The sequence below is a fragment of the Streptomyces sp. NPDC048111 genome (assembly GCF_043202815.1).
GTDB lineage: Bacteria > Actinomycetota > Actinomycetes > Streptomycetales > Streptomycetaceae > Streptomyces.
Genome location: NZ_JBIDBD010000012.1, coordinates 112,865 through 170,535, shown reverse-complemented (window position 1 = coordinate 170,535; position 57,671 = coordinate 112,865). Strand labels below are relative to the sequence as shown.

Below are 57,671 nucleotides of genomic sequence, written 5' to 3'. Positions count from 1 at the left end.
CCTTCGCGCCGGCCGTGGAGTGCGATCCCGCCCTGCGCACCTATGGCTTCGGCGACCGCGACCAGCGGCCGATCGGGATGCTGGGCGACGGCGGGTTCCTCACGGTGGTGCTCCAGGTGGAGCCGGACGGGACGGCCCCGCGCGCCGAGCGGGGCGGGCGCCCGCTCCCGCTGAGCCTCGTACGGGACGCGCTGGCCGTGGACGGCATCCGCCTCGAATCGGCGCAGATCCTGCTGCACACCCGGCCGGCGCCCGCGCCCCGCCTCCCTCGGCAGTCCCTGGCCGTCATCGACTCCGCACCGCCGTACGCCCCGCCGAACCCGCCCGCCATCCGGGCCACCTGGATCGCCCTGAAGCTGGATCCCGCGCTGTGCCCCGAGGCGGTGGCGGCGCGCGGCGGCGGACTGCGGGGCGCGCAAAAGTGCGTGGCCCGCGCCGGGCTGCACCTCGCGAGCCGGCTCACCGCGGCGGGGCTGCGCGCCACGGTGCTGACCGAGGAGGAGCTCGCGGACGCGGTGGCCACAGCGGCCTGCGCCGAGCCGCCGGTCACCGCGCTGACCGGCGGCGCGACCACCGGCCCCTCGTCCCCACCGGTCGCCGGGGCGGACGCGCCGCGACGCACCGAGGAATCGGTCCACTCCTGGCGCCGCGGCCACCACCGGCACACCACGTACTGGGTGCGCCGCTGGCCCAGGATCGACGCCGCGGCGCACGGCGGCGGGCTGCCGCACCTGGTGGCCCGCCTCACCGCGGTCCCGGCGCTCGCCGCCAGCTTCAGCCTCACCGTCACCCCGGGCGGCGCGCGGGAGAGCGCCGTGAGCGGCCATCTGCGGGTCACCGGCCGCGACGAGGCCGAACTGGCCTCCGCCCGGCGGGCGTTGGAGCAGGTGGCCCGCGAGACGGGAACGGTCCTGCGGGCACTCGACCACGAACAACTGCCGGGCATGCTCGCCACGCTGCCGCTCGGCGGCGCCCGCTGATGGCCGCCACGACACCCGGGCCGGGCGGGGGCCGCGCGCCGCGCACCGGCTTCGGCCTCATCGGGCCCCGCCACCGCCGCCATGCGCTGACCACCGAGGCGCTGGACGGTCTGGCCCTGCCGGTCGGCGACGACGGAGTGGTCGTCGGGGTGGATGCCGGGGGCCTGCCTGCCGTGCTCGCGGTGAGCAGACCCTCGACCTACGACCTCGTGCTCATCGGCGGGCTGTGGACGGCGCAGGTGCTCGCGCTGCGGACGGTCGCGACCGGCGTGCGGGTCGCCGTGGAGACCGGGCGGCCGCAGGCCTGGGCCGGGCTGGCGCACGCCGTCGCCGACCGGAACGTCCTGGCGGTGCATGACGTGGGCCGGGTGCCGACGCCCGGCGCCTCGGCGGGCGAACCGGTCCTGGTGGTACGGGACTGCGGGATGCGTCCGCCGCGTGGGCGGGTGGTGTCGGCGCCCTGGCGGGCGGTGCTCACCCTGCTGCCGTACGCCGGTCCGGCGGCGCCGCCGCTCGTGCGCCGGGCACGGCTCGTCGGGGTGCAGCGGGTCTCGCCGCAGGAGGCCGCGCACCTGGCCCGGCTCGTACACCTGCCGCCCGAGGAACAGGAGAGGCTCTCCACGCTGGCCGACGGCGTGACGCTGTGGTGCGACGGACGGGACCGCTCCCTCGTGACGATCCGGGCGACCGACACCGAGACCGGATTGTTGGGGAAGCCCCGACGCGTCGACTGAGTCACGGACCAGCGGCTCAAGTTGACCGGTTCTGACCCTTTTCGCCCTCCACGCCCCGCCCCCGGGTGGTCACTTGGGCGGCCTTCATGGGGCGAGGGTGACGAAAGGGACAGCGGCTCGGGGCGGCCGGGCCTGCCGCGGCGGTATTGACGACGATTAGGGTGGGACGGACCGGGGGCAGGGACTCCACGGCGAGAACGCGTCGGTCGTACGTTCCGGACGACGCGGCGCTCGCGGTGGGGCAGGAACGGGCGGGACCGCACACGACGGCGCGTCCGCGCGCACCATCGCCGAGGGGCTGCCCCGCACCCGGCCCGTTATGTGCCCAGGAAATTCCACGGCCCACGACCCGGTCACAGGCAAAACGAAAGGAAACCGGTGAGCAGCGACCAGGACCAGTTCCGCACCGGCGGAAACGCACGCGACGAGAATCGGTCCGACGCCGATCCCGAGAACACGGGTGAGTTCACCATCGACTACACCCCGCCCGCCTGGTACACCCAGGGCGCGCAGGACACCCCGCCGGCCCCCGCGGCGCCGCCGGCCGGTGAGCAGAGCGCGGCCCCCGGCCCCGCGCTGCCTCCTCCGCCGCCCGGCTCCGCGCCGATCGACGTCCCCGGCCTGCCGCACGACGGCGGTTTCCAGCCGAACTGGACCCTCACGCCGCCGCCCGGCCAGAGCCCGGCGTCGTCGTCGGCTCCCCCGCCCGTCTTCCCTGGCACGGTGCCGCCGCCACTGCCCAGCTCCGCCCCGCGTCCCCCGCGCCCCGCGGGCGAGGGCCACGGCCAGGGCCAGGGCCAGGGCCAGGCCTTCGGCGGCGGTGACATCGAGAGCGGGGCGACGATGCGCTTCTCGCCCTCGGCCCTGAAGCGGGAGTTCGAGCAGCTCGAAGCGGCCGCCGCCGCGGCGCGTGCGGAATCCGCGCCGCCGCCCCCAATTGCTGACGCACCGTCAACTCCCGTGCCTCCGACGCCCGCCGGGCCGTCCGTCTCGCCCTCGGCCGTCCCCGCGTCGGCGCTCTACGGCACGCCCGCGCCTGCCGCGTCGCCACCGCGCGAACCGGCGACGCCGTCGGCGGAGGTCCCCGCCGGTGCGAACACGTCCGGGCCCGCTCCCACCTCCTCCCCCGGCGCCGCCGAGCCGTTCGAACCGTTCGAGCCCTTCGAACCGTTCGACCCGTTCCCCGAGGACAGCCCGTCCGGGGCCGGCGCCTCGGCCCCGTCGAGCACGTCGAACGCTCCGGCCTCCGCCGACCCCGCCGGCACGACGGACCCCACCGAACCCGTTGACCCCGAGGACGCTGCCGACGCGCAGTCCCCCGACGCTCCGGACGTATCGGACGCCCCCTCGTACGACGCGGGCGCACACGACGCGGGCATGCACGACGCGGGCGCGAACGACGCGAACGACTCGGGCACGCACAGTTCAGCCGCCGATGAGTCGTCCGGCGACGCGTCGGTCCCGGCCCGTCCGGACGAGACCCACGGGGCGGCCGAGCCGTTCGCGACCCCGGCCGACGACGCCGCGCCCGCGCGCGAGGACGCGCCGAGCGAGAGCCCGGCCGCCGCGCCGCACCCGGCACCCGTCGCCGCCGAGCACACCGAGACCGCCCCGGCGGACACGACTTCGCCCGACGCCACTCCCGCCGACGCCGTCCCCACGGCCGCCGCCACCGAACCCGAGGCCCCGAACGCCGCCGAGCCCGCACCGGTCACCGACGCCGTACCGGCGGACGCGGCACCGGTCACGGACGGCGTACCGGTGGCGGACGGCGTACCGGCACACGCGGTGCCCGTCACCGACGCCGTTCCGGCAGACGCGGCGCCGGTCCAGGACGCCGTTCCGGCGGACGCCCCGGCCGCCGAGCCCCAGGACGCGCCTCCCGTGAGCGAGCCGTGGGCGGCCTCCGCCGCACCGCCGCAGGCCCCGCAGCACGCGCCGCAGCAGCCCCCGCAGCCCGGACTGCCGCCGCTGCCCCCGGCTTTCCAGCCCGCCACGCCGACCACGGCCCCGCAGTGGCCGGCCCAGGCCCAGCCCACGCCCGCCCCGGCCCAGGCCGCTCCTCAGGCGCCCGCGTGGCCCCAGCAGCAGGCCGGTTACGGGTTCCCGCAGCCGGGCACCAACCCCGCCGGACCCCCGGCCCCGCAGCCCGGCTACGGCTTCCCCCACCAGGCACCGGCCCCCCAGGCCCAGCCCACCGCGCAGGCAGCCACCCCGCCCGCCCCCAACCAGCCGACCCCGCAAGGCGGTTACGGCTTCCCCCAGCCCGGCACCAACCCTGCCGAGCCCCCCGCCCCGCAGGCCGGCTACGGCTTCCCGCAGCCCGGGGCCACTCCCCCGGCCGCACCCCAGCCCCCCGCGCCCACCGACGCCGCGCCGCCCCAGGCCGGCTACGGCTTCCCGCAGCCCGGCACCAACCCCGCCGAACCCCCGGCCCCGCAGCCCGGCTACGGCTTCCCCCACCAGGCACCGGCCGCCCAGCCCCAGCCCACCCCGCAGGCAGCCACCTCGCCCGCCCCCAACCAGCCCACCCCGCAAGGCAGTTACGGCTTCCCGCCGGCCGCACCCCAGCCCCCCGCCCCGCAGGCGGGCTACGGCTTCCCCCAGCCCGGGGCCACTCCCCCGGCCGCGCCGCAGCCCGCGCCCGGGCTCCAGGGCCTGCCCCACCCCCAGGCGCAGCCCCTCCCGCAGGGACAGCCCGTCCCGCACGGGCAGGACGGCATACAGGGCCACCCCGCGCCTCAGGGGCCCGGCGACGCGCAGGCGCAGAACGTGCCGCCCGCCGACCCCCGGGCCGGGGCCGCCTGGCCCGCGCCCATCGCGCACGACCAGCGCGAGCGGTCCAACCCGGGCGCCCCGCTCGGCTACACGGCCGCCGTCGAGCTGTCGTCCGACCGGCTGCTGCGCAACAACAAGCCGAAGCCGAAGAGCAGCCGGGGCCCGGCCGCCGGGGCCTCGCGCTTCAAGCCCGGGGCGAAGAAGGAGGAGGCGGCGCGGCAGCAGAAGCTCAATCTGATCCGTACGCCCGTGCTCTCCTGCTACCGGATCGCGGTCATCTCCCTCAAGGGCGGCGTCGGCAAGACGACCACGACGACCGCGCTCGGCGCGACCCTGGCCACCGAGCGGCAGGACAAGATCCTCGCGATCGACGCCAACCCGGACGCGGGCACGCTCGGCCGCAGGGTGCGCCGCGAGACCGGTGCCACCATCCGCGACCTGGTGCAGGCGATCCCGTACCTCAATTCGTACATGGACATCCGCCGGTTCACCTCGCAGGCGCCGTCCGGCCTGGAGATCATCGCCAACGACGTGGACCCGGCCGTCTCCACGACGTTCAACGACGAGGACTACCGGCGCGCGATCGACGTCCTGGGCAAGCAGTACCCGATCATCCTCACCGACTCGGGTACGGGCCTGCTGTACTCGGCGATGCGCGGCGTCCTCGACCTCGCGGACCAGCTGATCATCATCTCGACCCCGTCCGTGGACGGCGCGTCCAGCGCCTCGACCACGCTGGACTGGCTCTCCGCGCACGGCTACGCCGAGCTCGTGCAGCGCTCCCTCACCGTCATCTCCGGGGTCCGCGAGACCGGCAAGATGATCAAGGTGGACGACATCGTGCAGCACTTCCAGACGCGCTGCCGCGGTGTGATCGTGGTGCCGTTCGACGAGCACCTGGCGGCGGGCGCCGAGGTGGACCTCGACATGATGCGGCCCAAGACCCGGGAGGCGTACTTCAACCTCTCGGCCATGGTCGCCGAGGACTTCGTACGCGCCCAGCAGCAGCAAGGGCTGTGGACGGGCGACGGACTCAACCCGCCCCCGCACATGGCACCGCCGATGCCGGGCCAACAGGCCGCCCCCGCCCAGCCGTTCCCCGGTCAGGCACAACCGCAGGCAGCGCCCCAGCCGCCGCCGGGCCAGCCGTACCCGGGTCAGTCGCAGCCGGGCGGGCCGTACCCGGGTCAGCCCTACCCGGCCCACGGGCAGCCCGAACCCGGCGGGCCCTACCCGGGGCAGCCGCAGGCGCAGCCCGCCCAGCCGCAGCCCCCGCAGGCGCAGCCGGGTCAGGCCTTCCCGCAGCAGGCGCAGCAGCCGTACCCCGGTCAGCCGTACGGGGCCCAGCCGGGCCAGGGCCCGCAGCCTCCGGCGCAGCCGGGGCAGCCCGAGGCGCAGGGGGCGGTGCCGCCGCCCGGATGGCCCGCGCAGGACGGCGGCGGACACGTTCCGCAGCCCCCGTCAGCCCCTCAGCAGTAAGGCGTCACAGGACTGGACCAATGAGGGCCCGCACCGTTCGCACGGTGCGGGCCCTCCGGTGTTTTCGCAGACCAAATGGCCTGCGATGCGCCGTTGACACGTCTAGACCACCGCTGGTAGACCTGCGCCCACACCGGCCGCCACCTCCTGTTCCCCCGGCGCTCAACCTGCGATCAACCCTGCTTTTCCGTGCGAGTGATGACGCGAGGTCACCGTCCCATGGCAAGAACAGTTCCATCGCACCCGACCGTGCGACCGTCGCGGCCCCGCCGCCTGCTGGCCGCGGGCGCGGCGGCGCTCGCCCTCGCCCCGGGGGCCCTGCTGCCCGCCCAGGGCGCGGCGGCCGACGACGCCAAGGGCGGCCAGAAGGTGCTCACCGTCGCCGTCTCCCAGAGCGTCGACTCGCTGAGCCCCTTCCTCGCCCGACGGCTCGTCAGTACCAGCGTGCACCGCCTGATGTACGAGTACCTGACGAACTACGACCCCAAGGACGGCCACACGGTCCCGGGGCTCGCCACCGCCTGGAAGGCCTCGCCGGACAAGCTGACCTGGACGTACACGATCCGCAAGGACTCGACGTGGTCGGACGGGCAGCGGGCCACGGCCGACGACGCGGCCTGGACGTTCAACACGATGATGACCGACAAGGGCGCGGCGACCGCCAACGGCAGCTTCGTCACGAACTTCAAGAAGGTCACCGCGCCCGACCCGTCGACCCTCGTCGTGGAACTGAAGCAGCCCCAGGCGACCATGACGGCGCTGGACGTGCCGATCGTGCCCCGGCACGTGTGGGAGAAGGTCGGCGACCTCAGCAAGTTCAACAACGACCAGCAGTTCCCCGTCGTCGGCAACGGCCCGTACGTGCTGACCGACTACAAGGTCGACCAGTACATCAAGCTGAAGCCGAACAAGAGCTTCTGGCGGGGTGCACCCCGCTTCGACGAGCTGGTCTTCCGCTACTACAAGGACAACGACGCGGCGGTGGCGGCGCTCCAGAAGGGCGAGGTCTCCTTCGTCTCCAACCTGACGCCCGCGCAGGCGAGTTCACTGAGTTCCACCCCGCACGTCAAGGTCAACGACGCCCCCGGCCGGCGCTTCTTCGCGCTCGCCACCAACCCGGGCGCGCAGGCGGCGGACGGCACGAAGTTCGGTGACGGCAATCCGGCGCTGCTCGATCCCCGGGTGCGCCGCGCGCTGTTCGCGGCCGTCGACCGCAGGACGCTCGTGGACAAGGTGTTCCAGGGCCACGCCGTGGAGGGCGAGGGCTACATCCCGCCCCGGTTCGCCGACTACTTCTGGAAGCCGGCCGCCGGCCAGAAGGTGGCGTACGACCCGGGCCGGGCGGCCTCGCTGCTCGACGAGGCGGGCTACCGCGCGGGCCCGGACGGCAAGCGCGTCGGCAAGGACGGCAAACCGCTCGACCTGCGGCTGCTGTGCCATGCCATCGACCCGAACGACAAGGCCGTCAGCAAGTACCTCCAGGAGTGGTGGGGCAAGCTCGGCATCGGGCTGCGGGTGGACTGCGTCGACAACGTCAGTGACCCGTGGGCGGCCGGCGAGTTCGACCTGGCCCTGGACGGCTACTCGGTCAACCCCGACCCCGACTACGTCCTGTCGATCCACACCTGCGGCGCCCTGCCGGCCACCCCGAAGGCGACCGGGCAGACCGACGACTTCATCTGCGACAAGCAGTTCGACGAGCTGTACGCGCGGCAGTCGGCCGAGTACGACACCGCCAAGCGGGCGGACCTGGTCAAGCAGATGGAGTCGCGCCTGTACGACACCGGGTACATGAACGTCATGGCGTATCCCAACGCGGTCGAGGCGTACCGCACCGACCAGATCCGGTCGATCACGACGATGCCCGAGTCCGCGGGCAACATCTACGGCCAGGACGGCTACTGGAGCTGGTGGTCGGCCGTCCCGGCGAACGCCTCGGGCACCTCGTCGGGCGACGGTTCCTCGGCGGGCGTCGTGCTCGGCATCGTGGCCGGCGTGATCGTCCTGGCCGGTCTCGGTTCCTTCCTCGTGCTGCGCCGCCGGGCCGGCGCCGACGACCGCGAGTAGGCCGTGACGACCGCGAGTTCGGCCGACACGCCCGCGGTGGTCGCCGAGGCACGCACCGAGCCGCGCGGCCTGCGCCGCGCGGCGGCGGGCCCGGCGCTCACCTATCTGCGCCATGTGGGCGGCAAACTGGCGGGGGCGGTGGTCTCCCTGTTCGCCGTCCTGGTCACCAGCTTCTTCCTGTTCCGGATCATCCCCGGCGACCCGGTCCGCACCATGACCCACGGCCGTCAGGTCTCGGCCGGTCAACTCGCCGAACTCCGACGCGAGTTCGGCCTCGATCTGCCGCTGTGGCAGCAGTTCACGCAGTACTGCGGCAACGCGCTGACCGGCGATCTGGGCACCTCGTACCAGTTCCACGCACCGGTCGGCTCGCTCATCGCCGAGAAGCTCCCGGCGACGCTGCTGCTGACCGGGACGGCCGTGGTCCTGTACTCGACGCTCGGCATCTGGCTCGGCACCCGGTCGGCGTGGCGCAACGGCCGGCTCGGCGACCGGCTCAACACGGGGCTCGCGCTGACCCTGTGGTCGGTGCCCTCGTTCTGGCTGGGGCTGCTGCTCATCATCACGTTCTCGGTGGGCGCGGGCCCGATCCCGGGCCTGTTCCCCACCGGGGGCATGGAGTCGGGCGACACCAGCGGCTTCGCGTACGTCCTGGACGTGGCGCACCACCTGGTGCTGCCGGTGCTCACCCTGGTCGCGGTGCAGTACGCGCAGACGCTGCTCGTCATGCGGTCCTCGCTGCTCGACGAGATGGGCGGCGACTATCTGACGACGGCGCGCGCCAAGGGGCTGCGCGACGACGCGGTGCGCCGTCACCACGCGGTGCCCAACGCGCTGCTGCCGACGGTCACGATGCTGTTCATCAACCTGGGGCACGTGGCGGCCGGTTCGATCCTGGTCGAGACGGTGTTCTCCTGGCCGGGGCTCGGCGGCCTGTTCTACCAGGCGCTGAGCGTGCCCGATCTGCCGCTGGTGCAGGGCCTGTTCGTGGTGTTCGCGGGCGCCATGATCGTCATGAACCTCCTTGCCGACCTGCTGTATCCGCTGCTCGATCCGAGGGTGGGGCGATGACGACGACCACGTGGCACCAGGGGGCGGGACGATGACGACGACCGCCGCACCCGAACGGGCGGGCTCGCTCGCCTGGGCCCGCCGCCGTGATTCGCTGGCCCGGTTCTGGCGCTCCTACCGCACCCACCGGGCCGGTCTGTACGGTCTGGCGGGCCTGGTCGTCATCGCCCTGATCGCGCTGACGGCGCCGCTCACCGTCGGCGGGGACGTCCAGAGCGTGACGCATGCGCCGGGCGGCGCCCTGGAGTCGCCCAGCGGCCGGTTCCCGCTCGGCACCGACCAGTTCGGGCGCTCGCTGCTCGGGCTGCTGGTGTGGGGCGCCCGGATCTCGCTCGCCGTCGGACTGCTGGCGGCGGCCCTGAGCGTGGCGATCGGCACCCTGGTCGGGATCCTGGCCGGCCACTACGGCGGCTGGCTCGCGACGGCCCTGATGCGGATCACCGACTGGTTCCTGGTGATGCCGACGCTGGTCCTCGCGATCGTGCTGGCGACCGTCATGTCGCACAGCCTGTGGACGGTGGTCCTGGCCATCGGCGTGACGTCCTGGCCGACGACGGCCCGGCTGGTGCGGGCCCAGACCATCGCGGTGGAGTCCCGCCCCTACATCGAGCGGGCCCGGGCGCTGGGCGGCGGCCACGGCCACATCATGTCCCGGCACGTGCTGCCGAACGTGATGCCGCTGGTGCTGGCGCAGACCACGCTCGGCATCTCCAACGCCATCCTCACCGAGGCCACCCTCGCCTTCCTCGGCCTCGGTGATCCGACGGTGGTCTCCTGGGGCGGCATGCTCCAGGACGCGCGCGAGGCGGGCGCGGTCTCCTCGGGGCACTGGTGGTACCTGGCGCCGCCCGGTATCGCGATCGCGCTGGTGGCGCTGTCCTTCACGCTGTGCGGCCGGGCCGTGGAGTCCGTCCTCAACCCGAAGCTGGGGGTCAGGTGAGCCTGCTGGAGATCAGAGACCTGCACGTCACGTACGCGACGGGCGCGGCGGCCGTGCGCGGCGTGGACCTGACGATCGCGCCGGGCCAGAAACTGGGCGTGGCGGGCGAGTCGGGGTGCGGGAAGTCCACGCTCGCGATGGCGCTGCTGCGGCTGCTGCCCGCGTCGGCCACCCTGACCGGGTCGGTGCTGCTCGACGGCGAGGACGTGCTCGGCATGCGCTGGGGGCGGCTGCGGGCGGTGCGCTGGGCCGGCGCGTCCATCGTCTTCCAGGGGGCCATGCACTCCCTGAACGCGGTGCACCGCGTCGGCGACCAGATCGCCGAGCCGATCCTGCTGCACGGCCTGGCCGGCCCGGCCGCGGCCCGCACCCGCGTGGGCGAGCTGCTCGAACAGGTGGGGCTGCCCGCCGCCCGGGCGCAGGCGTACCCGCACGAACTCTCCGGCGGCCAGCGCCAGCGCGTGATGATCGCGATGGCGCTCGCCTGCTCCCCCGCGCTGATCGTCGCGGACGAGCCGACGACGGCCCTCGATGTGATGATCCAGGCCCAGATCCTGCGGCTGATCGAGCGGCTGGTGGCCGACCAGGACATCAGCCTCCTGATGATCAGTCACGATCTGGCGGTCCTCGCCGACACCTGCGACCGGCTCGCGGTGATGTACGCGGGCCGCGTCGTCGAGGAAGGCCCGGCCCGCCAGGTGTACACGGCGGCCCGCCACCCCTACGGCCGGGCCCTGTCCGCGGCCTTCCCCCGCATCGGCGACCCGGCCTCGCGCCGGGCCCCGCGCGGCCTGCCGGGTGATCCGCCCGATCCTTCGGCGCTGCCGGCCGGCTGCACCTTCCATCCGCGCTGCCCGGACGCGATCGGCGTCTGCGCGTTGGACGACCAGGTCCTGCGCGAGGCGGTCCCCGGGCACCGGGCGGCCTGTGTGCACACCGAGTCCCCGTCGAGGAGCACCGCATGACCGTCGCCACCGGCCCCCTCCTCGCCGCGTCCGCGCTGCACGTCACCTTCCCCGGCCGGCGCGGCGATCCGCCCGCGCGGGCGGTGGACGGCGTGGAACTGACCGTCGGCGCGGGCGAGATCGTGGCGCTGGTGGGCGAGTCGGGCTGCGGCAAGACGACCCTGGCGCGCAGCCTGCTCGGCCTCGTCACCCCGACCGCCGGGACGGTGGCCTTCGACGGCAGCCCCCTGGACCACCACGCCCGCGCCCTGAAGGCGTACCGCAGGCGCGTCCAGCTGGTGCTCCAGGATCCGAGCGGCTCGCTCAACCCGCGCCACACGGTGTACGACGCGGTCGCCGAGGGCCTGCGCATCCACGGATCCCCCGGCGACGAGCGGGAGTCGGTGGCGCGGGCGCTGTCGCGGGCGGGGCTGCGGCCGCCCGAGCGCTTCTTCCTGCGCTACCCGCACGAGCTGTCGGGCGGCCAGCGCCAGCGCGTGGTGATCGCGGGCGCCCTGGTCCTCGATCCCGAACTGATCGTCGCCGACGAGCCGGTGGCGTCCCTGGACGCGTCGGTGCGCGGCGAGATCCTGGCGCTGCTGCTGCGACTGCGCGACGAACTCGGCCTCTCGGCGCTGGTCGTGACGCACGACCTCGGCCTGGCGTGGAACATCGCGGACCGGGTCGCGGTGATGTACCTGGGCCGCATCGTGGAGACGGGCCCGGTCGAGGACGTCCTGACGAACCCTCAGCACCCTTACACCCAGGCCCTGTTGTCGGTCCTGCCCGAGTCGCCGGGCGATCCGGTGGTGCTCACCGGCGAGCCCCCGGACCCGTCCCGCATCCCGGGCGGCTGCCGCTTCCACGCCCGCTGCCAGGTCCTGGCGTCGGGCGCGGCCGAACGGGCGGGCGTCGCCGAACGCTGCCGCACCGAGGACCTGCCGGTCCTCGCGGGCGGCGCCGCGGCGCAGGTCGCCTGCCACTGGGCCGCCGCCCGGCGGGGCGAGGGGCCCGGTCAGCCGCGTCCGGCCTCGTAGGCCTCGATCAGTTCGGTGGAGCGCTTGACGTCGTTGCCGATCGCTTCGAGGAGGTCCTCGATCGAGCCGAACTTGGCCATGCCGCGCACATAGGCCAGGAAGTCCACGGCGACGTGCAGCCCGTACAGGTCGAGGCCCACGCGGTCGATGGCGTACGCCTCCACCGTGCGCTCGGTGCCGTCGAACTGCGGGTTGGTGCCGACCGAGATCGCCGCGGGCATCCGCTCGCCGGCCGGGGTGCCGCCCTGCTCGGCGGAGGCCGGCGAGAGGGGGACGGTCAGCCAGCCCGCGTAGACGCCGTCGGCGGGGATCGCGGTGTGCGGCAGCGTCTCGACGTTGGCCGTCGGGTAGCCGAGTTCCCGGCCGCGCTGGGCGCCGCGCACCACGACGCCCTCGACGCGGTGCGGGCGGCCGAGGATCTCGGCGGCGCCCTCGATGTCGCCCTCGGCGACCAGGCGCCGGGTCAGCGTGGAGGAGAACGGCTCGCCGCCGCCCGCCTCGCCGCGCACCCGCAGGTCGATCACCTCGACCTCGTAGTCGTAGGTGCGGCCGAGCTCGGCGAGGACCTCGACGTTGCCCGCCGCCCTGTGCCCGAAGCGGAAGTTGGGGCCTTCGACGACGAGCTTGGCGTGCAGCTTGTCGACCAGGACCTTGACCACGAAGTCGGCCGCGGAGAGCTTCGAGAACTCGCTGGTGAACGGAAGGATGAGCACCGCGTCCACCCCGAGGTCCGCCATCAGTTCGGCGCGCCGGTGGTGCGGGGCGAGCAGCGGGGGGTGGCTGCCGGGGCGGACCACTTCGCTGGGGTGCGGATCGAAGGTGACGACGACGGAGGGCACGCCCAGTTCACGGGCGCGCTCCACGGCCCGGCCGATGATCAGCTGGTGTCCGCGGTGCACCCCGTCGTAGGACCCGATGGTGACGACGCTGCGCCCCCAGTCCTGGGGGATGTCCTCCAAGCCACGCCAGCGCTGCACTGTGACCGCTCCTCGAACCCGTGTACGTCGTTGACCCTTACGCGTCATGCAGGTCTAAGACTGCCATGCCCGGCGGCCCGGGAACGCATCGGCATGGGACTGCCCAGCGTCTCCACCGCACGCCGCGCCTGCGGGCCGACCACCGCGCCCCACTCCTGCGGGGCCTGGACCAGCCATCCGGCGACCTGCGCGGCGAAGCCCGGCGCCCGGGCGCACAGCTCGACCAGGCGCCGGTCGAAGTGCGCCGCGCCCTCGGGCGTACGGCCGAACAGGAGACCGGTGCGGTGGACGAGGTCGCGGGTGCGGGCCGGCGCCCGCTCGTCCGCGCCGTCGGCCGCGGCGGTCAGGAGCGCGTCCAGGACGCTCCGGTCGTGCGCGCCGCGGTGCTGGCGCTCCGATTCGCGGTCCGATTCGCCGTCCGGTTGGCCGTCCTCTTCGCGGTCCGGTCCGCCATCCGGCCCGCGGTCCGGTTCGCGGTCCAGTTCGCGGTCCAGGAGGACGTCGAGCAGTTCGGCGCGCAGCGGGCGCGAGGCGCGGGTGGCGGGGGCGGCGAGTACGGGGACGAGCGCGCACCGCACCGGGTGGGCACGGCCGCACAGCAGGCTGGTCACCATCGGGAAGAGCACCGCGCGGGCCGCCGGACCGTGGGCCAGGCGCCGGTCGACGAAGGCCGCGACGTGCCCGGCGGCCTCGGGGTGGGCCTCGGCGTGCTCCTGGACGAGGGCGGCGGCGCGCCGGGCGAGCGCCGGGGTGTTGATCTCGGCGAGCGCGCCGAGGATGTCGGCGACGGCGGCGGCGTCCTGGCGCAGCCGCGTTCTGAAGGCGGCCAGGACGGGTTCGGGGTGCGTGGTGAGGGCGGCGGCGAGCGCGGCGGCCGGAAGGCCGGGCGCGCCGCTCGTGTAGGCGGTGAGCGCCGGGTCGAGGTGGCGGGCGCGGGTCTGCGGGTCGCGGACCAGCAGGGCGTACGCGGCGCCGTGCGGCGCGGTGTCACCGGGGCGGGCGAGCAGCGCGAGGGCGGCGTGGCGCAGCAGGTCGCGGTCGGCGGGGGTGCGGATGCCGAGCGCCACGCGCGGCCCGTACCGCGCGGCGGCGGCCCGGCGTTCGGGCCGGTCGTCGTGGGCCCAGCGGTCCACGGCCCGGCAGAGCGCGGACGGCTCGTCCTCGGCGAGCTGGACGAGCAGTTCCCCGGCGCGGACGTGGCCGGTCGCCACGAGCGCCTCGGTGAGGTCGTCCACGGCCAGCGACCGGCGGGCGTACAGCAGGGCCTGGGCCGCGCGCGCGACGGTGGGCCGCACCTCGGTGCCGGGCGCCACCGGCAGGGCCCGCTCGTCGGTGAACCAGCGGCACAGCAGCGGCTGGACGACCGTGGGCTCCTCGGTGAGCCGGCGGTCGGCGGCGTCGAGATAGCGCTCCCAGCCGGGGCAGGCCCCGGGCACTCCGTCGGCCGGCACCAGGCGGCGCAGCAGTTCGAACCTGCCGTCCTCACCGAGCCGCAGGCGCGTCCAGAACCACGGTCCGAACGCAGCGAGCGCCCCGAGGCCGGCCGGGCCCCCCTCGCGCACGGACCGGTCGCCGATCCGGTCGGCGAGCAGCCGCAGCACCTCCTGGTAGGGCCGGGCGTCGGGCACGCGCAGCAGGGTCCCGGTCAGCAGGTGGACGGCCCACCACTGGGCGTCGGCGCACCGCTCGTGGCCCGCGCCGGTCACCGCGGGACGGTCGAGTACCTCCACCAACTCCTTGAGTTTCAGGGCGAGTCGGGTCGATCCCTGCCGGCCGGCGAGCAGCAGCATGGCTTCGAGGACGGGTCCGATGCGGTGCCGCGGCACCGGCAGGGCACGCCCGTCGGGGGCGGGGCCCGAGCCGGGCGGGGGCGGCACATGGCCGGCCGGGACGGCGGTACTGACGGCGGGGCGCGGCGGGAGCCGTACGGCGGCCTGCGGGTCGCCCTCCTCGTACCAGCGGTGCACCAGGGCGTACAGGGCGGCGTCCAGGTCGAGGTGGGCGGCCTGGACCCAGTCGGCGACCTCCTCGTGCGCGAAGCGGTAGCCGGACCCGGCCGGCACGAGCAGTCCCTCGGTGAGCACCGCGGACGCGGCTCCGGTACGCCAGGGGAAGAGCTCCTCGAAGGACTCGCGGTCCAGTTCGCCCTGGCCGGGGCCCAGACAGCGCCGGGCGGCCTCGTGGACCCGGCCGGCCACCCGGGCCGCGAGCCGGCGCACCGCGCTGCCGCGCACCGGGGGGCGCGCGGAGGCCGCGATGCGCACCGCCACGCGCAGGCACATCAGGTCCAGGTGGGCGCCGAACACGTCCTCGCGGTCCGGGGTTCCGGGCACCTCGCCGACGAGCGCGGCACGCACCTCGGCCAGCAGCCGCAGGGTCAGCGGGTGGCGGGCGTCGCGCTCGGCGAGCGGGGCGCCGGCGATGCCGTGGCGCTCGCGGACCGCGGCGGCCTCGTTCGGCCCGAGGTCGCCGACGCGCACGCCGTCGGGCAGGCGCGGCAGCGGCGCCGGGTGCAGGGCGCCTGCGGGGTAGTGCGCCCCGGCCTGCTCCCAGTGCTCGGGCCGGCAGGCCACGACCAGACGGGCCCCGGCCGCCCCGAGCCACTTTGCGGTGCCCGCGGTCCACGCGGCGAGGCGGTGGGCGAGGACGGGCGGCATCTCCTCGGGCCCGTCGAGCAGGACGTACAGCGGGCGCCCGGCCTCCCGGGCCAGGCGTGCCACCCGGTCGGGGACGCCCTCCTCGCCGTCGGGCGCGGCCGGGGCCGCGACGATCCGGGCGGCCTGGGCGAGGGCGCGGGTGACGGCGTCGGCGACCGAGGCGTCGCCCGAGCGCAGGTCGGCGCCGCGCAGCCAGAGCGTGGGGGCCGGTTCGGCGCCGCGGGCCCGGCGGGCGGCGAGGGCCGCGAGTTCGGTGGTGCGCCCGGTACCGGGATCCCCGACGAGGCCGAGGACGAGGGCGTGCCCGGCCGCGAAGGCGTCCAACTGCGCGGCGGTGTCCGGTCGTTCGACGGGGTCGCGCCATCCGCCGGGCCCGCCGGCCGAGCCCACGGTGGTGGCGGTCAGCTGGAGGGCGCCGGCCAGGTTGAGGTCGGCTCCGTAGGCCGGCACGGTGGCGGCGTTGCGCCGCAGCAGCTCGCCGAGCGGACCGTCGTCGGCGCGCAGCGGCACGGCGAAGCCGCAGGCCCGGTGGGCCGTGTGCAGGGCGGTGCCGACCACGCCGACGACGGCGCCGGTGGCGGTGTCCACGACGGGACCGCCGCTGCCCTCTCCGCCCAGCCGCATGGCTTCGCTGCCTGCCGTGCCGATCGCCAACTCCAGTGCGTCGCCCAGGAGATGGAAGCGGTCGGTGGCGGTGTAGGTGACGGCGCAGGTGCCGAGGACGCGGGCCTCGCGCCAGCCGTGGGCGGCGACCCGCACATAGGTTCCGGCGCCGACGCCGGTGCGCGCCGAGACCGGCAGCGGGCGCACGCCGAGCCCGTCGGTGCGGACCAGCGCGAGACCCGCCGCGGGCAGCGGGGTGAGGTCGGCCCGCTCGGCGAGCCAGGTGCGTTCGCCGGGGGCGTGCAGCACCACGCGGCTGAGCCCGTCGACGGCCTCGTGGCTGGTGACGACGGTCCCCCGGTCGTCGGCGACGAATCCCGTCCCCCGGGTCCGTCCGGCCAGATCACAGATCCGTACCAGCGTCTCCCGGTCCTCGTCCCACGCCCCGCGTCCCATGTCCGAAACGGTAGTTCTGGGGTGATCGGCCCGAGAAGGACGCCCGGGGAAAGCGCCCCCCTGTGCTCCGGTGGTTCACTCCGAGCGCCCGCTCGTAGGGGTGAATCGCCGGGGCGGCGCGGATGGACCCCGTCGAGGGGGATCGTGGAGCGGGCCGTCCGCCCGCTCCACGGTGAGCGGCTCAGCCGAACACGGCGAGGCTCTTGGCCTTGCCCTTCTGGCTCTCCACGAGCGCGAGGAAGGTGCCCTCGGGGCCGAACACGCCGACCGGCTTCCCGCTCTCGTACTCGTCGGGCATGTCCAGGCGTACGCCGTTGAGCAGCAGCGAGCCGCGGCGCGCGTCCACGTCCCAGCGCGGGAAGGCGGCGGCCGCCGCGGTCGCCACCGGCATCACGGTGAGCGACTCCTGGAGCTGGTCGAGGGTGCGGGCCGCGTCCAGGCCGTAGGGGCCCACCCGGGTGCGGCGCAGCGCGGTTAGGTGGCCGCCGACGCCGAGACCGGCCCCGAGGTCGCGGGCGAGCGCCCGGATGTAGGTGCCGGAGGAGCAGACGACGGAGACGACCAGGTCGACGACGGGTGTGCCGTCCTCGGCCACGGCCTCGCGGACGTCGTAGACCCGGAAGGAGGAGACGGTCACCGGGCGGGCCGGGATCTCGAACTCCTCGCCGCCGCGCACCCGCGCGTAGGACCGCTTGCCGTCGATCTTGATCGCGGAGACCTTGGACGGCACCTGCATGATGGCGCCGGTCAGGGCGGCCACCCCCGCGTCGATGCCCTCACGGGTCACCTTGGAGGCGTCGGTGGACGAGGTGATCTCGCCCTCGGCGTCGTCGGTGACGGTGTCCTGGCCGAGCCGGATCGTACCGAGGTACTCCTTCTCGGTCAGGGCGAGGTGACCGAGGAGCTTGGTGGCCCGCTCGACGCCGAGGACCAGTACCCCCGTCGCCATCGGGTCCAGGGTGCCGGCGTGGCCCACCCGGCGGGTCCTGGCGATGCCGCGCATCTTGGCCACGACGTCGTGCGAAGTGAAGCCCGACGGCTTGTCGACAATGACCAGTCCGTCGGGCGTCTTTGCTGCGGTGCTCATGCGGAGGCGTCGTCCTCGTCGCCGGGCTTCTTGTACGGGTCGGCGTCCCCGGCGAACTCGGCGCCCGAGGACACCTCGCGCACCGCGGCGTCGGAGGCCCGCGCCTTGTCGAGGAGGTCCTCGATGGTCCTGGCGTTCTCGGGGAGGGCGTCCGCGATGAACGTCAGGGTGGGCGTGAACTTGGTGCCGGCGGCGGAGCCCACCGCGGAGCGCAGGACGCCCTTGGCGCTCTCCAGGCCGGCCGCGGCGGCGGCCCGCTCCTCGTCGTCCCCGTACACCGTGTAGAAGACCGTGGCCTCCCGCAGGTCACCGGTGACCCTGGTGTCCGTGATGGTGACGTGCGTTCCGAGGCGCGGGTCCTTGACGCCACGCAGCAGCTTCTCGGCCACCACCTCCCGGATGAGGTCCGCCAGCTTCTTCGCCCGCGCGTTGTCGGCCACTGGTCCTACTCCTTCTCAAGCCTTGCTCGGTGTTCAGTCTTCGTCGCTGTGGAGCCTGCGTCTCACCGAGAGCAGTTCCACCTCGGGCCGTGCGGCGACGAGCCGCTCGCACCGGTCGAGTACATCTGTGAGGTGCCCCGTTTCGCCGGACACCACCGCCAGGCCGATCTCGGCCCTGCGGTGCAGGTCCTGGTCGCCGACCTCGGCCGCGCTCACCGCGAACTTCCGCTGGAGCTCGGCGACGATGGGCCGCACGACGGAGCGTTTTTCCTTCAGCGACCGTACGTCGCCGAGGAGCAGATCGAAGGACAGCGTCCCCACATACATGGATGTCCGGATGTCCCGCCGGTACGGGTTAGAGGACCCCGCCAAAGCCTTGGCAGGGACATCAAGAACCGTACCGGAACGGCCGGGGCCGATCGACGGAAATATCTTCCCGCCGATCGGCCCCGGCTCACGCGTTCCTCAGGAGGCCGCGCCTCCAGGGGTACGGGTCGGCCGCTCGGACTAGCCGCGCGGCTTCTCGCGCATCTCGTACGTCGCGATGACGTCGTCGATCTTGATGTCGTTGAAGTTTCCGAGGTTGATACCGCCCTCGAAGCCTTCGCGGATCTCGGTCACGTCGTCCTTGAAGCGGCGCAGGCCGGAGATGTTGAGGTTCTCCGCGATGACCTTGCCGTCGCGCAGCAGACGCGCCTTGGTGTTGCGCTTGACCTCGCCCGACCGGACCAGGACACCGGCGATGTTGCCCAGCTTGGACGAGCGGAAGATCTCGCGGATCTCCGCCGTACCGAGCTCGACCTCTTCGTACTCCGGCTTGAGCATGCCCTTGAGGGCCGCTTCGATCTCTTCGATCGCCTGGTAGATGACCGAGTAGTACCGGACGTCGACGCCTTCGCGCTCCGCCATCTGCGCCGCGCGGCCCGCTGCGCGGACGTTGAAGCCGATGACGATGGCGTCGGAGCCGGTCGCCAGGTTGATGTCGGACTCGGTGACCGCACCCACACCGCGGTGCAGGACGCGGATGTCGACCTCGTCGCCGACGTCGAGCTGGAGCAGCGAGGCCTCCAGGGCCTCCACCGAACCGGACGCGTCGCCCTTGATGATGAGGTTGAGTTCCTGCACCAGACCGGCCTTGAGGGCCTCGTCCAGGTTCTCCAGGGAGAACCGCACGCCCTTGCGGGCGAAGCGGACGTTGCGCTCACGGGCGGCACGCTTCTCGGCGATCTGACGGGCCGTACGGTCCTCGTCGACGACCAGGAAGTTGTCGCCGGCGCCCGGGACGTTGGTGAGACCGAGGACGAGGACCGGGGTCGAGGGACCCGCCTCTTCCACGTTCTCGCCCTTGTCGTCGAGCATGGCGCGCACGCGGCCGTAGGCGTCGCCCACCACCATCGTGTCGCCGACCCGCAGGGTGCCTCGCTGGACCAGGACGGTCGCGACGGCGCCGCGGCCCTTGTCCAGGTGGGACTCGATCGCGATGCCCTGCGCGTCCTGCTCCGGGTTGGCCCGCAGGTCGAGCGAGGCGTCGGCGGTGAGGACGACGGCCTCCAGGAGGGACTCGATGTTGAGGCCCTGCTTGGCGGAGATGTCGACGAACATCGTGTCGCCGCCGTACTCCTCGGCCACCAGACCGAACTCGGTGAGCTGACCGCGCACCTTGGTCGGGTCCGCGCCCTCGACGTCGATCTTGTTGACCGCGACCACGATCGGCACGTCGGCCGCCTTGGCGTGGTTCAGCGCCTCGATCGTCTGGGGCATCACACCGTCGTTCGCCGCCACCACGAGGATCGCGATGTCGGTGGACTTCGCACCACGGGCACGCATGGCGGTGAACGCCTCGTGACCCGGGGTGTCGATGAAGGTGATCCGGCGGTCCTCGCCGTTGACCTCGGTGGCGACCTGGTACGCACCGATGTGCTGCGTGATGCCGCCGGCCTCGCCCGCGATGACGTTCGTCTTGCGGATCGCGTCCAGAAGGCGGGTCTTACCGTGGTCGACGTGACCCATGACGGTCACGACCGGCGGACGCGCGACGAGTGCTTCCTCGCCGCCCTCGTCCTCGCCGAACTCGATGTCGAAGGACTCGAGCAGCTCGCGGTCCTCCTCCTCGGGGCTGACGATCTCGAGGATGAAGTTCATCTCGTCCGCGAGCAGCTTCAGCGTCTCGTCCGAGACCGACTGCGTGGCGGTGACCATCTCGCCGAGGTTCATCATCACGCCGACGAGCGACGCCGGGTTGGCGCCGATCTTCTCGGCGAAGTCGGTCAGCGAGGCACCGCGCGACAGGCGGACGGACTGTCCGTTGCCGCGGGGCAGCATGACGCCGCCCACCGACGGGGCCTGCATGGCCTCGTACTCCTGGCGCCTCTGACGCTTCGACTTGCGACCGCGACGGGCGGGCCCGCCGGGACGGCCGAAGGCACCCTGCGTGCCACCGCGGCCACCCGGGCCACCGGGACGGCCCTGGAATCCGGGACGACCGCCGAAGCCGCCGCCACCACCGGGAGCGCCGCCACCCGGACGGGGACCGCCGAAGCCGCCACCGCCACCGGGACGACCGCCGCCACCGGGACCGGCCGGACGGCCGGCGAAGCCGCCGCCGCCACCGGGACGACCGGCACCGCCGCCCGGACGGCCACCGGGGCCGCCGGGACCGCGGCCACCGGGGCCGCCACCGGGACGCGGGGACGCGGCCGGACGCTGCGGCATCATGCCGGGGTTGGGACGGTTGCCGCCGGGAGCACCACCGGGGCGCGGGGCGCCGCCCTGCGGACGGGGCATGCCGCCCGGGCTCGGACGGGCGCCGCCCTGACCCTGCGGACGCGGAGCGCCGCCGGGGCCGCCCTGCGGACGCGGGGCGCCACCGGGGGCACCGGCGCCGCCGGGACGCGGGGCGCCGCCGCCGGGACGGGGCGCCTGCGGGCGCGCCATTCCGGTGGAGCCGCCCGAGGTGAAGGGGTTGTTGCCGGGACGCGGACCGGCCGGACGGGCACCGCCCGGACGGGGTGCGCCCTGACCCGCGGGGCGGGCCGGACGGTCGCCGCCGCGGCCACCGTCGCGCTGGCCGCCGTCACGCTGGCCGGCCGGGGCCGGACGGGCGGGACGCGGGCCGGGGGTGGCACCGGCGGGACGCGGGGCCTGGGGCGCCGCGGGCTGGGCCGGAGCCGGGGCCGAGAACTCGGCGGCGGGCACCGGGGTGACCGGGGCCGGCTTGGCCGGGGCGGGCTTCGGGCCCGGACGGGGGCCCGAGGCGGCCGGAGCCGGAGAAGAGGGGGTGCTGCTCGCCGGGGCCGCCGGGGCGGCGGGCGCGGCCGGAGCCGCAGGCGCGGCCGGCTTGGGGGCCGGGGCGCCGGGCTTGGGGGCAGCGGGACGTGCCGCGGCGGGAGCCGCGGGCTTGGCAGGCGCGGCCTTGCGGGGCGCGCCGGGCTTGGCAGCGGACTTGCCGGCGTTGCCGCCGGGCCCCTGCAGTGCGTCAGTCAACTTGCGTACAACCGGCGCCTCGATCGTCGAGGACGCCGAACGGACGAATTCACCGAGTTCTTGGAGCTTGGCCATGACGACCTTGCTCTCCACCCCGAACTCCTTGGCGAGTTCGTATACCCGGACCTTAGCCACTTCGCTCCTTTTAGGTCCGGGTTACCGCCGGACCGTCGCTACTTCATGGGCGTACTCATCGCGTACTCATCGAGTGCTCATCGCAATCTCGACCTACTTCCAACTCGCGAGGTACCTGACCGCACGGGATTCCGTGCCGTACTTCTTCTTACGTTTGCGTCTGCTCGACGTGCTTGCGCAGTGCCGCGCTGTCGAGCGCCTCCTTGACCCGGAAGGCCCTGGAGAACGCCCGGCGGCGGACCGCCTGGTCGAGACAGACCGAGGCGGGGTGCAGATACGCACCCCGGCCGGGCAGCGTACCGCGCGGATCGGGGGCGCAAGCACCCTCGATCGCCACGATGCGCAGCAGATCGCTCTTGGCCGCTCGCTCCCGGCATCCCACACAGGTTCGCTCAGGGCAGGCGCGGGCGTGCGTCCGGCCAGACACGTTTAAGTCTACCTCCCCGCACCGACCTCACCCCTTGGGGGCAAGAATCGAACGGTTGTTGTCCAGAAAGCTCACCCTGCCCCGTCAACCGGGGCGGGTCCACCTGTTATTCCCGCCCGGCCGCCGTCAGTCCTGTTCGGGCTGCTCGGTGTCCGGACGGATGTCGATGCGCCAGCCGGTGAGACGGGCGGCGAGCCGGGCGTTCTGGCCCTCCTTGCCGATGGCGAGGGAGAGCTGGTAGTCCGGCACGGTCACCCGGGCGGAGCGGGCCGCGAGGTCCACGACCTCGACCTTGGAGACCCGGGCCGGGGACAGCGCGTTGGCCACCATCTCGGCCGGGTCGTCCGACCAGTCGACGATGTCGATCTTCTCGCCGTGCAGCTCCGCCATCACGTTGCGCACCCGGCCGCCCATCGGGCCGATGCAGGCGCCCTTGGCGTTCAGGCCGCTGCGCGTGGCCCGCACCGCGATCTTGGTGCGGTGGCCGGCCTCACGGGCGATCGCCGAGATCTCGACCGAACCGTCGGCGATCTCCGGGACCTCCAGGGCGAACAGCTTCTTCACCAGGTTCGGGTGGGTGCGCGACAGGGTCACCGAGGGACCGCGCACGCCCTTGGCCACCCGGACGACGTAGGTGCGCAGGCGCAGCCCGTGCGTGTACTCCTCGCCCGGAACCTGTTCCTGCACCGGCAGCATGGCCTCCATCTTGCCGATGTCGACCAGCACGTTCTTCGGGTCCTTGCCCTGCTGGACGACGCCGGTGATGACGTCGCCCTCACGCCCGGCGAACTCGCCGAAGGTGATGTCGTCCTCGGCGTCGCGCAGCCGCTGCAGGATGACCTGCTTGGCGGTGCTCGCCGCGATGCGGCCGAAGTCCGACGGGGTGTCGTCGAACTCCTTGGCCTCCTGGCCCTCTTCGAGGTCCGCCGGGTCTTCCTTCGCCCACACCGTGACATGACCGTTCTCACGGTCGAGCTTCACGCGCGCACGCCGGAAGCTGCCCTCGGTGCGGTGGTAGGCGATGAGGAGCGCCGACTCGATCGCCTCGACCAGCAGGTCGAAGGAGATCTCCTTCTCCCGGACCAGACCCCGCAGGGCACTCATGTCGATGTCCACGGCTACGCCTCCTCTTCGTGTCGAATGTCGTTCAGGATGTCGTCCTTGCTGTCTTGCGCGATCTCGCTCTTGCCGTCCTTGCGGCTGAACTCGATCTCGACCCGCGCCTTGGCGATCTCGGCGAAGGCGATCCGGCGGGCGGTGGGCCTGCGCCCCTTCACACCCGGGATCTCGGTGTCGATGCCTTCGTCGTCGGCCTTGAGGATCCGCGCGACCAGCTCACCGCCGTCGTGCAGCTGGAGCCGGGCGAGCCGGCCGGTGGCCCGCACGTAGTGGCGCGGTTCGGTGAGCGGGCGCTCGGCGCCGGGAGACGTCACTTCGAGGACGTACTCCTCCTCGCCCATCACATCGCTCTCGTCGAGCAGCTCGGACACGGACCGGCTGAGCTCGGCACAGGTGTCCAGCTCCACGCCGTCGTCGGAGTCGACCACGATCCGCAGCACGCGCCGGCGGCCCGCCCGGGACACCTCGATCTCCTCGAGGTCCAGATCCTTCGCGCTGACGAGCGGTTCAACGAGACCGCGCAGCCTGTCGCTCTGGGTCGTGCTCATCCGGGTGACTCCTCGGCCGCGTCTGCTGTTGTGGGGGATCGTCGTCGCGCACGGCGGCCGTCGTGGGACCGCCGCCGTCAGATCAAAGGGTATCCGGTCCGGAAGGGTGTTGCCGTCCACCGCCCGGCGGCCGCGGGTACGCTCGCCTGCGGTGATCACTCGGTCACCGGCGGACCGGCACACAGGGGAGAGACACGTGCGCGACCCGGGGACCACGCGAAGGCGCGTGCTGGCCGCGACCGGGGCCGCGGCCGCCGGACTGCTGACGGGCTGCTCGGACGACGGCGGGGACGCCGGCGCGGGCACCGCGGCCCGGGCGGCGGCGCTCCGCGCCGAGACGGCGCTGCGCCTGCGGACCTCGACGGCGAGCCGGACCCTGGTCGCCCAGTACGAGGCGGTCCTCGCCATGCATCCCACGCTGCGGGACCGGCTCGCGCCGCTGCGCGACCAGGCCGCGCAGCACGGCACGGCGCTGGCCCCCGCCCCCGCGGCGGACCGGTCCGCCGCACCGAAGCCGGCCGCGCCGCCCGGTCCGGCGCCCGCGCTCTCGTCCGTCCCGGCCGATCCCGACGAGGCGCTCAAGCAGCTCGCGGAGGCCGAACGCCGCACCTCCGACGCCCAGTTGGCCGCGGTCGCGGGCGCCCCGCCGGAGCTCGCCCGGCTGCTCGCCTCGGTCGCGGCCTCCGGCGCGGGGCACGCCTACCTCCTCGGCGGGGGTGCCTGATGGGGGCGCCGTCGCTGGACGCGGCCCAGGCCTCGCTGGCCGCCGAGCACGCGGCGGTGTACGGGTACGGAGTCCTCGGCGGGCGGCTCTCCGGCGCCCGGGCGACCGAGGCCCGCGACGCCCTCACCGCGCACCGCGCCCGCCGCGACGCACTGGCCCGTACGGTGCGCGACCTGGGCGGATCGCCGGTGGCGTCGGCCGCGGCGTACGCCCTGCCGTACGCGGTGCCGGACGCGGCGTCGGCGCTGCGGCTGGCCGCCGACCTGGAGGACCGGGTCGCCGACGTCTACTCCGACCTCGTACGGGCCGCCGCGGGGCCGCTGCGCCAGGAGGCGGCCGCGGCGCTGCGCGAGGCGGCGGTGCGGGCCGTTCGCTGGCGGGGCGGCAGCGTAGCCTTTCCTGGGCTCGCGGAACGCCCGGGCGCACCGGTCGCGCCGCCGAGCACCTGAGTTCCACCGGCCAGTACCTGAGCAAGGGGCAATACACGCATGGCTTTCGAACCGCCTGAGCGGCTGGTCCGCGCGCTCGGCGAGACGTACGGGGACGCGCTGGCCGGGCCCTGGCTCGGCCGGCTGCCCGAGCTGGCCGGGGCATCGGCCGCCCGGCGGGGGCTCTCCGTCGACCGGGTGCAGGCTCCCGGCGGGCGCTCCAGTCTGGTCGCCCTGGTACGCCGCCCCGACGGAGTCCCCGCCGCCCTCAAGGTCGCGCCCTCCTTCGCCCGCCCCGATCTGGAGCGCGCGGCGCTGGCGCACTGGAAGGGCTGGGGCGCGGCCCAGTTGCTGGACGACGACGGGGCCGCTGACGACGCGCTGCTCCTGGAGCGGCTGCACCCCGAGGTGTCGCTGCGTTCGCTCCCCGAGGCGAAGGCGCTGCTGGAGGCGGCCGGGACGGTGCGGCGCCTGTGGGTCGAGCCGCCGGCCGGCCACGCCTTCGAGACGGTGGCCGAGCGCACCGAGCGCCAGAGCGTGCCGATACGGGCCGCCCAGGACCCCGAACTCGCCCCGCTGGCCTCGGCCGCGCTCGCCGCCCGCGACGAACTGGCCTCCTCCGCACCGGAGTTGCTCCTGCTGCACGGCAACTTCCGCCAGAGCAAGGTGCTTTCGGGTGAGCGGGCGCCGTGGCTGACGGTGGGGCCCGAGCCGGTGGTGGGGGAACGGGCCTACGATCTGGCGCGGTTGGTGCGCGACCGGGTGGAGGACCTCATCGCGGCGCCCAGCGGGGCGTCCGCGGCTCGGCGCCGGGTGAACCGGCTTGCCGACTCGCTGGATGTCGATCCTGGGCGGTTGCACGGGTGGACCCTGTTCCGGGCCGTGGAATCCGGGTTGCGCGCTCGGGCGGCGGGGCGCGTCCGCGACGCGGACCTCCTCCTGGAATTCGCCACCTGGCTGTAGCCCCGGGGGCTCCGCCCCAGACCCCGGGGGATTTGCCCACCCACCCACCCACCCGTACAGGGGGTCGGACAGCCCCGGCCCCTGGGGCTCCGCCCCAAGCCTCGCGGGTCTGCCCACCCGCCCGCCCGTGACGGGGGTTGGATGGCCCCGGCTCCCTGGGGCTCCGCCCCAGACCCCGAGGGGCTTGCCCACCCACCCGCCCGTGCGAGGGGTTGGATGGTGCCGGGCCCTGGGGCTGCGCCCCAGACCCCCTGAGGGGCTCCGCCCCTCGAACCCCGGCGGGGGCTCCGCCCCCTGCACCCCCCTTTCGCGCCTGAACGGCGCTCGTCCTCAATCGCCGGACGGGCTGAGGATGCGCATGCTGGCCAGCACCGAGCAGTTAAGGGGCGCGGGGAACTGCGCGAGAAGCGACCACGGTCCGCACACGACCGGGGGGTTGGGGGCGCGGGGAACTGCGCATGGCAGGCCGGATACGACATGCGGGCCCGCACCCGTCCCGCCAAGGGGCGCGGGGAACTGCGCAGACCCCGGGCCCACCCAGCACCCCCAGGGGCGCGGGGAACTGCGCAAGCCCCCCCGCCCCGAGCAGGAACCCGGGGCGCGGGGCGGGCAGCGCCGTCAGGTGGTTAGGCGGTCAGGTGGGTGAGGGCTTCGGCTAGGGGGAGTTCCGTGCGCTCCCCCGTGCGGCGGTCCTTCAGCTCGAAGACCCCCTCGGCAACCCTCCGCCCCGCCACCAGAATCTTCGGCACCCCGATCAGCTCCGCGTCCGTGAACTTCACGCCCGGCGACACCCCGGCCCGGTCGTCCACCAGCACCCGCAGCCCCGCGGCACGCAGCTGCTCGGCCGCGTCGAGGGCGGCCTCGATCTGCGCCGCCTTGCCCGCCGCGACGACGTGCACGTCCGCCGGGGCGATCTCGGCCGGCCAGCACAGGCCCTTGTCGTCCGCGGTCTGCTCGGCCAGTGCCGCGACCGCGCGCGAGACGCCGATGCCGTACGAGCCCATCGTGACCCGGACCGGCTTGCCCTCCTTGCCGAGGACGTCGAGCTGGAAGGTGTCCGCGTACTTGCGGCCGAGCTGGAAGATGTGGCCGATCTCGATCGCCCGGTCGAGCGTGAGGCCCGCGCCGCACGAGGGGCAGGGGTCGCCCTCCTCGACCACGACGACGTCGAGGTAGTCGTCGACCTCGAAGTCGCGCCCGCACACCACGTTGCGCGCGTGGGTGTCGGGCTTGTTGGCGCCGGTGATCCACGCTGTGCCGGCGGCGACGCGCGGGTCGGCGATGTAGCGGACCTTCTCCAGGCCCTGCGGGCCGACGTAGCCGCGCACCAGGTCCGGCCGGTCCGCGAAGTCCTCGGCGGTCACGAGCTCGACGACCGCCGGGGCCAGGTGCTCGCCGAGCTTGCCGAGGTCGACCTCACGGTCGCCGGGGACGCCCACCGCGACGATCTCGCCGTCCACCTTGACCAGGAGGTTCTTCAGGGTCGCCGAGGCCGGGACGCCGAGATGGGCGGCCAGGGTCTCGATGGTGGGGGTGTCGGGAGTCGCGATGTCCTCGGCGGGGCCGTGGGCCGAGCCGTCGACGGGGGCGGCGACGAACGTCACGGCCTCGGTGTTGGCCGCGTAGTCACAGGCCGGGCAGTCCACGAAGGTGTCCTCGCCCGCGGCGGCCGGGGCCAGGAACTCCTCGGAGGCGGAGCCGCCCATGGCGCCCGAGACGGCGGACACGATGCGGTAGTCGAGGCCGAGCCGCGCGAAGACCTTCTGGTAGGCCGCGCGGTGCAGCGCGTAGGACTCGGCCAGGCCCTCGTCGGTGGTGTCGAAGGAGTACGAGTCCTTCATCTGGAACTCGCGGCCGCGCAGCACGCCCGAGCGCGGACGGGCCTCGTCGCGGTACTTGGTCTGGATCTGGTAGAGCATCACCGGCAGGTCCTTGTAGGACGTGCACTGGTCCTTGACCGTCTGCGTGAAGATCTCTTCGTGGGTCGGGCCGAGCAGGTACTCGCCGCCCTTGCGGTCCTTGAGGCGGAACAGCAGGTCGCCGTACTCCTCCCAGCGCCCGCTCGCCTCGTACGCGTCCTTGGGCAGCAGCGCGGGCAGCAGGACCTCCTGCGCGCCGATCGCGTCCATCTCCTCGCGGACGACGGTGGAGATGTTGTCCAGGACCTTCTTGCCGAGCGGCAGCCAGGTCCAGATGCCGGCGGCGTTGCGGCGCACGTATCCGGCGCGGACCAGGAGCTTGTGGCTGAGCGTCTCGGCGTCCGCCGGGTCGTCGCGCAGTGTCTTGGCCATCAGACGGGACATGCGCTGAACCTGGGCGGCTGCCATGGATTTCTCTCCTGTACGTGCACGGGGTGATGCCTGGAGGTTAGCCGGGCGCCCCGAGTGCGCGGAAATCCGTTTCGCGCCCGGCCCCCGTCAGCCGTGCTGGTCCGGCTCGCGCCGCAGCAGCGGAAGGGGGGCGCCCATGACGGCGTACGGACGTGCCGCGCTCGGAAAGTGCACCTGGCAGGCGAGGTCGACGTAGCCGAGTCCGCGGTACAGGGCGCGCGCGGGGCTCTCGGTGTCGATCGCGGAGAGGATCGAGCGGGGCTCGGCGGCGGTGTCCGTGATCGTGGTGATGAGCGCACGGCCGACGCCCCGGCCCTGGAAGGCGGGGTGCACGTGCAGCTCGGTGATCACGAAGGAGTCGTCGAGCCAGTGATCGGTGCCCTTGTTGCGCAGATACGGCTCGACGACGGTGGACCACCAGTGCGCGCGGTCGTTGGGCATCCCGTACACGAAGCCCACCAGACGCCCGTCGGGGGCGGTGGCGCCGAGCGCCCGCGCGCCCGGGTGGGTCAGGTGCCGCAGCACGATGTGGCGGCGCACCCCGACTTCATCGGCGCCGAGTCCGAAGGCGACCGCCTGTACGGCGAGCGCCTCGTCCACCCGGGCCGCGAGGTCCAGCGGGCCGACGGTCACGTCAGAGTCAGGAGGCATGGCCGCACCCTAACCTCAGAACAGCACGCTCATGAATGCCCCGGTCTCCCGGAAGCCGACCCGGCGGTAGCAGGCGCGGGCGGGGGCGTTGAAGTCGTTCACGTACAGGCTGACGACGGGGGCGACGTCCGCGAGGGCGTAGCGCAGGACGGCCGCCATGCCGGTGGCCGACAGGCCCTTGCCGCGGTGTTCGGGGGCCACCCAGACGCCCTGGATCTGGCAGGCCTGGTTGGTGGCGGCGCCGATCTCGGCCTTGAAGACGACCTTGCCGTCCTCGATCCGGGCGAACGACCGCCCGGAGCCCACGAGTTCGGCGACCCGCGCCTGGTACAGCAGCCCGCCGTCGCCCGCGAGCGGGGAGACGCCGACCTCCTCGGTGAACATGGCGACACAGGCCGGCGTGATCACGTCCATCTCGTCCTTGCGGATGCGGCGGACGTACGGGTCGGGGGTGATGTCGTCGGGCATCCGCTCGGTGACCATGAGGGGCTGGTGCGGGCGTACGTCACGGGCGGGGCCCCAGTGCGGTTCGAGCAGGCGCCACAGCTCGGCGGTGGGTTCGGCGGGGCCGACGATCGAGGAGCAGCGGCGACCGCTGCGGCGGGCCCGGTCGGCGAAGGAACGTACCGCCTCGGGGGTGGCGCAGATCGGTACGAGGTTGGCGCCCGAGTAGCAGAGCGAGCGGAGCCTGCCGTCCGCGTACCAGCCCCACATCTCGCCGCCCAGCCGCCAGGGGTCGAGGCCGGCGATCTGTACGCGGGACGTCACGAAGGCGTTGGCGACCGGGTCGCTCTCCAGGATGGCGAGCGCCGCGCCGAGGTCGCCGGGTTCGAGGACCCGGGTGGTGGTCTGCGTCAACACGAGGGGGCCTCACGGTACGGTCTGCTGATCTCCGCACTGTACCCTCCCCCCGGGGCTGCGCCCCGAACCCCCAGAACGCCCGTACAGGGTCCGCACGGCCTGGCCCCCTGGGGCTCCGCCCCAGACCCCGAGGGGTTTGCCCACCCACCCGCCCGTGCAGGGGGTTGAAGGGTGCCGGGCCCCTGGGGCTGCGCCCCAGACCCCCCGAGGGGTTTGCCCACCCGCCCGCCCGTGCAGGGGGTCGATCAAGCCCGGCCCCTGGGGCTCCGCCCCAGACCCCCTGAGGGGCTCCGCCCCTCGAACCCCGGCTGGGGGCTCCGCCCCCTGCACCCCCTATCGCGCCTGAACGGCGCTCGTCCTCAAACGCCGGACGGGCTGAGGATGCGCAAACTGGCCCGCACCGGTGCGGTTAGGGGCGCGGGGAACTGCGCGACAAGCGAGCACGGTCCGCGCACGACCGCGGAGCCAAGGGGCGCGGGGAACTGCGCAAACCCCGGGCATCCCCAACACCCCAAGGGGCGCGGGGAACGCGCAGGGCGGGCCCCGCGCCAGGCGCCCCGGGCCGGCGCGAACGGGCCCGCGGGGTGGGGGTCAGCCCGCGACCGACACCTGCGGCTCCCCCGAGGCGATCCCGTCCTTCTCCATCTGCTCAGCGATCTTCATCGCCTCGTCGATCAGCGTCTCCACGATCTTCGACTCCGGCACGGTCTTGATGACCTCGCCCTTGACGAAGATCTGCCCCTTGCCGTTGCCGGAGGCGACCCCGAGGTCGGCCTCGCGGGCCTCGCCGGGGCCGTTCACGACGCAGCCCATGACCGCGACGCGCAGCGGGACCTCCATGCCCTCGAGGCCCGCCGTGACCTCCTCGGCCAGCTTGTACACGTCCACCTGGGCCCGCCCGCACGAGGGGCACGACACGATCTCCAGGCGGCGCTGGCGCAGGTTCAGGGACTCCAGGATCTGGATGCCGACCTTGATCTCCTCGGCCGGCGGGGCCGAGAGCGAGACCCGGATCGTGTCGCCGATGCCCTCGCTCAGGAGCGCGCCGAAGGCCACCGCGGACTTGATGGTGCCCTGGAAGGCGGGACCGGCCTCGGTCACACCGAGGTGCAGCGGGTAGTCGCACTGGGCGGCCAGCTGCCGGTAGGCGTTGACCATCACCACGGGGTCGTTGTGCTTGACCGAGATCTTGATGTCCTGGAAGCCGTGCTCCTCGAAGAGCGAGGCCTCCCACAGGGCCGACTCGACCAGCGCCTCGGGGGTGGCCTTGCCGTACTTCTTCAGCAGCCGCGCGTCCAGCGAGCCCGCGTTCACGCCGATCCGGATGGGCGTGCCCGCGTCCTTCGCGGCGAGCGCGATCTCCTTGACCTTGTCGTCGAACTGCTTGATGTTGCCCGGGTTCACGCGGACCGCCGCGCAGCCCGCGTCGATCGCCGCGAAGACGTACTTCGGCTGGAAGTGGATGTCGGCGATGACCGGGATCTGCGACTTCCTCGCGATCGTGGCCAGCGCGTCGGCGTCGTCCTGCGTGGGACACGCCACCCGCACGATCTGGCAGCCCGACGCCGTCAGCTCGGCGATCTGCTGCAGCGTCGCGCCGATGTCCGACGTCCTCGTCGTGGTCATGGACTGCACCGAGACGGGTGCGTCCCCGCCGACCGCCACGGAACCGACCTGGATCTGACGGCTCTTGCGACGCTCGGCCAGCTTGGTCGGTACGGACGGCATTCCCAGTGAAATCGCAGTCATCTGCTGTGCAACCCCAAGGTGTGGATCAAGGTCCCGAGATCGGCGGGCTCCAGCCTTCGAGGTTACGTCACCCGCGGGGCCCCGGGCGCACGGTGTCCCCGGAGTTCACGCGAAGGGGGCGGCTCCGGCACGCTGAGTGCCGAAGCCGCCCCCTTCTCCGCGACGGTCGTGCGCCGCCCCCGTACGGCAGGGGTCTCCCCCGGGCCGTCAGGTGATCTTCACCGGGTTCACCACGTCCGCCACCAGGACGAGCAGGGTGAAGCAGATGAAGATTCCGGCCACCACGTACGCGACCGGCATCAGCTTCGCCACGTCGAACGGGCCCGGGTCGGCGCGCTTGAGGACGCGGGCGACGTTGCGGCGCAGCGACTCCCACAGGGCGCCCGCGATGTGTCCGCCGTCCAGCGGGAGCAGCGGCAGCATGTTGAACAGGAACAGCGAGAGGTTGAAGCCCGCGAGCAGGAACAGGAACGTGGCGATGATGTTCGGCGTCGGGGCGTCGAGGTTGAGCACCTCGCCGCTGAGCCGGGCCGCGCCGACCACGCCGACCGGCGAGTCGGCCTTGCGCTCGCCGCCGTCGAAGGCCGCGTTCCACAGGTCCGGGATCTTGCCGGGCAGGGCGACGATCGAGTGCACGCCGTTCTCGACCATGTCTCCCATGCGGTTGACGGACTGGCCGAAGGAGAGGGGCTGGATCTCGGTCTTGGGCGAGAAGCCGAGGTAGCCGGCCGGGACGTACTGGTCGGGGATGGCGTCGCCGTTCCCGTCCTTCTTCAGGACCATGTTCTTGGCGAGCGTGGGGTGCAGGGTGACCTGCTGCCCCGCGCGCTCCACCGTGAGGGTGGCCGGGCCGATGGTCTCGCGGATGCGGTCCGAGAGGGACGACCAGTCCTTCACGGGCCTGCCGTTGAAGGCCACGATCGTGTCGCCCGCCTTCAGGCCCGCGGCCTCGGCGGGCGAGACCGCGTCGCCCGGCTTGCAGGTCTCGCGCTTCTCGCTCTGCGCGATGACGCATCTCTGGACGCCGCCGACCTGGGTGGTCTCGGTCGGCATGCCGAAGCCCATGAGCACGCTGAGGAAGATCGCGACGGCCAGGATCAGGTTCATGAACGGCCCGGCGAACATGACGATGACGCGCTTCCACGGCTTGCGCGTGTAGAACAGCCGGTCCTCGTCGCCGGGTTGGAGCTCCTCGAAGGCGGCGGCCCGGGCGTCCTCGATCATGCCGCGGAACGGCGAGGTGGAGCGGGCCTCGATGCGGCCGTCGGCGCCGGGCGGGAACATGCCGATCATGCGGATGTAGCCGCCGGCCGGCACCGCCTTGATGCCGTACTCCGTGTCGCCCTTCTTGCGCGACCAGATGGTGGGCCCGAAGCCGACCATGTACTGGGGCACGCGGATGCCGAAGAGCTTGGCCGTGGAGAGGTGGCCGAGCTCGTGCCAGGCGATGGAGATGAGCAGCCCCACGGCGAACAGCGCTATGCCGAGGACCGTCAACAGGATCGTCATGCGCGTGCCTCCGCTGTTGCCTTCACCGCGAGCTCCCGGGCCCGGGCGCGTGCCCAGGTCTCCGCTTCCAGGACGTCCGAGACCGTGAGGGAAGTTCCCGCGGACGGTGTTCCGTGTTCGGCGACGACCTCCGTCACCGTCTCCATGATCCCGCTGAACGGGAGCCGCCCGGCCAGGAACGCGTCCACGCACTCCTCGTTCGCGGCATTGAACACCGCCGGAGCCGTTCCGCCCAGCTCCCCGACGTGCCGGGCGAGTCCCACCGACGGGAAGGCCTCGGTGTCGAGCGGGAAGAACTCCCACGTCGAGGCCTTGGTCCAGTCGAAGGCGGGGGCCGCGTCCGGGATCCGCTGGGGCCAGCCGAGCCCGATGGCGATGGGGCCGCGCATGTCGGGCGGGGTGGCCTGGGCGAGCGTGGAGCCGTCGGTGAACTCGACCATGGAGTGCACGTAGGACTGCGGGTGGACGACGACCTCGATGCGCGAGAACGGGATGTCGTACAGCAGGTGCGCCTCGATCACCTCCAGGCCCTTGTTGACCAGGGTGGCCGAGTTGACGGTGATCACGGGGCCCATCGCCCAGGTGGGGTGGGCGAGCGCGTCGGCCGGGGTGACGTCCGCCAGCTGTTCGCGGGTACGTCCACGGAAGGGCCCGCCGGACGCGGTGACCACGAGCTTGCGCACATCGGCGCGCTTGCCCGCGGCCAGGGCCTGGAAGAGGGCGGCGTGCTCGGAGTCGACCGGGATGATCTGGCCCGGCCCGGCGATCGCCTTCACGAGGGGGCCGCCGACGATCAGCGACTCCTTGTTGGCGAGGGCGAGCGTGCGGCCGGCCGTGAGCGCGGCCAGCGTCGGGGCGAGCCCGATCGAGCCGGTGATCCCGTTCAGGACGGTGTGGCAGGGGGAGGCCGCGAGCTCGGTGGCCGCGTCGGGCCCGGCGAGGATCTCGGGGAGCGGCTCGCCGCCGTACTGGGCGGCCAGCGCCTCGCGCAGCGCGGGTACGACGTCCTCGCGGGCCACCGCTACGGTCGACACCCGCAGCCGCCGGGCCTGCTCGGCGAGCAGCTCGACCCGGCCGCCGGCCGCGGACAGGGCGGTCACGCGGAAGCGGTCGGGGTTGCGCAGGACCAGGTCGATGGCCTGGGTACCGATGGATCCGGTGGATCCGAGGACGACCACATCGCGCCGGCCGGTGGCCGGATCGAAGGCGATGTGGGGGTCGGCGAGGGGGGCTGGGCTGTCGCTCATGCCCCCATTGTTGCCGCATCGGCTGTGCGCCCGGACAGCGCTCCCGCCAAGACGACCGGGACGAGTGCGCGCAGCGGCCGCGTCCGGGGCGTGCGGGCGCCGTCCCCCGCGTCGCCCCGGGAACGGCGCACCGCGCCCGGACCGGGGCGGAGCCGCATGCTCCGGGAGCCGGGGCCCGGCCGCCGGAGCATGAGGTTTTGCCCCGGTGGCCGGGCTCCCGTCAGCGGATCGGGCGGTGGACGTTGTCGCGCCGGGCCGGACCCGGGGTCGCGTCCGCGATCCAGACGCCGTCGTCGGAGGGGTCGACGACGCCCTCCTCCAGCCAGGTGTACGCACCGGCGAGCACCTCGTCGACCACCTTGCGGTCGAGGTCGTCGGTGTTGCTCCACAGCCGGGTGAACAGCTCCTCCACCCGGATGCGTGACTGGCGGCAGAACGTGTCGGCCAGCTGAACCGCCTCCCGGCCGTTCTGATCACTGGCCCGCAGGTGTTCGGCCCGTACGCAGGCCGCGCTCATCGCGAACAGTTCGGCGCCGATGTCGACGATCCGGCCGAGGAAGCCCTGCTTGGTCTCCATCCGGCCCTGCCAGCGCGACATCGCGTAGAACGTCGACCGGGCGAGCTTGCGGGCGGCCCGCTCGGCATAGCGCAGATGCTGGGCCAGTGGCCCGAACTCGCTGTAGGAGTTGGGGAGTTGACCGGGGCCCGCGACCAGTTTCGGCAGCCACTTGGCGTAGAAGCCGGCCGCATTCGCGCCTGCCTTCGCCTTGTCCTGGAGGGTCTTGTCGGGGTCGATGAGGTCGCCGGCCACCGACAGGTGGGCGTCGACCGCCTCGCGGGCGATCAGCAGATGCATGATCTCGGTCGAGCCCTCGAAGATCCGGTTGATCCTCATGTCCCGGAGCATCTGCTCGGCGGGCACGGCCCGCTCACCGCGGGCGGCCAGGGAGTCCGCGGTCTCGAAGCCGCGTCCGCCGCGGATCTGGACCAGCTCGTCCGTGATCAGCCAGCCCATCTCGGACCCGTACAGCTTGGCGAGCGCGGCCTCGATGCGGATGTCGTTCCGGTCCTCGTCGGCCATCTGGGCGGAGAGGTCGGTCATGGCTTCGAGCGCGAAGGTGGTCGCGGCGATGAAGGAGATCTTCGCGCCGACCGCCTCGTGCCGGGCGACCGGACGGCCCCACTGTTCGCGCACGCCCGCCCACTCACGGGCGATTTTCAGACACCACTTGCCGCCGCCCACACACATCGCGGGCAGCGAGAGGCGGCCGGTGTTGAGCGTGGTGAGCGCGATCTTGAGGCCGGAGCCCTCGGGGCCGATGCGGTTCGCGGCCGGCACGCGGACCTGGTGGAAGCGGGTGACGCCGTTCTCGATGCCGCGCAGACCCATGAACGCGTTGCGGTTCTCTACGGTGATGCCCGGCGAGTCCGCCTCCACCACGAAGGCCGTGATGCCGCCCTTGTGGCCCTCGGACCGCGGCACCCGGGCCATCACGACGAGCAGGTCGGCGACGACCCCGTTGGTGGTCCACAGTTTCACCCCGTCCAGGACGTAGGCGTCGTCGCCGTCGGGCACCGCGGAGGTGGCGAGCCGGGCCGGGTCGGAGCCGACGTCGGGCTCGGTGAGCAGGAACGCGGAGATGTCGGTACGGGCGCAGCGGGGCAGGAAGGTGTCCTTCTGCTCCTGGGTGCCGAACAGCTTCAGCGGCTGGGGCACCCCAATCGACTGGTGCGCGGAGAGCAGCGCGCCGACCGCGGGACTGGCCGAACCGGCCAGGGTGAGCGCCTTGTTGTAATAGACCTGGGTCAGGCCCTGGCCGCCGTACTTCGTATCGATCTTCATGCCGAGGGCGCCGAGCTCCTTGAGCCCGTCGACCACGTCGTCGGGGATCCGCGACTCGCGGTCGATGAGCCGGCCGTCGACGCGGGTCTCGCAGAAGTCGCGCATCTTGGCGAGGAACGCCTCGCCGCGCTCCACGTCCTCGGGGGCGGGCTGGGGATGAGGGTGGATCAGGTCGAGGCGGAGCCGGCCGAGGAAGAGTTCCTTCGCGAAGCTGGGCTTGCGCCAGTCCTGCTCGCGGGCGGCCTCGGCGACCTGGCGCGCCTCGCGCTCGGAGACCTTGGGCGTGTGCTGTGGTGCGGTCATGAGGGGTACTCCTCGCCGCGGGCTGACGGGTGCGGGCGGCTGCCCGTTACCGGGTGGTGCTACTCGTCCGTATGTACCCCAATCCCGGGAGTTGGACCACCCCTCCCGACTGCCCGGGCGTACGACGGCGGCCGGAACCCCCGCACAGTGGGTTCCGGCCGCCGGTCTGGTGACGCGCGTGCCTGCGGGTGACGCGCGGACCCGCAGGGCGAGGCGCGTGCCTACAGGGCGAGGCCCGTCAGGACCAGGACGCGCTCGTAGGTGTAGTCGTCCATGGCGTAGCGGACGCCCTCGCGCCCGACGCCGGAGGCCTTGGCGCCGCCGTACGGCATCTGGTCGGCGCGGTAGGACGGGACGTCGCCGATGATCACGCCACCGACCTCGAGGGCCCGGTGGGCGCGGAAGGCGGTCTGCACGTCGTGCGTGAACACGCCTGCCTGGAGGCCGTACTTGGAGGCGTTGACGGCGGCGAAGGCCTCGGCCTCGCCGTCCACCTTCTGCACGGTCAGGACCGGGCCGAAGACCTCCTCGCAGGCGAGGGTGGTGTCGGCGGGCAGCTCGGTGAGCACGGTGGGCGCGTAGGAGGCGCCGTCGCGCTTGCCGCCGGTGAGCAGCTCGGCACCGGCCCGGACGGCCTCGTCGACCCAGGACTCGACGCGCTGGGCGGCGTCCTCGCTGACCAGCGGGCCCACGTCGGTGGCGGAGTCGGACGGGTCGCCGGTGACCTGTGCCTCGACGGCCGCGACGACCTTCGGGAGCAGCCGGTCGTACACCGCGGCGTCCGCGATCACGCGCTGGACGGAGATGCAGGACTGGCCGCCCTGGTAGTTGGAGAAGGTGGCGATCCGGGTCGCCGCCCAGTCCAGGTCCTCCTCGGAGGCCCAGTCGCCGAGGACGACGGCCGCGCCGTTGCCGCCGAGCTCCAGGGTGCAGTGCTTGCGCGGCACCGAATCCATGATCGCGTAACCGACCTTGTCCGAGCCGGTGAAGGAGATGACCGGGAGGCGGTCGTCCTGCACCAGGGCCGGCATCTTGTCGTTGGCGACCGGCAGGATGCTCCACGAGCCGGCGGGCAGCTCGGTCTCGGCGAGCAGCTCGCCGAGGATCAGGCCGGACAGGGGGGTGGCCGGCGCCGGCTTCAGGATGATCGGGGCGCCGACGGCGATGGCCGGGGCGACCTTGTGGGCGCACAGGTTCAGCGGGAAGTTGAACGGCGCGATGCCGAGGACGACGCCCTTGGGGAAGCGGCGCGTCAGGGCGAGGCGGCCCACGCCACCGCCGTCGGTGTCCAGGCGCTGGGCCTCGCCGCCGTTGAACCGGCGGGCCTCCTCCGCAGCGAAGCGGAACACGGACACCGCACGGCCGACCTCGCCGCGGGCCCACTTGATCGGCTTGCCGTTCTCGGCGGAGATCAGCTGGGCGATCTCCTCGGTGCGCTCGGCGAGACGCTTGGAGACGTGGTCGAGGGCGGCGGCGCGGACGTGCGCCGGGGTCGCCGCGAACTCCTCCACGACGGCGTGCGCGGCGGCCACGGCCTCCTCGACCTGGGCGTCGGTGGGCACGCTGACCGAGGCGACGTGGCGGCCGTCCCAGGGCGAAGTGACATCGAAGCGGTCGTCGCCGGTGGACTTGCGGCCGGCGAGCCAGAAGGCGGTGGTAGCAGTCATGGGGTTCACGGTAGGGCGGGGTGGGGTGGGGTGGGTTTGTCCGACGTGGAGTGATCCCCACCCCGGACACGCCACTCTGTATCCCCCTGCGCGGCCACCCCCGGCCTTTGCGCAGTTCCCCGCGCCCCCAACCCCCTGGTCAGGTGCGGACCGTGCCCGCTTGCTCGCGCCGTTCCCCGCGCCCCTAAAACCAGCGGTCATCTGCGGGCCGTGGTCGCCTCTCGCGCAGTTCCCCGCGCCCCTAAAACCAGCGGTCATCTGCGGGCCGTGGTCGCCTCTCGCGCAGTTCCCCGCGCCCCTAAAACCAGCGGTCATCCGCGGGCCGTGGTCGCTTGCTCGCGCCGTTCCCCGCGCCCCTTAGACCAGCGGTCATCCGCGGGCCGTGGTCGCTTCTCGCGCCGTTCCCCGCGCCCCTGGCGGGACCGGTGCTGGCCCGCACCAGGCCACCTCAGCCCGTCCGGCGCTTGAGGACGAGCGCCGTTCAGGCGCGATCGGGGTTCGGGGCGGAGCCCCGAGCAGGGGTGCGGAGGCGGAGCCCCGAGCAGGGGTGCGGGGGCGGAGCCCCCGCCGGGGTTCGAGGGGCGGAGCCCCTCAGGGGGTCTGGGGCGCAGCCCCAGGGCTCAGCCGATGCAACCCCCCGCACGGGTGGGCGGGTGGGCAAACCCCTCGGGGGCTGGGGCGCAGCCCCAGGGGCCCAGCCAGTACAACCCCCTGCACGGGTGGGCGGGTGGGCAAACCCCTCGGGGGCTGGGGCGGAGCCCAAGGGGCCCAGCCGGTACAACCCGCTGCACGGGCGGGTGGGTGGGCAAGCCCCCCGGGGGTGCAGGGGGCACAGCCCCCGCCGGGGTGCGCGAGGGGTGGACCCCGGGCGGAATTACGTCGTGGCCTTCAGGGCGAGCCACAACTCCATGCGGACATCCGGATCGTCCAGGGACCGCCCCAGGATCTCCTCGACCCGCCGCATCCGATAGCGAAGCGTATGCCGGTGCACACCAAGATCCGCCGCAGCCGCATCCCACTGCCCGTGCCGGGACAACCACGCCCGGAGCGAGGCCACCAGATCCCCCCGCCCCGTGGCGTCGTGCTCGTACAGCGCCCGCAGCAACCCGTCGGCGAACGCCCGCACCGCGTCGTCCGCGAGGAGCGGCAGGACGGACCCGGCGACCAGGTCCTCGTGCTCGACCAGCGGCTTGCCGCGCCGCCGGGCGACCGAGAGCGCCTGCTCGGCCTGTTTGTAGGCGGAGGCCGCAGCTATGGGCCCGGCCGGCGCGGAGAGGCCGACGACGAGTTCCTCGCCCTCGGCGCCCTCATGGGCGAGGCACGCCGCGACCGCCTCGCCCCCGTCCGCCGCGAGCACCACGACCCGCGCGCCCTCCGGCACCACGAGCACCGCCTCGCCGCAGCGGGCCGCGGCCGACTCCATGGCCTCGGCGAGCGCCCCGAGCCCCGCCCCGTCGCCCTCCCCCGCGAGTTCCGCGATGACCAGCCGGAAGGGCGCGTCCAGGAGCCCGCCGTACAGGTCCCCCGCGACCGCGCGGGCGTGGTCCTGCTGCCCGGAGAGCAGCATGCGCAGCACGGCCGCCCCGAGCCGCTGCTCGGCCGCCTGGAGCGAGCGCGAACGTTCGGTGGTCAGGGTCAGCAGGGCCACGGCCGAGTGCACCGCGTAGCGCTCGGCGGTGCCGAGCGGCGCCCCCGTACCGACGGCCAGCGCGCCGCGTACCCGGCGCCCGGTGCCGAGGGACTGGAGCTCGACCCGGTCCCCGGAGGCCTCGTCGGCGCCGCCGACCACCGCGCTTGCGGGGGCGGCGCGCTCGCGGAGCCGGGCGACGTCCGCGGTGAGCCGGGCGGCCCGGCGCGCGGCCCACTCGGGGGCGGCGGCCACGACCGCGCCGGAGGTGTCGTACAGCGCGGCCCAGCCGTCCACGTGCGCGGCCAGCTTGGCGATGAGGACGGCGGGGCCGTCGGCCAGCGCCGCCCGGGTCAGCTCGCGCTGGGCCTCGAACCCGGCGGTGACCGCACGGTACTGGTCGGCCGAGATGGCGGCCGAGACGGCCTTGGAGATGGCCAGGAACGGAGTGCGCCGGGGCACCTCGAGCAGGGGCAGGCCCTCCTCGCGGGCCGCCTCCAGGAGGGCGTCCGGCACGGTGTCGTAGGTGACGCCGATCGCGAAGCCGAGGCCCACCACCCCGGCGCGCGAGAGCCGACGGACGTAACGGCGCATCGCCTGGGGGTCCTCGGCGTCCAGCTTCATGGCGGTGATGAGCAGCAGCTCGCCGCCCTCCATGTACGGGACGGGGTCGGCGAGTTCACTCACGTGGGCCCAGCGCACCGGGCGGTCCAGGTGCTCCTCACCCGCGCGCACGGTGAGCTTGAGCGCCGAGTGCTGGACGAGCGAGGCGAGCGTGGGCGGCATGGACGGGGGCTACCTTCGGCAGGGAGTGACAGGGGCGGCATTGCTACGTCCCGTATGAACGCGCCCTTCCATTTTGCCAGCCCGGCCAGGTTCCGGGCAGCCGTTCGACCGCCCGGAACCGGCCTCATCCCCGCAGGTCCACCAGCAGGGGCGGCGCGTGTTCCCCCCGCACGGTCGTCAGCGAGAGCACCGCGTGCCCCGCGGGCACCTGGTGGGCGAGCTCGGAGGCCGACCAGCGCTCCCGCTCGACCTTGCGCACGGTGACGGCGTCGGTGGTGACGGCCTTGCCGGTGACGAGCTTGCGCAGCGCGTGGACCGCCCGGGTCAGCGGCTGGTCGGCGAAGACGGTGTGCCGGGCGACCTCGGTGGTCTCGACCCACTCGGTGCCCCAGGCCTGCGCGAAGAGCCGCCCGTCCCAGGTGCTGACTCCGCAGAACGCCATGTGGCAGCCGACCGATCCCAGCAGCGAGCTGTGCAGCTGTTCCGGTACGTCGCCGAGCGCGCGCAGGGTGAGCAGGACGCCGGCGTTGCTGTTGCGCAGCCGCTGCAGGGCCCGGACGGACTCGGCGGTGACGGCGTGGGTGGCGTCGTCGAGGGCGAGGAAGGCGAAGAGCGAGCGGTCCCTGCGGGCCGCGGCCCCGGCGGTGAACTGGGCCAGGACGAGCCGGGTCAGCAGATGGGCCGCTTCCGGGTGGGCGCGCTCGGGCACGTCGACCCGGACCCGCAGCGGGTGCTCCAGGGAGCGCAGCGAGAACGGCCGGCTCTCGCCCGTGGTGTCGAAGAAGCCCTCGAAGGCCGGCCGATCGAGCACCGCGACCCGCGCGGCCAGCGCCAGCCCGGGGTCGCCCGGGGTGCCCAACTGCCGCTCCCGGGCGTCGAGTTCACGGTGGTAGGCGCGGTGGCTCTCGGCGTCGAGGCGGGCCCGGAGCGCGTCGAGGGCGCCGGGCGAGCCGTCGAGCAGCTCGCGCAGCACGGGCACCGCGGGGAAGCGTCCGTGGGCCGCGCGGTAGGGGCCGAGCAGCTGGGCCAGGACCGTCGCGGCCCGTCGCGCGTCGACCTCGGCGAGGTCGCCGACGAGCGCCTCGGCGAGCAGCGCCGCGGCCTCGTCGGGGTCGACGGTGCCGCCGTAGAGGTCCAGGTCGTACGCCGAGGAGGCGTCCCCGGGCTTGACCACCACGTCGTAGCCGTCGTCGGCGCCGAGCGGGGTCCCCGCCGCGCACACCGCGACCACGGCCGCCTTGCCGGCGAGCGCCTGGAGCGCGAGCGACTCGACGACGGGCCGCACCAGGTGCCGGGTCTTGCCCGAACCGAACGGCCCGATGGCCAGCAGCGAGGAGCCGAGGGAGGCCGGGTCGACGGCGGCGCCCGCCCCCCGGCGCGCGGCGGGGGTGCGCTCGGTGTCGGGGTAGCGGCCGATCCGCACCTGCGAGGTGAGCAGGTCGTGGGTGGCGGCGCGGGCCGGCAGGTCGCGGTCGCCCGAGGGGTGCGGACAGGCTCGCGCGCCCTGTCCCTGGACCGCGTCCAGGAACGCGCCGAGCCGGGCGGGATCGGATGTCACGCCGGCCCAGGCCCGCCGGATCCGTACGCAGTCCACGTCGTTCATCCGCCCGGACCGCTCCTCGGCCACCAGCCGGTCGGCGGCGGCGCCGAGGCCCGCGGCCCGCAGCTGGGGCCAGTCGGCCGGGGACGGCGCCGGGGGCCCGGCGGGTGCGCTCGGGGCCTGCTTCGCGGCGGTGGCGCGCCGGCCGCGCAACAGGCCGAGCCAGTCGCCCGCCCTGGCGAAGGGCCACAGCACCGCGCCGCCGACCACCGCGTACAGGGCGTAGTTCACGAAGGTGGCCACCGAGCGGTCGCCGTCGCCGGTGGTCCAGGACAGCGGGACCAGGCTCCAGACGGTGAAGAAGAACGGGAACAGGCTGGTCCCGATCACCAGCCACACCGCGACCGCCCCGGCCAGGCCGGTGCGCAGGGTCCGCTCGGGCTGCGGGCAGTCCACCGCGTAGCGCCGGAACACCTCCAGCCAGTTGCCCATCCGGCCGAAGACGAACATCAGGAGCGCCGCGAACAGGCTGTTGTAGACCAGCAGCGCGGTCGCCGCCTCGGGCGGCCGGGGGTAGCGCCACCACTCGGACGGCGTGAACAGTTCGAGCAGGACGCGGCTGTGCGGGATGTAGCCGTTGGTCCACAGGGACCAGACGAGGGTGGCCGCGAGCAGGGCGACGAGGGCTCCGACAAGGAGGGCCCGGTCGGGCACCCGCTCCGGCCCGGAGTCGGGGCGCGGCCGGTGCCCGAAACGCCACAGGCCCGGTTCGGCCGGGGCGCGCGGGGTGCGCAGCCAGTCGCCGAGCGGGATGCCGGCCGTCGGCGCCCCGGCGGGCCGGGGCGGGAGCGCGGGCCGCGGAGGCGGTCCGGCGGGACGCGGGACCGACCCCGCGCGGGTGCCGCGTGCGTCGTACGTGCCTTCGGTGTCCATCGACCCCTTGCCCCCTGACCAGCCAGGTCCGTTCCGAGCGTGCGAACGCTCAATCTAGGGCCTGTCCGGCGGCCGTGGTCCGGGACGCACCGCGTACCCGCGCGGGGCAACTGTCCGCCGAGGACAAGGGACACACCCCCATCACTACCGAACGGCGCATGCCACGTCCCGTTCGGGCGCCTTAGCCTGCCAGGAAAGCCAAGGAAGCGTCCGAACCCCCAGAAAATCTCCAGGAGCCCCTCATGAGCGCGATTCCGCAGGAGCGCCGCGTCGTCACCGCCATTCCCGGTCCGAAGTCGCAGGAGCTTCAGGCCCGCCGTCTCGCGGCGGTCGCCGCGGGCGTGGGCTCCACGCTGCCGGTCTTCACCGCGCGCGCGGGCGGCGGCATCATCGAGGACGTCGACGGCAACCGCCTGATCGACTTCGGTTCCGGCATCGCGGTGACGTCGGTCGGCGCCTCCGCCGAGGCCGTGGTGCGCCGCGCCTCCGCGCAGCTCGCCGACTTCACCCACACCTGCTTCATGGTCACGCCGTACGAGGGCTACGTGGCCGTCGCCGAGCAGCTCGCCGAGCTGACCCCGGGCGACCACGCCAAGAAGTCGGCGCTGTTCAACTCGGGCGCCGAGGCCGTCGAGAACGCCGTCAAGATCGCCCGTGCGTACACCAAGCGCCAGGCCGTCGTCGTCTTCGACCACGGCTACCACGGCCGCACCAACCTGACGATGGCCCTGACGGCGAAGAACATGCCGTACAAGAACGGCTTCGGTCCGTTCGCGCCCGAGGTCTACCGGGTGCCGGTGGCCTACGGCTACCGCTGGCTCACCGGCCCGGAGAACGCCGGCGCCGAGGCGTCCGCGCAGGCCATCGACATGATCAACAAGCAGATCGGCGCGGACAACGTCGCGGCCATCATCATCGAGCCGGTGCTCGGCGAGGGCGGCTTCATCGAGCCGGCCAAGGGCTTCCTGCCCGCGATCAGCCAGTTCGCCAAGGACAACGGCATCGTGTTCGTGGCGGACGAGATCCAGTCCGGCTTCTGCCGCACCGGCCAGTGGTTCGCCTGTGAGGACGAGGGCATCGTCCCGGACCTCATCACCACCGCCAAGGGCATCGCGGGCGGTCTGCCGCTCGCCGCCGTGACGGGCCGCGCCGAGATCATGGACGCCGCGCACGCGGGCGGCCTCGGCGGCACCTACGGCGGCAACCCGGTGGCCTGTGCCGCGGCGCTCGGGGCGATCGAGACGATGAAGGAGCTCGACCTCAACGGCAAGGCCAAGCGCATCGAGGAGGTCATGAAGGCCCGGCTGGCCACCATGGCCGAGAAGTACGACATCATCGGCGACATCCGCGGCCGCGGCGCCATGATCGCCATCGAGCTGGTCAAGGACCGCGCCTCGAAGACCCCGAACCCGGAGGCGGCCGGCGCGCTCGCCAAGGCCTGCCACGCCGAGGGCCTGCTGGTCCTGACCTGTGGCACCTACGGCAACGTGCTGCGCTTCCTGCCCCCGCTGGTCATCGGCGAGGACCTCCTGAACGAGGGTCTGGACATCATCGAGCAGGCGTTCGCGGGCGTCTGAGCGTCCGGGCAGAGCGGTGGGCACCGCCTGTGAAGAAGGTGTGGGGGGCCCATGGCGGGATGGAGTTCCGGCTGTCGGTCCCCCGCTCTCTGCCGTACGGTTTCTGCAGATGAGAGAAACACCTCGCCCGCAGGGGACTGCGGGTGATTCCAGGGCCGAGCTTCCCCAGCCTTGCCCTGGTCGTGCCCTCGCGCACACCACTGGAGCCTCCGGCTCCGGAACTCCTCACCGATCGGACGGCCGACCGCCCCACACCCCCCGGGGCGAGCGGTACACCGGTCAAGGCGGCCGCCCCGGAACCTCCCCCCCTGTTCCGGGGCGGCCGGCTTTCCTCTTCGCCACGCTGCTCGGCGTGTTCGCGGTCATCACCTGGCAGGTCGCATCCGGCGGCCCGCTGCGCCGTCTGGACGAGCGCGTCGACCGCCCGCTGACCGGCCACGGCCCCTCCTGGCTCGCCGAAGCCCTGGCGGACCTCGGCAGCATGCCGGTGGCCCTGCCGGTTCTCGCCCTCGCGATCGGATACGCCCTGTGGCGCGGACTGCGCCGGCGGGCCGCCATCGCCGCGGCGACCATGGTGCTCGTGCCGCTGCTCGTCGTACCGCTCAAGGAGTGGACCGCCCGGCCCGGCCCGTTCGACCCGGCCACCGGCTACTTCCCGTCGGGCCACACCGCGACCGCGATGGTGGCCTACGGCGGGGCGGCCCTCGTGCTGGCCCCCCTGGTACGCCGCCGCTGGCTGATGCCCGCCGCCGCGGGGGTGCTCACCGCGGCGACGGGCATCGGTCTGGTGCTGCACGGCTATCACTGGCCCCTGGACGTGCTGGCCAGCTGCTGCCTGTGCGGGGCGCTCCTGGTGCTCAGCTCCACGGGTATGCGTCGAAGTTCTTCGAGAACTCCCCGCCGTTGAACCGGTCCCAGTTGATGGACCAGGTCATCAGGCCGCGCAGCCCCGGCCAGCTCCCGTGGGTCTGGTAGGAGCCGCAGTTCACCTTCTTCGTGAGGCAGTCCAGGGTCTTGGTGACCTCGGCCGGACTGGTCCAGCCGTTGCCGGCCTGGGTGGAGGCGGGCAGGCCGATGGCGAACTGGTCGGGACGCAGGGCGGGGAACATCCTGCTGGTGTCGCCGGCGACCGGGAAGCCGGTGAGCAGCATGTCGGTCATGGCGATGTGGAAGTCCGCGCCGCCCATCGAGTGGTACTGGTTGTCCAGGCCCATGATCGAGCCCGAGTTGTAGTCCTGGACGTGCAGCAGGGTGAGCGCGTCGCGCAGTGCGTAGATCACCGGCAGGTAGTCGCCGCAGCGCGGGTCCTGCCCGCCCCAGGGGCCGGAGCCGTAGTACTGGTAGCCCATCTGCACGTAGAACGTCTCCGGGGCCATGGTGAGGACGAACTTCGCGCCGTACTTGGCCTTGAGGGTCTTCAGGGCGTCGATGAGGTTGACGACGACGGGAGTCGTCGGGTTCCTGAAGTCGGTGTCGCCGGTGTTCAGGGTCAGCGAGTGGCCCTCGAAGTCGACGTCGAGGCCGTCCAGGCCGTACTCGTCGATGATCTTCGAGACGGAGGCCACGAAGGTGTCGCGGGCGGCGGTCGTGGTGAGCTGCACCTGGCCGTTCTGACCGCCGATGGAGATCAGCACCTTCTTGCCCGCGGCCTGCTTGGCCCTGATGGCCGCCTTGAAGTCGGCGACCGGCTCGGCGGTGGGGCACTCGCTGACCGGGCACGGCGTGAAGCGGATGTCGCCGGAGGTCACCGACGTCGGTTCGCCGAAGGCGAGGTCGATGATGTCCCAGGAGTCGGGGACGTCCGCCATGCGCGTGTAGCCGGCGCCGTTGGCGAAGGAGGCGTGGAGATAGCCGACCAGGGCGTGGCCCGAGGGCGGCGGGGTCCCGCCGCCCGCCGTGGTGGCCGCGGTCACGGTGGCCGACTTCGGTGACTCCCCCGCGGCGTTGGTCGCGGTGACCTGGAAGGCGTACGAGGTGCTGGGCGCGAGGGCGCTCACGGTGGCCGAAGTCCCGCTCACCGAGGCCGACTTGGCGCCGTCGCGGTACACGGTGTAGCCGGTGGCGCCGCTGACCGGGGACCAACTCAGGCCGATGCTGGAGGAGGTGGCTCCCGAGGCGGTGAGCCCGGTGGGCGCGGCGGGTGTCTGGGCGGGTGCGCCGCCGGGTCCGAGGAGGCTCACGTCGTCGGCGGTGTAGGCGGGCGTGCCGTACCAGCCGTGCGTGTAGACCGTCACCGATGTGGTGCTCGCGCCGGTCTTGAAGGTGGTCTTCAGCTGCTGCCAGGAGGGTGCGTTCTGCGTCCAGGTGGACACATCGGTGGTGCCGGTGCCGGACGCGCCGAGGTAGACGTAGCTGCCCTGCACCCAACTGCTGAGCGTGTACGTGGAGTTGGGCTGCACGGTCACGCTCCGGGAGCACTGGGCGTTGTCGCTGCCGGCCGGAGTGGCCCGCAGCGCGCCGCTTCCGCTGTGCACCGGCGAGGAGACGGCGGCGCCGCTGCCCGCGGTGCAGCTCCAGCCGCTGAGCCCGGATTCGAAGCCGCCGTTGGTCATGAGTTCGGTGTCGGCGGCCCGCGCCGAGGGCGCGACGGCGAAGAGCCCGGCCGCGGCGAGGGCGGCCGTCATCAAGGTGGCACAGAGCGATGACCGTAGGGCCGGACGTCTGGTGCGGTCCACAACTGCCTCCCGGCAAGGGGGTATTGAGACACGAAGTGCGCACAACATGGTCCAGACCAATCGGGTTGTCAAGACCTCTGGCAGACAGCGGCCGCCGGTCAGTCCCCCTTGCCCCGCCTGTCCTGGTTTCCCCGCCGCTCGCCGTCGCGCGCGATGCGGGCCGCGCCCTCGTGCAGCGCCAGATCCAGGAGCGCGGGGTCGGTGAGGGTGCCCGAGCCGTCGGGCACCACGAGCCAGCGCACCCCGCCGGCCGCCCGGCCCGGATGGGGGACCACGATCCAGCTGCCGCGGCCGGCCCCGCGCACGCCCGTGCCGAGCCAGCGCGCCGCGGTGCCCGGCGGCACGAAGAAGCCCATCCGCGCGTCGCCGGCGTCCGCGAGCACGGGCCCGGGGCGATCCACGAGACGGCTCAGCACGTCGAGCGCGTGCCGCCCGAGCCCGCCCGGCACGATCAGTACGTCCCAGCGCCGGCCGGCCGGGAGCAGCGCCACCCCATGGGGGCTGCGCTCCCACTCCCACCGGCAGGCGTCGGGATCCGGCGCCACCGACACCAGCCATTCCACCGCGGTCTTCGACCCCGAGGCAGTCATTGCCGTCCTCCGTTCCCGTCCCACTCCACTGGGCACAGCCAGTGCGTCCACAGGAGAGAGGGGCCCCGGGCCCGGCTATGACGCGACTTCGGCCACCCATCGGTGGTGAGCCGGGTCACACATGATCCAAAGGAGTGCGCCCCCGGCGTGACCAGGGGCGCACAGAGTGATCAAGCAGGCGGTACCGGCCGCTTCCGCGGCCTCAGCTGTCGAAGCCCAGACCCACCCGGTCCATGGCCCTGAGCCACAGATTGCGCCGGCCACCGCGCTCGTCGGCCCGCGCGAGGGACCACTTGGTGATCCCGATCCCGGCCCAGGCCACCGGCTCCGGCGGGAACGGCAGCGGCTTGGTGCGCACCATCTCCAGCTCGGTGCGTTCGGTGCGCTCGCCCGCGAGGAGGTCGAGCATCACATCGGCGCCGAAGCGCGTCGCCCCGACCCCGAGACCGGTGTACCCGGCGGCGTAGGCGACCCGGCCGCCGTGGGCGGTGCCGAAGAACGCCGAGAAGCGCGAACAGGTGTCGATCGCACCGCCCCAGGCGTGGCTGAAGCCCAGCCCCTCCAGCTGCGGGAAGCAGTGGAAGAACTGCTCGGCGAGCTTGGCGTAGGTCTCGGGCCGGTCGTCGTACTCGCTGCGCACCTTCCCGCCGTACGGATAGATCGCGTCGTAGCCGCCCCACAGGATCCGGTTGTCGGCCGAGAGCCGGAAGTAGTGGAACTGGTTGGCCGCGTCCCCGAGCCCCTGGCGCCCCTGCCAGCCGATCGCCGCGAGCTGCGCCGCGTCCAGGGGCTCGGTCATCAGGGCGTAGTCGTACACCGGGACCGTGTACGGACGCAGCCGCTTGACCAGCGAGGGGAACACATTGGTGCCGAGCGCCACGTGTTCGGCGCGCACCCTGCCGTACGGGGTGCGCACCCCCATCCCGGTGCCGACCCGGGTCAGCGAGAGGCCCGGGGTGTGCTCGTAGATCCGTACGCCGAGCCCGGCGCAGGCCCGCTTGAGGCCCCAGGCGAGCTTGGCGGGGTGCAGCATGGCGACGCCGTCGCGGTCCCAGAGCCCGCCGAGGAAGGTGGGCGAGTCCACCTGGGCGCGCAGCTGCTCCTCGTCGAGCAGTTCGAGCCCGCCGAAGCCGAGCTTCGTCGCCTCCTCGTACATCTCGTGCAGCTCGTCGAGCTGGTGGGGTTCGGTGGCCACGTCGATCTCGCCGGTGCGCTCGAAGTCGCAGTCGATGCCGTAGCGGGCCACGGCCGCGCCGATGGCGTCGAGGTTGGCCGCGCCCAGCTCTTCGAGCCTGGCCAGTTCGTCCGGCCAGCGGGCCAGGCCGTTGCCGAGGCCGTGGGTGAGGGAGGCGGCGCAGAAACCGCCGTTGCGGCCGGAGGCGGCCCAGCCGATCTCCTTGCCCTCGATGAGGACGACGTCACGTCCGGGCTCGCGCTCCTTGGCGATGAGCGCGGTCCACAGACCGCTGTAGCCGCCGCCGACGACGAGCAGGTCGCACCGCTCGTCGCCGGTGAGGGCGGGCAGCGCCTCGGGGCGGCCGGGGTCCTCCAGCCAGAACGGGACGGGCTTCGCGCCGGCCAGGGACTGTCGTGCCGCGCTCTTCATGGCTCGGGTCACGGCCATGATTTCCAACTCCCTCAGGAACTGCGTACGGTTACGCTTTCGCGCTGTTCTTGCGCCGGTTCGCAAGGAATTGTCCGGCGGTGACCACCACGACGGCCATGACGAACATGGCCGTCCCGATGACGTTGATCTGCACGGGTGTGCCGCGCTGCGCCGAGCCCCACACGAACATGGGGAAGGTCACAGTGGAGCCCGCGTTGAAGTTGGTGATGATGAAGTCGTCGAAGGAGAGCGCGAAGGCGAGCAGCGCGCCCGCCGCGATGCCGGGCGAGGCGATCGGCAGCGTCACCCGCAGGAACGTCTGGACGGGCCCGGCGTAGAGATCGCGCGCGGCCTCTTCGAGCCTCGGGTCCATGGACATCACCCGCGCCTTGACGGCGGTGACGACGAAGCTGAGGCAGAACATGATGTGGGCGATGAGGATCGTCCAGAAGCCGAGCCGCGCCCCCATGTTGAGGAAGAGCGTGAGCAGCGAGGCGGCCATCACGACCTCGGGCATCGCCATCGGCAGGAAGATCAGCGAGTTGATCGCGCCGCGCGCCCGGAAGCGGTAGCGGACCAGGGCGAAGGCGATCATCGTGCCGAGCACGGTCGCGCCGATCGTGGCCCACAGGGCGATCTGGAGCGAGAGCGAGAGCGAGCCGCACATGTCGGCGACGCCGCACGGGTCCTGCCAGGCGTCGGTCGAGAAGCGCGTCCAGGAGTAGTTGAAGCGCCCGTTCGGCTTGTTGAACGAGAACACCATCACGACGACGTTGGGCAGGATCAGATACGCGAGCGTCGCGAGCCCCGCGATCACCACGAGGTTGCGGCGCAGCCACTTGAGGATGGGCATGGGACTCATCAGACCAAGTCCTCCGTCCCGGCTCGGCGGATGTAGACGGTGACCATGACCAGCACGATCGCCATCAGGATGAAGGAGAGGGCGGCGGCCGTCGGATAGTCCAGGACCCGCAGGAACTGGGACTGGATGACGTTGCCGACCATCTTCTGGTCGGTGGAGCCGAGCAGTTCGGCGTTCACGTAGTCACCGCTGGCCGGAATGAAGGTGAGCAGGGTGCCGGAGACCACGCCCGGCATCGACAGCGGGAAGGTCACCTTGCGGAAGGTGGTGGCCGGGGTCGCGTACAGGTCGCCGGCCGCCTCGTGGAGCCGGGAGTCGATGCGTTCCAGGGACGTGTAGAGCGGCAGGATCATGAAGGGCAGGAAGTTGTAGGTCAGGCCGCACACCACGGCCATCGGGGTGGCCAGGACCCGGTTGCCCTCGGTCCAGCCGAGCCAGCTGGTGACGTCGAGGACGTGCAGGGTGCCGAGCGCGTGCACCACGGGACCGCCGTCGGCCAGGATCGTCTTCCAGGCCAGGGTGCGGATCAGGAAGCTGGTGAAGAACGGCGCGATCACGAGGACCAGGACCAGGTTGCGCCAGCGGCCCGCCTTGAAGGCGATCAGATAGGCCAGCGGATAACCGAGCAGCAGGCACAGCAGGGTCGCGGTCCCCGCGTAGAGCAGGGAGCGGATGAACTGCGGGTAGTACTCCTCGAAGGCGTCCCAGTACGTCTGGAAGTGCCAGGTGACCTGGAAGCCCTTTTCGAGCGAGCCGGTCTGTACGGAGGTGGAGGCCTGGTACACCATCGGCAGCGCGAAGAACACGATCAGCCAGAGGATGCCGGGCAGCAGCAGCCAGTACGGCACGAGCCGCTTGCGGGTGGAGGGCTTGCGCGCGGTGGGTGGCGCGGGTGCCTCGGCCAGGGTGCTCACGCGGCGTCCTCGACCTTCTCCACGCCCGCGTCGATCGCCTGGGCCGCGTCGAGCCCGAAGGTGTGCGCCGGGTTCCAGTGCAGGACCACCTCGGCGCCCGGGAGGAGCCCCGCGCGCCGGTCGACGTTCTGCTCGTACACCGCGAGGCCCTTGCCGGCCGGGGAGTCGATCAGGTACTGGGTGGAGACGCCGATGAAGGACGAGTCGACGATGCGGCCGGTGACGCGGTTGCGGCCGTCCGCGATCGCGCCCTCCTCGTCGCGGTGGGCCAGCGAGATCTTCTCGGGGCGCACGCCGACCAGCAGCTTGCCGCCGCTGCCCGTGGGGGCCGAACATCGCCCGCCGGGCAGGCGCAGCTTGGCGCCGCCCGCGCTGACCACCAGGTCCTCGCCGCTCCGTTCGACGACCTCGGCCTCGATGAGGTTGGAGGTGCCGAGGAAGTTCGCCACGAACGTGGTCCGCGGGTTCTCGTACAACTCGGCCGGGGCGCCGAGCTGTTCGACCCGCCCGCCGTTCATCACCGCGACCGTGTCGGCCATCGTCATGGCCTCCTCCTGGTCGTGGGTGACGTGCACGAAGGTGATGCCGACCTCGGTCTGGATGCGCTTGAGCTCCAGCTGCATCTGACGGCGCAGTTTCAGGTCGAGGGCGCCGAGCGGCTCGTCCAGGAGCAGCACCTGGGGGTGGTTGATGAGCGCGCGGGCGACCGCCACGCGCTGCTGCTGTCCGCCGGAGAGCTGGTGCGGCTTGCGGGTCGCGAAGTCACCGAGCTGGACGAGCTCCAGCATCTCGCCGACCTGCTTCTTCACCGACTTGATGCCGCGCCGGCGCAGCCCGAAGGCGATGTTCTCCGTCACGTCGAGGTGCGGGAACAGGGCGTAGGACTGGAAGACCGTGTTCACCGGGCGCTTGTACGGGGGCAGATCGGTGACGTCCCGGTCGCCGAGGAGGACCGTGCCGGTGCTGGGCTCCTCCAGGCCGGCGATCATGCGCAGCGTGGTGGTCTTGCCGCAGCCGGACGCGCCGAGCAGGGCGAAGAACGAGCCCTCGGGGACGGTCAGTTCGAGCGGATGCACGGCGGTGAAGGAGCCGTACGTCTTGCTGATCCCGGTCAGGCGAACGTCGCCGCCGGCGGTGCTGTCAGTCATGGGTGGGGTCCCAGGGGAGAGTCGGGAGGAAGGAGGGGAGGGCTGACGCCTGTGGGGGTGCTGAGGTCCGGCGCCCCCGGGGGCGCGGGGAGCGAGCACGGTCGGCACCCGAACGACCACGGCCCCGAAGCGGAGCGCTCACGCCCCGATGAGCTTGGAGAACTTCTGCTCGTACGCCGTCTCCTCGGCCTCGCTGAGCGAGCGGAAGGAGTGGGACTTCGCGGCCAGCGCCCGGTCGGGCAGGATCAGTTCGTTCTCCGCGAGCGCCGAGTCGATCTTGGCGAGTTCGTCGCGCACCCCGTCGACCGGGCACTGGTAGTTGATGAACGCGGCGAGCTTGGCGGCCACCGGAAGCTCGTAGTAGTAGTCGATGAGCTTCTCCGCGTTGCTCTGGTGCCGGGCCTTCGCGGGGACGAGCAGGTTGTCGCTGGACGTCATGTAACCGGCCGCCGGAATGGCGTACTTGATGTCCGGGTTGTCGGCGCGCAGCTGGGTCACGTCGCCGCCCCAGGCCACACAGGCCGCGAGGTCGCCCTTCACCAGGTCGCCGGTGTAGTCGTTGCCGGTGAAGCGGCGGATCTGCTTCGAGTCGACGCCCTTCTGGAGCCGTCCGATGGCCGCGTCGAAGTCGGCGTCGGTGAAGGTGGCCGGGTCCTTGCCGAGGTCGAGCAGGGTCATGCCGACGGTGTCGCGCATCTCGGACAGGAAGCCGACGCGGCCCTTGAGGCTCGGGTCGTCGAGCAGCTGGGTGATCGAGTCGACCTTCCTGCCGCCGGTCGCCTTGGAGTTGTAGGCGATGACGGTGGGGATGCCGGTCCAGGGATAGGAGTAGGCGCGGCCCGGGTCCCAGTCGGGCATCCGGAACTGGGGCGCCAGATTGGCGTAGGCGTGCGGCAGATGGGCGGGGTCCAGCTGCTGCGCCCAGCCGAGCCGGATGAGCCGGGCGGCCAGCCAGTCGGTGAGCACCATGAGGTCGCGCCCGGTGTCCTGGCCCCCGGCGAGCTGCGGCTTGATCTTGCCGAAGAACTCGACGTTGTCGTTGATGTCCTCGGTGTACTTGACCTGGATGCCGGTGCGGCGGGTGAACTCGTCCAGCGTCGGGTGGTGCTTCTTGTCGTCGCTGATGTCCATGTACTGCGTCCAGTTGGAGAAGTTGACCTCCTTCTCCCGGGCGGAGTGGTCCGTGTTGGACGGCCCGGCGCCGTTCTCCTTGGTGGCGGCCGGGATCCCGCAGGCGCTCAGGGTGGCGAGGCCGCCGACGGCGAGCGCGCCGGCGCCGGAGGCGCGCAGCAGTGAACGGCGGGTCAGGGCGCCCCGTCCGTTGGTCAGGCTGCGCCGGATGGCGGCCAGTTGGGCCGGGGCGAGGGCGTCCTGGCCCGCCCGGCCGGAGTCGGGAGCTGGAGGGAAGCCGGACTCGTACTGCTCCATGCGCTGTGTGCCCTTTCGGGTGGGTTCGGTGGCCGGTCGGGCCGCCTCTGCTATCGGTCCCCGAAGATCGTGCGGTGCCAGTCCTTCCTCGCGACCGCGGTGTTGTCGTACATCACATGCTTGACCTGCGTGTACTCCTCGAAGGAATACGCCGACATGTCCTTTCCGCAGCCGCTCGCCTTGTAGCCGCCGTGCGGCATCTCGCTGAGGATCGGGATGTGGTCGTTGATCCACACACAGCCCGCCTTGATCTCGCGGGTGGCCCGCCCGGTGCGGTACACGTCGCGGCTCCAGGCGGAGGCGGCGAGTCCGTAGGGGGTGTCGTTGGCGAGCGCGATGCCCTCGTCGTCGGTGTCGAAGGGCAGCGCCACCAGGACCGGGCCGAAGATCTCGGCCTGGACCGCCTCGCTGTCCTGGGCGGCGTCCACGATGAGGGTCGGCCGGTAGTAGGCGCCGTCGCCCTCGGGGCTCTCGCCGCCGGTGACGATCCGGGCGTAGCCGCGGGCCCGGTCGACGAACGCGGCGACCCGGTCGCGGTGCGCGTGCGAGATGAGGGGGCCGAGGTCGGTGTCCTCGCGGAAGGGGTCGCCGAGGCGGACGCTCTCCATGAGGGCGGCGACCTGCTCGACGAAGGCGTCGTACAGCGGGCGCTGGACGTAGGCCCGGGTGGCGGCGGTGCAGTCCTGGCCGGTGTTGATGAGGGAGGCGGCGACCGCGCCGTGCACGGCGGCCTCCAGATCCGCGTCGTCGAAGACGACGAAGGGGGCCTTGCCGCCGAGTTCCAGGTGGAGGCGCTTGACGGTCCGGGTGGCGATCTCGGCGACGCGCTTGCCGACGGCCGTCGAGCCGGTGAAGGAGGTCATCATGACGTCCTCGTGGCCCACCAGGTGCTCGCCCGCGTCCTTCCCGGCGCCGCTGACGATGTTGATGACGCCGTCCGGAATGCCCGCATCCTTGGCCGCCTGCGCGAACAGGAGGGAGGTCAGCGGGGTGTTCTCGGCGGGCTTGAGGACGATGGTGTTGCCCGCGGCGACGGCCGGCAGGATCTTCCAGGCGGCCATCTGGAGCGGGTAGTTCCAGGGGGCGATGGAGCCGATGACGCCGATCGGCTCCCGGCGTACGTAGGAGGTGTGGTCGCCCTCGTACTCGCCGGCCGACCTGCCCTCCAGGTGCCGGGCGGCGCCCGCGAAGAACGCGGTGTTGTCGATGGTGCCGGGCACGTCGAACTCACGGCTCAGCTTGATCGGCTTGCCGCACTGGAGCGACTCGGCCTGCGCGAACTCCTCGGCCCGCTCGGCGAGCACCTCGGCGAGCCGGTGCAGGGCGGCGGAGCGCTCGCCGGGGGTGGCCCCCGACCAGCCGGGGAAGGCGTCCTTGGCGGCGGCCACGGCGGCGTCGACATCGGCGGGGCCCGCGAGCTCGTAGGCGTAGACCGGCGTTCCCGTCGCCGGGTCGACGACCTCGTACCTGCGCCCCGAGGTGCCGGGGCGCAGCCGCCCCCCGATGTACTGGGCGCCGGCCGCGAAGCGGTCCTGCGCGGGGAAGCGGTCCGGTGCTTGAGTGCGGTTGCCTTGGCCGGTGTCGGTGTCCATGTCGCCCACGTTCTTCGTAGCTTCAGCTCGATTTGAGTGCCGATCCTGACAGAGGTACATCTGGCCAACAAGTGATTCCGTTGTTGCCTTTTGGTTACGCGACGGAATCTGTCGACCATGTGTCGCGTCGGGGCCGTCATGGCCCGACGGACTGTCAGTGGCGCCTGCCAGACTCGCGTGCATGAGTGGGAACACGGGGGACCGCGCGCCGCTGGACGCGCTGATCGCGCAGGTCAAAAAGGGTGAGCGGGTCAAGTATCTGCACTTCTGGGGGCACCGCCCGAGGGCGGACGGCGCGCTCGGGCCCAGCTGCTTCAGCCAGTGGTGGCCCTCGCCGTTCACGGTGGAGGGCGTCGTCTACGCGACGGCGGAGCACTGGATGATGGCGTCGAAGGCCCGGCTCTTCGGGGACGCGGAGGCGGAGCGCGCGGCGCTCACGGCGGCGAACCCGGCCCTCGCGAAGAAGGCCGGCCGGCTGGTGCGGGGCTTCGACGAGGCGGTGTGGCGCCGGGAGCGGTACGGCACGGTCCTGGCCGGCAGCCTGCACAAGTTCGGTCAGGACGAGGCGCTGCGGGCGTATCTGCTGGGCACCGGCGCCCGGGTCCTGGTCGAGGCGAGCCCGCTGGACCGGATCTGGGGCATCGGCCTGGCGGCGGACGCGCCCGAGGCCGATGATCCCGAGCGCTGGCGCGGCCTGAACCTGCTGGGCTTCGCCCTGACGGAGGCCCGAAACCGGCTGCGGCGCGGATAGCGCGGGGCCGGGGCCTGCTGTGCGGGGCGGGGGCCTTGCTGTGCGGGGCCGCTGCGCGGGGCGGGGCCGTTGCGCGGGGCGGGGGGCTTTGCTGTGCGGGGCCGTTGCGCGGGGCGGGGCCGTGCCGGGAGCCGGCCCGTCTCGCCGCCCCGCGCCCGGGGCGTTCCTCAGCGGGCCGAGGCGGCCAGGGAGAGGAAGGTGGCGTAGTCGTCGTAGTCGGTGCTGGAGTGCGAGGACGCGTTGGCCACGAGCACGATCATCACCACCAGGAACACGACGCCGAGCACGATGCCGATGGCGCCCATGATGATGCCCGCCAGGGCCTGGCCCCGGTTGTTGGCCTCACCACGGCCGACGCGGCCCTTGCCGAGCAGACCGAAGATCAGCGCCAGGATGCCGAGCACGATGCCGGACACACCCCAGGTGCAGAACAGGCTGGCGCAGGCGATGATGCCGAGCACCATCCCGGCGGTGCCGAAGCCGTTCTGCGGGGCGGTCGCACCGGCCCAGCCCGGGTAGCCGTAGCCGGGCTGCTGCTGGCCCGGGTACTGCGGGTAGCCCTGGGCGGGCTGCGGGTAGGCGGGGTAGCCGTAGCTGCCGGGGGCGGCCTGGCCGGGGGCGGGCGGCGTCGGTGCGCCGAAGCCGGCGGGAGCCTGCCCGGGCGTTCCGGGGGCCTGCTGTCCGGGGCCGCCGGGGTAGCCGGGGTGGCCGCCCTGTGCGGGGGCGCCCTGGTAGGGGCCCTGGGGCGGGGTGGCGGGAGCTTGCTGGGGCGGGGTGCCGGGCGTTCCCGGCATGGCTATCACCGTCGGCTGGTCGTGGACCGGCGGCCGGTCCTGGGCCTGCGGCTTGTCCAGCGGGACCTTGCGCTCCGGCGGAGCCCAGGGGTCGCGGGGCTCCTGGCCTCCCGACGGCTGCTGGGTGTTGTCTGACATGGGCCTCCCCCATCGTGGTTCCGTCATGCTACGGCCCCGGCTTCCGGGCGGGTCCGCCCGGCCTACCATGATCCCCGACCGTCCAAGGCCGTACGACGCCGGCCGAGCGATGAGCTTCGCGGGCCCGCAGGACGCAGACCGCGCGAGGAGCCTCGCGGAACCTAGGACGCCGACCCGCGCGAGGCTCCTCGCGGCAGACCCATGGAGGACCCCATGACCGACCTGCACCCCTTCATCGCGGGGCTGCCCAAGGCCGAGCTGCACGTGCACCACGTCGGCTCCGCCTCGCCCCGCATCGTGGCCGAACTCGCCGCGCGCCACGCGGATTCGAAGGTGCCGACCGACCCCGAGGCGCTCGCGGACTACTTCACGTTCACGGACTTCGCGCACTTCATCGAGGTCTACCTCTCGGTGGTGGACCTGATCCGCACCCCGGAGGACGTGCGGCTGCTCACCTACGAGGTGGCCCGCGA

At 73.2% G+C, this 57,671-nt stretch carries 43 protein-coding genes (2 of these 43 running past the window's edge); 15 read left to right on the top strand and 28 right to left on the bottom strand.

Annotated features, from left to right (window positions below):
* The 8 genes from eccE to ACGF3I_RS20840 form a co-directional block, all read left to right on the top strand.
* On the top strand, positions 1 to 980 hold the 3' portion of the coding sequence (gene eccE / locus ACGF3I_RS20875) for a type VII secretion protein EccE (RefSeq protein ID WP_393134092.1). 403 nt of this gene lie to the left of the window's left edge; 980 of the gene's 1,383 nt are visible here — the last part of the coding sequence; its start codon lies beyond the left edge, outside the window; the stop codon is at positions 978 to 980.
* The gene (locus ACGF3I_RS20870; protein WP_393134090.1) at positions 980 to 1,714 is read left to right on the top strand and encodes a hypothetical protein; all 735 of its coding nucleotides are present in this window, start codon (positions 980 to 982) and stop codon (positions 1,712 to 1,714) included. Before eccE ends, ACGF3I_RS20870 begins: the two co-directional genes overlap by 1 nt.
* A 378-nt stretch (positions 1,715 to 2,092) precedes the next feature.
* Complete coding sequence (locus tag ACGF3I_RS20865) at positions 2,093 to 5,971, top strand: SCO5717 family growth-regulating ATPase (protein WP_393134088.1); 3,879 nt, start codon at positions 2,093 to 2,095, stop codon at positions 5,969 to 5,971.
* Positions 5,972 to 6,190: 219 nt separating this feature from the next.
* A complete protein-coding gene (locus tag ACGF3I_RS20860; RefSeq protein ID WP_393134086.1) occupies positions 6,191 to 8,038 on the top strand; it encodes an ABC transporter substrate-binding protein in 1,848 nt (615 codons plus the stop codon).
* 3 nt (positions 8,039 to 8,041) lie between these two features.
* Positions 8,042 to 9,109 (top strand): ABC transporter permease, encoded by a 1,068-nt coding sequence (locus ACGF3I_RS20855; protein ID WP_393134084.1) that lies wholly within the window; start codon positions 8,042 to 8,044, stop codon positions 9,107 to 9,109.
* 31 nt (positions 9,110 to 9,140) lie between these two features.
* Positions 9,141 to 10,049 (top strand): ABC transporter permease, encoded by a 909-nt coding sequence (locus tag ACGF3I_RS20850; protein ID WP_393134082.1) that lies wholly within the window; start codon positions 9,141 to 9,143, stop codon positions 10,047 to 10,049.
* Positions 10,046 to 11,014, top strand: coding sequence for an ABC transporter ATP-binding protein (locus ACGF3I_RS20845; protein WP_393134080.1), 969 nt, complete (start codon positions 10,046 to 10,048; stop codon positions 11,012 to 11,014). Before ACGF3I_RS20850 ends, ACGF3I_RS20845 begins: the two co-directional genes overlap by 4 nt.
* A complete protein-coding gene (locus ACGF3I_RS20840; protein ID WP_393134078.1) occupies positions 11,011 to 12,030 on the top strand; it encodes an oligopeptide/dipeptide ABC transporter ATP-binding protein in 1,020 nt (339 codons plus the stop codon). Before ACGF3I_RS20845 ends, ACGF3I_RS20840 begins: the two co-directional genes overlap by 4 nt.
* On the opposite strand, the gene ACGF3I_RS20835 is transcribed toward ACGF3I_RS20840, so the two are convergent.
* The 9 genes from ACGF3I_RS20835 to rimP all read right to left on the bottom strand — a co-directional run bounded on the left by ACGF3I_RS20835 (position 12,009) and on the right by rimP (position 23,962).
* Positions 12,009 to 13,007 carry a bifunctional riboflavin kinase/FAD synthetase gene (locus tag ACGF3I_RS20835; protein ID WP_393134076.1) on the bottom strand — a complete coding sequence of 333 codons (999 nt, stop codon included), beginning with the start codon at positions 13,005 to 13,007 and terminating at the stop codon, positions 12,009 to 12,011. The genes ACGF3I_RS20840 and ACGF3I_RS20835 overlap by 22 nt on opposite strands.
* A 44-nt stretch (positions 13,008 to 13,051) precedes the next feature.
* Positions 13,052 to 16,723, bottom strand: a complete 3,672-nt coding sequence (locus tag ACGF3I_RS20830; RefSeq protein ID WP_393134074.1) for a trypsin-like peptidase domain-containing protein — start codon at positions 16,721 to 16,723, stop codon at positions 13,052 to 13,054.
* Between the two features lie 181 nt (positions 16,724 to 16,904).
* Positions 16,905 to 17,810: a tRNA pseudouridine(55) synthase TruB gene (gene truB, locus ACGF3I_RS20825; protein WP_393134073.1), complete on the bottom strand. Its 906-nt coding sequence runs from the start codon at positions 17,808 to 17,810 to the stop codon at positions 16,905 to 16,907.
* Positions 17,807 to 18,250 carry a 30S ribosome-binding factor RbfA gene (gene rbfA / locus ACGF3I_RS20820; RefSeq protein WP_393134071.1) on the bottom strand — a complete coding sequence of 148 codons (444 nt, stop codon included), beginning with the start codon at positions 18,248 to 18,250 and terminating at the stop codon, positions 17,807 to 17,809. Before rbfA ends, truB begins: the two co-directional genes overlap by 4 nt.
* Positions 18,251 to 18,283: 33 nt before the next feature.
* Complete coding sequence (locus ACGF3I_RS20815; RefSeq protein WP_393134069.1) at positions 18,284 to 18,577, bottom strand: DUF503 domain-containing protein; 294 nt, start codon at positions 18,575 to 18,577, stop codon at positions 18,284 to 18,286.
* 180 nt (positions 18,578 to 18,757) lie between these two features.
* The gene (gene infB / locus ACGF3I_RS20810; protein ID WP_393134067.1) at positions 18,758 to 21,868 is read right to left on the bottom strand and encodes a translation initiation factor IF-2; all 3,111 of its coding nucleotides are present in this window, start codon (positions 21,866 to 21,868) and stop codon (positions 18,758 to 18,760) included.
* Between the two features lie 148 nt (positions 21,869 to 22,016).
* Positions 22,017 to 22,295 (bottom strand): YlxR family protein, encoded by a 279-nt coding sequence (locus tag ACGF3I_RS20805; RefSeq protein WP_393134065.1) that lies wholly within the window; start codon positions 22,293 to 22,295, stop codon positions 22,017 to 22,019.
* 126 nt (positions 22,296 to 22,421) lie between these two features.
* Positions 22,422 to 23,411 (bottom strand): transcription termination factor NusA, encoded by a 990-nt coding sequence (gene nusA, locus ACGF3I_RS20800; protein WP_393134063.1) that lies wholly within the window; start codon positions 23,409 to 23,411, stop codon positions 22,422 to 22,424.
* Positions 23,412 to 23,413: 2 nt separating this feature from the next.
* Complete coding sequence (gene rimP, locus ACGF3I_RS20795) at positions 23,414 to 23,962, bottom strand: ribosome maturation factor RimP (protein WP_393134061.1); 549 nt, start codon at positions 23,960 to 23,962, stop codon at positions 23,414 to 23,416.
* A 226-nt stretch (positions 23,963 to 24,188) separates the two neighbouring features.
* On the opposite strand from rimP, the gene ACGF3I_RS20790 reads away from it, so the two are divergent.
* The 3 genes from ACGF3I_RS20790 to ACGF3I_RS20780 are packed head-to-tail and all read left to right on the top strand — an operon-like array spanning position 24,189 to position 26,077.
* On the top strand, positions 24,189 to 24,686 hold the full coding sequence (locus tag ACGF3I_RS20790; protein WP_393134059.1) for a hypothetical protein: 498 nt from the start codon (positions 24,189 to 24,191) through the stop codon (positions 24,684 to 24,686).
* Positions 24,686 to 25,135, top strand: a complete 450-nt coding sequence (locus tag ACGF3I_RS20785) for a ferritin-like domain-containing protein (protein WP_393134057.1) — start codon at positions 24,686 to 24,688, stop codon at positions 25,133 to 25,135. The genes ACGF3I_RS20790 and ACGF3I_RS20785 overlap by 1 nt, the downstream gene beginning before the upstream one ends.
* Positions 25,136 to 25,174: 39 nt before the next feature.
* On the top strand, positions 25,175 to 26,077 hold the full coding sequence (locus tag ACGF3I_RS20780; RefSeq protein WP_393134055.1) for an aminoglycoside phosphotransferase family protein: 903 nt from the start codon (positions 25,175 to 25,177) through the stop codon (positions 26,075 to 26,077).
* A gap of 626 nt (positions 26,078 to 26,703) precedes the next feature.
* Here ACGF3I_RS20780 and ACGF3I_RS20775 read toward each other — a convergent pair.
* From ACGF3I_RS20775 to ACGF3I_RS20730, 10 genes are all read right to left on the bottom strand, one after another.
* A complete protein-coding gene (locus ACGF3I_RS20775) occupies positions 26,704 to 28,404 on the bottom strand; it encodes a proline--tRNA ligase (protein ID WP_393134053.1) in 1,701 nt (566 codons plus the stop codon).
* 90 nt (positions 28,405 to 28,494) lie between these two features.
* A complete protein-coding gene (locus tag ACGF3I_RS20770; protein ID WP_393134051.1) occupies positions 28,495 to 29,058 on the bottom strand; it encodes a GNAT family N-acetyltransferase in 564 nt (187 codons plus the stop codon).
* 15 nt (positions 29,059 to 29,073) lie between these two features.
* A complete protein-coding gene (locus ACGF3I_RS20765) occupies positions 29,074 to 29,916 on the bottom strand; it encodes a GNAT family N-acetyltransferase (RefSeq protein WP_393134142.1) in 843 nt (280 codons plus the stop codon).
* A 594-nt stretch (positions 29,917 to 30,510) separates the two neighbouring features.
* Positions 30,511 to 31,668, bottom strand: a complete 1,158-nt coding sequence (ispG, locus tag ACGF3I_RS20760; protein WP_393134049.1) for a flavodoxin-dependent (E)-4-hydroxy-3-methylbut-2-enyl-diphosphate synthase — start codon at positions 31,666 to 31,668, stop codon at positions 30,511 to 30,513.
* 207 nt (positions 31,669 to 31,875) lie between these two features.
* Positions 31,876 to 33,177 (bottom strand): M50 family metallopeptidase, encoded by a 1,302-nt coding sequence (locus ACGF3I_RS20755; RefSeq protein WP_393134047.1) that lies wholly within the window; start codon positions 33,175 to 33,177, stop codon positions 31,876 to 31,878.
* Positions 33,174 to 34,424, bottom strand: coding sequence for a 1-deoxy-D-xylulose-5-phosphate reductoisomerase (gene dxr / locus ACGF3I_RS20750; protein ID WP_393134045.1), 1,251 nt, complete (start codon positions 34,422 to 34,424; stop codon positions 33,174 to 33,176). The genes ACGF3I_RS20755 and dxr overlap by 4 nt, the downstream gene beginning before the upstream one ends.
* A gap of 220 nt (positions 34,425 to 34,644) precedes the next feature.
* The gene (locus tag ACGF3I_RS20745; protein WP_393134043.1) at positions 34,645 to 36,570 is read right to left on the bottom strand and encodes an acyl-CoA dehydrogenase family protein; all 1,926 of its coding nucleotides are present in this window, start codon (positions 36,568 to 36,570) and stop codon (positions 34,645 to 34,647) included.
* Positions 36,571 to 36,791: 221 nt separating this feature from the next.
* Complete coding sequence (locus ACGF3I_RS20740) at positions 36,792 to 38,237, bottom strand: aldehyde dehydrogenase family protein (protein ID WP_393134041.1); 1,446 nt, start codon at positions 38,235 to 38,237, stop codon at positions 36,792 to 36,794.
* Positions 38,238 to 39,111: 874 nt separating this feature from the next.
* Positions 39,112 to 40,650, bottom strand: a complete 1,539-nt coding sequence (locus tag ACGF3I_RS20735) for a PucR family transcriptional regulator (RefSeq protein WP_393134039.1) — start codon at positions 40,648 to 40,650, stop codon at positions 39,112 to 39,114.
* Positions 40,651 to 40,774: 124 nt separating this feature from the next.
* Positions 40,775 to 43,123, bottom strand: coding sequence for an ATP/GTP-binding protein (locus ACGF3I_RS20730; protein WP_393134037.1), 2,349 nt, complete (start codon positions 43,121 to 43,123; stop codon positions 40,775 to 40,777).
* Between the two features lie 242 nt (positions 43,124 to 43,365).
* On the opposite strand from ACGF3I_RS20730, the gene gabT reads away from it, so the two are divergent.
* Both gabT and ACGF3I_RS20720 read left to right on the top strand, forming a co-directional pair.
* Positions 43,366 to 44,700, top strand: a complete 1,335-nt coding sequence (gene gabT / locus ACGF3I_RS20725; RefSeq protein ID WP_393134035.1) for a 4-aminobutyrate--2-oxoglutarate transaminase — start codon at positions 43,366 to 43,368, stop codon at positions 44,698 to 44,700.
* A 109-nt stretch (positions 44,701 to 44,809) separates the two neighbouring features.
* A complete protein-coding gene (locus ACGF3I_RS20720) occupies positions 44,810 to 45,607 on the top strand; it encodes a phosphatase PAP2 family protein (protein WP_393134033.1) in 798 nt (265 codons plus the stop codon).
* Here the strand turns inward: ACGF3I_RS20720 and ACGF3I_RS20715 are convergent.
* The 8 genes from ACGF3I_RS20715 to ACGF3I_RS20680 all read right to left on the bottom strand — a co-directional run bounded on the left by ACGF3I_RS20715 (position 45,558) and on the right by ACGF3I_RS20680 (position 55,515).
* Positions 45,558 to 47,324: a chitinase gene (locus ACGF3I_RS20715; RefSeq protein WP_393134031.1), complete on the bottom strand. Its 1,767-nt coding sequence runs from the start codon at positions 47,322 to 47,324 to the stop codon at positions 45,558 to 45,560. The genes ACGF3I_RS20720 and ACGF3I_RS20715 overlap by 50 nt on opposite strands.
* A 149-nt stretch (positions 47,325 to 47,473) precedes the next feature.
* A complete protein-coding gene (locus ACGF3I_RS20710) occupies positions 47,474 to 47,965 on the bottom strand; it encodes a hypothetical protein (protein ID WP_393134029.1) in 492 nt (163 codons plus the stop codon).
* 202 nt (positions 47,966 to 48,167) lie between these two features.
* On the bottom strand, positions 48,168 to 49,589 hold the full coding sequence (locus ACGF3I_RS20705) for an NAD(P)/FAD-dependent oxidoreductase (protein ID WP_393134027.1): 1,422 nt from the start codon (positions 49,587 to 49,589) through the stop codon (positions 48,168 to 48,170).
* A 31-nt stretch (positions 49,590 to 49,620) separates the two neighbouring features.
* Entirely contained in the window at positions 49,621 to 50,424 is an 804-nt protein-coding gene (locus ACGF3I_RS20700; RefSeq protein WP_393134025.1) for an ABC transporter permease, read from the bottom strand.
* 8 nt (positions 50,425 to 50,432) lie between these two features.
* Positions 50,433 to 51,347 carry an ABC transporter permease gene (locus ACGF3I_RS20695; RefSeq protein WP_393134023.1) on the bottom strand — a complete coding sequence of 305 codons (915 nt, stop codon included), beginning with the start codon at positions 51,345 to 51,347 and terminating at the stop codon, positions 50,433 to 50,435.
* Positions 51,344 to 52,495 carry an ABC transporter ATP-binding protein gene (locus ACGF3I_RS20690; protein WP_393134021.1) on the bottom strand — a complete coding sequence of 384 codons (1,152 nt, stop codon included), beginning with the start codon at positions 52,493 to 52,495 and terminating at the stop codon, positions 51,344 to 51,346. The genes ACGF3I_RS20695 and ACGF3I_RS20690 overlap by 4 nt, the downstream gene beginning before the upstream one ends.
* A 138-nt stretch (positions 52,496 to 52,633) precedes the next feature.
* Positions 52,634 to 53,923, bottom strand: a complete 1,290-nt coding sequence (locus tag ACGF3I_RS20685) for a spermidine/putrescine ABC transporter substrate-binding protein (protein WP_393134019.1) — start codon at positions 53,921 to 53,923, stop codon at positions 52,634 to 52,636.
* A 50-nt stretch (positions 53,924 to 53,973) separates the two neighbouring features.
* Complete coding sequence (locus ACGF3I_RS20680) at positions 53,974 to 55,515, bottom strand: gamma-aminobutyraldehyde dehydrogenase (protein ID WP_393134017.1); 1,542 nt, start codon at positions 55,513 to 55,515, stop codon at positions 53,974 to 53,976.
* A 181-nt stretch (positions 55,516 to 55,696) separates the two neighbouring features.
* On the opposite strand from ACGF3I_RS20680, the gene ACGF3I_RS20675 reads away from it, so the two are divergent.
* Positions 55,697 to 56,266: an NADAR family protein gene (locus tag ACGF3I_RS20675; RefSeq protein ID WP_393134015.1), complete on the top strand. Its 570-nt coding sequence runs from the start codon at positions 55,697 to 55,699 to the stop codon at positions 56,264 to 56,266.
* Between the two features lie 167 nt (positions 56,267 to 56,433).
* Here ACGF3I_RS20675 and ACGF3I_RS20670 read toward each other — a convergent pair whose 3' ends face one another.
* Positions 56,434 to 57,198 carry a hypothetical protein gene (locus ACGF3I_RS20670; RefSeq protein WP_393134013.1) on the bottom strand — a complete coding sequence of 255 codons (765 nt, stop codon included), beginning with the start codon at positions 57,196 to 57,198 and terminating at the stop codon, positions 56,434 to 56,436.
* Positions 57,199 to 57,411: 213 nt separating this feature from the next.
* Between ACGF3I_RS20670 and ACGF3I_RS20665 the strand changes: the two genes are divergently transcribed.
* On the top strand, positions 57,412 to 57,671 hold the 5' end (the start) of the coding sequence (locus ACGF3I_RS20665; protein WP_393134011.1) for an adenosine deaminase. 772 nt of this gene lie beyond the right edge of the window; only the first 260 of its 1,032 coding nucleotides appear in the window; its start codon is at positions 57,412 to 57,414; the stop codon falls past the right edge of the window.

What these genes read in the sequence shown, in the direction of transcription:
- ACGF3I_RS20685 (WP_393134019.1), bottom strand. Translation starts at nt 53,923, where the DNA reads ATGGAGCAGTACGAGTCCGGCTTCCCTCCAGCTCCCGACTCCGGCCGG.
- ACGF3I_RS20700 (WP_393134025.1), bottom strand. Translation starts at nt 50,424, where the DNA reads ATGCCCATCCTCAAGTGGCTGCGCCGCAACCTCGTGGTGATCGCGGGG.
- ACGF3I_RS20785 (WP_393134057.1), top strand. Translation starts at nt 24,686, where the DNA reads ATGGGGGCGCCGTCGCTGGACGCGGCCCAGGCCTCGCTGGCCGCCGAG.
- ACGF3I_RS20720 (WP_393134033.1), top strand. Translation starts at nt 44,810, where the DNA reads ATGAGAGAAACACCTCGCCCGCAGGGGACTGCGGGTGATTCCAGGGCC.
- ACGF3I_RS20690 (WP_393134021.1), bottom strand. Translation starts at nt 52,495, where the DNA reads ATGACTGACAGCACCGCCGGCGGCGACGTTCGCCTGACCGGGATCAGC.
- ACGF3I_RS20815 (WP_393134069.1), bottom strand. Translation starts at nt 18,577, where the DNA reads ATGTATGTGGGGACGCTGTCCTTCGATCTGCTCCTCGGCGACGTACGG.
- ACGF3I_RS20850 (WP_393134082.1), top strand. Translation starts at nt 9,141, where the DNA reads ATGACGACGACCGCCGCACCCGAACGGGCGGGCTCGCTCGCCTGGGCC.
- ACGF3I_RS20730 (WP_393134037.1), bottom strand. Translation starts at nt 43,123, where the DNA reads ATGGACACCGAAGGCACGTACGACGCACGCGGCACCCGCGCGGGGTCG.
- ispG (WP_393134049.1), bottom strand. Translation starts at nt 31,668, where the DNA reads ATGACTGCGATTTCACTGGGAATGCCGTCCGTACCGACCAAGCTGGCC.
- ACGF3I_RS20830 (WP_393134074.1), bottom strand. Translation starts at nt 16,723, where the DNA reads ATGGGACGCGGGGCGTGGGACGAGGACCGGGAGACGCTGGTACGGATC.
- rimP (WP_393134061.1), bottom strand. Translation starts at nt 23,962, where the DNA reads ATGAGCACGACCCAGAGCGACAGGCTGCGCGGTCTCGTTGAACCGCTC.
- ACGF3I_RS20715 (WP_393134031.1), bottom strand. Translation starts at nt 47,324, where the DNA reads ATGACGGCCGCCCTCGCCGCGGCCGGGCTCTTCGCCGTCGCGCCCTCG.
- ACGF3I_RS20770 (WP_393134051.1), bottom strand. Translation starts at nt 29,058, where the DNA reads ATGCCTCCTGACTCTGACGTGACCGTCGGCCCGCTGGACCTCGCGGCC.
- ACGF3I_RS20710 (WP_393134029.1), bottom strand. Translation starts at nt 47,965, where the DNA reads ATGACTGCCTCGGGGTCGAAGACCGCGGTGGAATGGCTGGTGTCGGTG.
- ACGF3I_RS20780 (WP_393134055.1), top strand. Translation starts at nt 25,175, where the DNA reads ATGGCTTTCGAACCGCCTGAGCGGCTGGTCCGCGCGCTCGGCGAGACG.
- ACGF3I_RS20755 (WP_393134047.1), bottom strand. Translation starts at nt 33,177, where the DNA reads ATGACGATCCTGTTGACGGTCCTCGGCATAGCGCTGTTCGCCGTGGGG.
- ACGF3I_RS20705 (WP_393134027.1), bottom strand. Translation starts at nt 49,589, where the DNA reads ATGGCCGTGACCCGAGCCATGAAGAGCGCGGCACGACAGTCCCTGGCC.
- gabT (WP_393134035.1), top strand. Translation starts at nt 43,366, where the DNA reads ATGAGCGCGATTCCGCAGGAGCGCCGCGTCGTCACCGCCATTCCCGGT.
- ACGF3I_RS20860 (WP_393134086.1), top strand. Translation starts at nt 6,191, where the DNA reads ATGGCAAGAACAGTTCCATCGCACCCGACCGTGCGACCGTCGCGGCCC.
- ACGF3I_RS20670 (WP_393134013.1), bottom strand. Translation starts at nt 57,198, where the DNA reads ATGTCAGACAACACCCAGCAGCCGTCGGGAGGCCAGGAGCCCCGCGAC.
- ACGF3I_RS20870 (WP_393134090.1), top strand. Translation starts at nt 980, where the DNA reads ATGGCCGCCACGACACCCGGGCCGGGCGGGGGCCGCGCGCCGCGCACC.
- ACGF3I_RS20740 (WP_393134041.1), bottom strand. Translation starts at nt 38,237, where the DNA reads ATGACTGCTACCACCGCCTTCTGGCTCGCCGGCCGCAAGTCCACCGGC.
- ACGF3I_RS20745 (WP_393134043.1), bottom strand. Translation starts at nt 36,570, where the DNA reads ATGACCGCACCACAGCACACGCCCAAGGTCTCCGAGCGCGAGGCGCGC.
- ACGF3I_RS20680 (WP_393134017.1), bottom strand. Translation starts at nt 55,515, where the DNA reads ATGGACACCGACACCGGCCAAGGCAACCGCACTCAAGCACCGGACCGC.
- ACGF3I_RS20840 (WP_393134078.1), top strand. Translation starts at nt 11,011, where the DNA reads ATGACCGTCGCCACCGGCCCCCTCCTCGCCGCGTCCGCGCTGCACGTC.
- ACGF3I_RS20735 (WP_393134039.1), bottom strand. Translation starts at nt 40,650, where the DNA reads ATGCCGCCCACGCTCGCCTCGCTCGTCCAGCACTCGGCGCTCAAGCTC.
- ACGF3I_RS20775 (WP_393134053.1), bottom strand. Translation starts at nt 28,404, where the DNA reads ATGGCAGCCGCCCAGGTTCAGCGCATGTCCCGTCTGATGGCCAAGACA.
- truB (WP_393134073.1), bottom strand. Translation starts at nt 17,810, where the DNA reads ATGAGCACCGCAGCAAAGACGCCCGACGGACTGGTCATTGTCGACAAG.
- dxr (WP_393134045.1), bottom strand. Translation starts at nt 34,424, where the DNA reads ATGAGCGACAGCCCAGCCCCCCTCGCCGACCCCCACATCGCCTTCGAT.
- ACGF3I_RS20675 (WP_393134015.1), top strand. Translation starts at nt 55,697, where the DNA reads ATGAGTGGGAACACGGGGGACCGCGCGCCGCTGGACGCGCTGATCGCG.